Below are 52,744 nucleotides of genomic sequence, written 5' to 3'. Positions count from 1 at the left end.
GCGAGGTTGATCTGCAAAGCGGTGCGCGCAGCCTGTTCGATGATCATGAACAGGGTGTGCGTATCGAGCGTGAAATCGACCGGGTGCGTGTACGCGTCGGCGCGGCCCAGCGCTTGCTGCTGGCGGGGTATTCCAGTGTCGCCCAGGCCTGTGCGGAGTTTGCCGTGGGGCTTGGGTTCGAGGTGATTCTGTGTGACCCGCGGGACGAAGTGCTCGAAGGCGTCGTGCTGGAAAACGTGGAGATTCGCCGCCAACTGCCGTCGGTGTTCATCGCTGACGGCGGTTGCCACAGCGACACGGCGGTGGTGGCGTTGACCCATGATCCACGTATCGATGACCTGGCAATGATGGAGGCTGTTCGCACCGAGGCGTTCTACATCGGTGTGATGGGCTCCATGCAGACCTCGCAAAAGCGCTTCGAGCGGTTGCGGCGTATTGGTGGCTTGGGCGATGCCGAACTGGCGCGGATTCATGCGCCGATCGGCTTGAACCTGGGCAGCAAGACGCCAGCCGAGATTGCCCTGGCGGTACTGGCGGACATCCTGCGGATTCGCAGCGGTATCCCACGAGATCGTCTCTAACCCCCAAAACCTGTGGGAGCGAGCTTGCTCGCGATGAGGTCGTAACATCCAACACATCCGTTGGCTGCCAGACCGATATCGCGAGCAGGCTCGCTCCTACAATGTATTGCGTGTCGCTTAGTACCCGAACTTGTCCCGCAATCCGTAATACCACGCACCCAATGCCGCAAACGGTGTGCGCAGCAACTGGCCGCCGGGGAACGGGTAGTGGGGCAGGTCGGCAAAGGCGTCAAAACGCTCGGCCTGGCCGCGCAGGGCTTCGGCCAGCACCTTGCCCGCCAGGTGCGTGTAGGTCACGCCATGGCCGCTGCAGCCCTGGGAATAGTAGATGTTGTCGCCCAGGCGTCCGACCTGGGGCAGGCGCGACAGGGTCAGCAGGAAGTTGCCCGTCCACGCGTAATCGATCTTCACGTCCTTGAGCTGCGGGAATGCCTTGAGCATCTTCGGCCGGATGATCGCTTCGATGTTCGCCGGATCCCGCGCACCGTACACCACGCCACCACCGAAAATCAGGCGCTTGTCGCCGCTGAGGCGGTAGTAGTCGAGCAGGTAATTGCAGTCTTCGACGCAGTAATCCTGAGGCAGCAATGTCTTGGCCAGTTCTTCACCCAATGGCTCGGTGGTAATCACCTGCGTTCCGCAAGGCATCGACTTGGCGGCCAGTTCCGGCACCAGATTGCCCAGATAAGCGTTGCCGGCGACGATGATGAATTTGGCCCGGACCTTACCCTGCGGCGTATGCACCACCGGGCTGGCGCCGCGCTCGATGCGTATGGCCGGCGACTGCTCATAGATCGTCCCGCCCAGGGACTCGACCGCCGCCGCTTCACCCAGCGCCAGGTTAAGCGGATGGATGTGGCCGCCACTCATGTCGAGCATCCCGCCGACGTATTGATCGCAAGCCACCACTTCGCGGATGCGGCGTTGATCCATCAACTCAAGCTGGGTGTGCCCGAAACGCTCCCACAGGCGCTTCTGGGATTCGAGATGGCCCATCTGCTTGGCGGTCATCGCGGCGAACACGCCACCGTCCTTCAAGTCGCAATGGATGTTGTACCTGGCGACCCGATCACGAATGATTCGTCCACCCTCGAACGCCATCTGCCCCAGCAACTGGGCCTGCTTGGGACCGACCGTGCGCTCGATGACATCGATATCGCGGCTATAGCTGTTAACGATCTGGCCGCCATTACGCCCGGACGCCCCGAAACCCACTCTGGCAGCCTCGAGCACGGTGACCTTGAAACCGTTCTCCAGCAGAAACAGGGCAGCGGACAGCCCCGTATAACCGGCGCCAATCACACAGACATCGGTCTCCACGTCATCCTGCAACACCGGGCGCGGTGGAGCCGCATTGGCCGATGCGGCGTAATAGGATTCTGGGTAGGGAGTGTTAGCCATCCGGCAGCCTCTGTTTAATATATTTTACGAGTGCGTTGATCCTACCCGAGTTGAAAATCGCCCGCCAGCACCCGGAAAATCTTCTTTGTACCGGCAAAATTAAATATTTTGCATATTCATAGGGTTAGCGCGAAAAAAGGTGTTGACACCCCTCCGGAATTCCGTAGAATGCCGCCTCACAGCAGGCACGTAGCTCAGTTGGTTAGAGCACCACCTTGACATGGTGGGGGTCGTTGGTTCGAGTCCAATCGCGCCTACCAAACAAAATCCGCTCTGCTGGGCGGTCTAGAAGGGCTCACCGAAAGGTGGGCCCTTTTTTGTTGTCTGGTGTTTGGGCAAACTTTGGGAATATTTTGGGCAAACGACCAACGCGCTACACCTTCAGGTCGGCTTTCACCTTCATGTAAACCACCGCTTCATCACCGTGCCCCGCCTGGTAGTGCTCGGTCATCTTCACGTCGGCGTGCCCCATCAAACCTTGGATGTATTCCTGCTCGAAGCCCTGTTGCTCATAAATCCAGGCGCCGAGAGCGCGGATCTCGTGGAGAGTGGGGCGCTCGCCGGCTGGCATGTCCTCATAGGCCTTCGAATCGTCCCGAGCCTGGGCAAATGATTTGGTCAGGTAGTCCGCCGTCACCGCGTTCCAGTGTAGCTTGGCGTCCAACTGGGTGCGTTTGCGCGCCTTCGGCGAGTAGTGGATGAGGTACGGGCAGACGACCGGCGACTTCATACACTCCAACACCACCTCCCGCAGCGCCTGGCCCATGACAATCTCCAGGTGCACGGGCTTTCCGTAGTTCTGCGTTTTCCCGGGTGACACCTTGATGGTGTTTTGCTCGAGGTCCACAACCACGTACTTTCCCCGGGTGATTACCATCGCTGAGCCGCCGCTAGTGTTCTGCCGGCCCGACACCGGCGGCATCGCCGGGCTGGCGTCCATGCAGGTGATCGGCTCGGCCGGAAACTGGACCGGGTTTTATGTGCGGGCCTATGACGACAACACCAACCAACCGAACGGGCGCTGTTTACCCGGTCGTTCCAGAACTGGAACTATTTGCGCTATGAAATTACGGCAACGGGCAGTTCGCGTAATTTTTACAGTGTGCCGTTTAACTTTCCAGAAAACGAATACCTGCTGATTAATACTTTCGGCATGAACATGCTGACGGGTTCGGGTTCCGGGCGAAGCGTTAAAACACTGTGGGACTTTAATGCCGGCGTGCTGTACGCCTTGACCGACGGCTTTAGTAACCCGTTCGCATTTTTCATGCCTGCGGTATTCGCCAAGATCAGTGTTTAAACCAACGTTTGCATCCCGCCCCAGTGCGGGCTTTCACTTAAAATTGAGGACGATCAAATGGCTAAGCAGACGATACTGCTCGGTACTTCACCGAGCGGAGTCGGCGGGGATACGCCGCGGAGTGCACTAAAACCGAGAGCAATTTTGTTGAGTTGTACGCGCGCCAGGCATTACTTGGTACTGCATCCAACGTAAATCTCGGCACTGCCGCCGGCAATGCAATGCCAGTTGGCGGATTCGGTGTGGGGACCCAATTCAATCCTGGGCTACCACTCTTGAGTGATGCTTCGGGCGTAGAAATTTATTCTACTGGTTTCTATCGATACGCAAGCACAACGCAGGGGCGCCCGACGTTTGGTACAGGGTTTGGGGCGCTTATCGAGTTATCGGCATTGTTTAGCGGTGGCGCTAACTACGGCGGCCAAATCGCTGTTGATTACGCTACTTCGGAAATGGGATTTCGTTGTCTGTCTGGTGCAGCTGGTTTTTCTGCTTGGCGCAAGATCTACCACGACGGCAACACCACGCGCGCCGCTGACGGCACATTGAAGGCGATCTGATTATGACAAGAGCTGCGATCAACATTCTGGGCACTACTGGCGCCACTTACGACTTTGTTACTCAGGGCGACACTCCAGTGTCTTCTTCGCGAATCTCGAAGGGCGTTTACAAAGTTATCGGGTGCCTGGGCATGGTGCCTTTCCCCCCCCGTCGACGAGGGCTGGGGCTTTACGGTCAATCAGGTCGATAACCGTGCTGATGTCGAGACCGTTTTTACCGATGGGGAACTAATGGTGACTGTGACAAAGGACGGTCTGCCATACGACCTGAAGCACATGATCACCTTGCACATCTTAGTACCGACCCCTGATCCCGTGAAAATTTCTGAAATTCCCGCCGAGGCGTCTCCATCTGGTGAAGAGCCTACCGTCGAAGCCTGAATCAATAGATCCAAACGCACCCGCCATCGAGCGGGATTTTTTTGCCTGGAAAAAAGGAATGTCCTTCACATCGCAGCAACCGCTGCAGATCCCCCCGAACGCCGGCGCTATTCGCGTCGAAGGCGGATCTTCTCCCAGCTGCGATCGACATAAAACGATCCTGTATCGCCTCGGACGGAATAAATCGTCGCTCTATAGGCTGCTGTCCAGCGCGAGCAGCCTAAGGCAAGTAGTTTTTTGTAGGCCCACTTCCATCCGTTCTTAGGTGCGATGCTCATATTTTTCCTTAGGTCCGTACCAGCCATTCCCTGATGGTAGCTAGGAGCTCCAGGATATCCAGCGATTGATTTCAGGCGTCAAAAATTCGCCCAAGAACGATTACATTCGTTTTCCTCTGAAAGCGAATGCCAAGCACACGGCAGCAGTAGCTGTTATTGACCCGCCATAAGCCCGCCCTGAGCGGGTTTTTTTACGTCTGGAGAAAAGCATGACCGTCACAGAAAAAGACCGCGATATCCTCGCCCGCACGCTGTGGGGCGAGGCCTGCGGCGAATCCTTGGCCGGCCAGATCGCCGTGGCTTGGACTATCCGCAACCGCGTGAAAGACGGCAAGGACAAATCGTGTTGGGGGGAGGGCTATGCCGTCGTATGCCAGAAACCCTACCAGTTCAGCTGCTGGAACAAGAGCGACCCGAACTTCGCCTCCCTGAGTGGCGCGAAGCCGATTCCGTTCCGCGAGTTGGCGCAGGCACGGATCGCCGCTGACCAGGTGATCGATGGAAAGGTGCCGGATCCCACCGGTGGTGCCACCCATAACTACGCGACCACCATGCCCAAGCCGCCGGCCTGGGTGAAAGGTGCCAAGCAGACGCTGGCGCTCGGTCACCATGTGTTCTTCAAGGATGTGCCATGAGTCGCCTATCGAAAGTTCTGAGAGACAGCAATGACAATGGTCTGACGTTCTGGTGTCCTGGCTGCGATGGCGCACATGCCATTCAGCATGGCGCCGGGACCGGTCCACGCTGGGGCTGGAATGGTAGTGCGGAAAGTCCGACGTTCACGCCTTCGATCTTAGTCAGGTATCCGGCTAACCCTGACGCCATTGAAGAATTCAAGGAGTGGCGTACGGAGCGTGTATGTCATTCGTTCGTCACCGATGGCCGTATCCAGTTCCTGGGCGATTGCACCCACGCGCTAGCCGGACAAACGGTCGATCTGCCGGAGTAGGAGGACTGAGCATGACGACCTACCTGAAAGCAGGCGCTGTTCTGTTGCTCATAGCTATGGTGCTGGGCGCGCTGTTCGGCGCCTATCACCACGGCGTGACGGTCACGGATGAAAAGTGGCAGTCAGAATGGAATGATCGCGACACCCGGGACGCCGAGGCGAGGGCACTCAATGAGGCCACCGAGCGCACCAAAGAGCAGGCCTACCAACAATCAATCAACAAGGCGGCTCAAGATGGGCAACGAAACATCGATCAAGCAATGGCTGATGCTGCTGCCGCTCGCGCTGCTGCTGACGACGTGCAGCTCGTCGCCGACAACCTTGCCCGTCGACTCGCAGCCAGTGAAGCCAGCGGCAATTCCTGTACTGCCGCCGCAAGCTAGACGGCTACCCACGCCGCAATGGTGCTTGCCAACGTGTTCAAGCGCGCTGACCAGAGAACGGGCGACCTGGCTGCAATTGCCGACCAAGCCCGAACCCGGGAATTGACCTGCGAACAGGTGCATGAAGGTCTTTCGAGGTAGGAATTGTATGCGGTCGGCAGAACGCCGGAGGCAGGAAAAAATCCCCGATCTGCTGGAGAGCAGTTCGGGGCAAGTCATGAGACATCATTGAGGGAAGGGAATCTCTCCATGAACTAGCGTCCCGATAACCCTGTCCTCCGGGGGAGTTAAACATCGGCGAGAAGCGGGTGGGAAGTTAAATAATTGTCACAAAAATATTTATAGATTGGTCCACGTTCTATTAAAGACTAGGTGAAATTTACTTCAGTGGAAGGCGCTGATAGGGGGGAGGTGTAATGGTCGTTTGTGGCGCTGCCGGCGCAGATTGAGCTGCCGCTGGAGGGCAGGATGAAGAATAAGGGATTTCCCTGCATGGCGTTTCGTCAGTGCAGAAAGGCGCACCAATGAGTGCCCAGTTTGAAATACGACCAAAAGGGAGAGAGCCACGTCCACTCCCTTTTGAAACAAAGCTTCCAATTGCTCAATCTCGGAATCCGAGATCAGTCGTCATGTTTGTGTTTATGTTTGTTCTTGTACTTCTTTTTATGCTTGTGGTCGTAGTGGTCGTTATCGTGATCGTTATCGTTGGCCAGATTGTTGCCGATAGCACCACCTGCTGCGCCGCCCAGTCCAGCGCCGATCAGGCCACCAGTGGAACCACCAACACTGTTGCCGATTACCTGACCACCCGCTGCACCGAGCCCGCCGCCGATGGCTGATTCGGTCTTGTTGCCACTCTTCGCGGTCATTGCGCCCCCAGCTGCGCCACCTACGCCGGCTCCGATCGCAGCGCCGGTGCTACCCCCCACAGCCTGACCGACGACGCTTCCAAGGGCTCCACCGACACCGCCACCGATAGCTGTGTTGGTGGCTTCGCCAGCGAGGGAGTACTGCGATACAAGAAGGCTTAATGCAACGACAGTGAATGATTTACGCATCAGACAAACCTATAGAAATACCCAAGGAAAGAAAGTTTGTTGGTACGAATCAGTCAGGTCAACAGGTATTTGACGGTGCATAAATTTGGATCAACCAATCTGTGATTAGCGCAGCCGCTTGTTGATCAATTATGACCTGTGGGCACTCCCCCATAGGCCCTTTGCATGTCGCCGATGGCTCGGTCGGTTCATGCCTGATGGCGGCGGCCACATGATCTAAGAGGCGTGCAGCAGCTACATCGAACGTGTCTTTGGTTATCTTTATACCGAGAATATTGGCGAGGTCTTTTTGAGCCTGTGACGAGCGAGAACGGGTCATACTTACTGGACTCCATTAATCGATTGCAGTCACTCCGGCGCCATTATCACCGCGAGCGTCATCTTGATGAACTCCTCATTCTTGTCGATGGCTTCTAGGGAGCAGCGTACGTTATCGGCGACATCGGCCGACCCGCGCTGCTCGACCCAGTTCGAAAGCTCCATGATGGCTGCTTCCAGGGCGAGTTGGTTTCATTGATCTTGAAGAGCAGGGAAGGGAGCAGGTCAGAGTTTGGCATCGCGAATTCTCCTTGGAGTTTTCAGCGTAGCAGGGGCGACCTGTGGGCTTGGAGTGTAGGTCGACAGAACGCCGCAGAAAGGTGGCACTACTGTAGGAATATACAACGCTAAGTTATTGATTCTTATAGGGAGATGTGGCGGTTTTGAGGGGGTTGAAAAAGTCTTATTTTTTCTTATAGATCAAAGCGTTATGACTGTTTACCGGTCACCTTGACATGGTGGGGGTTGTTGGTTCGAGTCCAATCGCGCCTACCAAACAAAATCCGCTCTGCTGGGCGGTCTGGAAGGGCTCACCGAAAGGTGGGCCCTTTTTTGTTGTCTGCAATTTGCACCCCCCCACTCAAAACGCCAACTTGGCGCCCAACTCCACATACTCGATCTTCTTTTCGTCGTGCCCCTCCTGATAGTGCTTCGTCACCTTCTCATCTGCATGCCCCGTCAACGCTTGGAAGGACTCCTGTGGGAATTTCTTCCGTTCGTACAGCCATGTCCCCAGGGCTCGGATCTCATGAAAAGTGGGGCGCTCGCCGGCCGGTACGTGGTCGTAGGCGTGCGCGGCGCCCCGGGCTTGTAGTGGATCAGGCGCGGTGACGCCAGTGGCGACCGCAGGCATTCACCGACAACCTCACGTAGCGTGGCCCTCATAGCGATTTATCGCCTGCCGTTCACCGGCAGGCTCAATGTCAATTTTTTTCAGGGTTGTGTTCGGGACACTTGGCGCTGCTCTGGGTAAAGTCATTACCGCTTGCCCGGCCTGGTGTGTTTCAGATGGATTACTGAATGGCCAGCAACTGGTCAGGGTAAACGCCATTCAAGTGATGATTGATGCACATGATCAGCAGTAAACACGGCTTCTTACTGAACGGAGGAGGTTGTCGCCTTTAGTGAACTTCTTGGATTTCGCTTGCAGTCTACTGTGGCGCATGGGCAATCCTTTGTAATTATAAGGCTCCTTATTTAACTTCATAAGGATTTCCTCGTTGCCAATAACACGTTCCCCGCTGCTTGTTAGTAAGTCAAACACTACACATTCCATGCGAGTTAATTTGATAATCGTCAGATTGTTAGAAGGCAGGCGTTGGGGGTTGTTAAATACTCAAGTTTGTAGCATCGGCCTGTTGATGCGATCAGATACACACTTATAGCCGCGCTGGTCGATCCAGGCAGCAACTTCATCGAAGGCAATAAAATCTTCGTCGGAAGGATTGAGCGGGGCGGCGATAAGACATTCTGGCATCGCGCTTCCTCCATGCACAAAAAAAGCGTAGCCCAAGAGGTGCGCACACTGTAGGTAGCAGGCGAACTGTAGGTAGCAGGCGAACTGTAGGTGGCAGGCGAACAAACCCCGTATGGGCGGGCTTAACGGGAGAGAAAAAAAGGATGGGTGCTGATCCGTCGGCAGTCATTGAGTTTCGTTAGTGAGTTACGGCGCCGCTGTAGTGCAGGACAACTGGATTGCCTTCAGCCTTCTTGTTGCTTTTGTGGGTAACGGGCATGGCGAATGATTCAGGTAGGTGCTACTTCCCATGACCGTTGGCGCCATTAGCGAGGGAGTCTATAGCAACTCTTGATTTTTATTCTCGTCTTTAACGTTTTTCAGGCGCCAAATATTTGAACTTTTAAAGTTGTTAGAAAAGCGATTGGTCTTAGCGCGATTTATTCATACGGCCCATTACAAACTCAGCCATAAGTAAGAAAGCGTCAAACTAGAACAGGCGGCGAGGAGTATTGCAACCCGATAAAAGACAAAATATTGACAACAAAAAACAGTCACATTCTCCCTATTAAGTCGGTGGTATATCATGATCAAGATCATGGCCTACTTTTTAATTGGAGCTGTAACTGCAGGATGCAACGGCATCGTAAAACCCGACTTTTCGGGATCTGCGAGTGATTCATATTTTTCAGTCTACTCGGGCTTTCCTGCACCGTATCTATACATGGCCTCGGCCGTGCAGTGGAACGATGACTACGCCGTAACCACCCGTCACACTCCGTTCATCCCCAACGTGAAGTACAGCTGCAGCACAGGTTGTGATCTCGTCTTCATCCTGCACAAGGCCAACGGCCGCTACCCGTCATGGCGCGCACCGCGTGTGGGCGAGAGCATAACTGCCGTTGGGGCGAGTCCTTACCTCATGACCACTTCCGGGAAGGGCAAGGTATATCAAACGCCTTTCGTCAATACCGCCGAACACAGCGGTGATCTCTATGCCATCCATGATGCCCCACTGATCAAGGGCATGTCGGGTGGGCCGGTCATCACAAGTGACGGCTGTATTGTCGGCATCAATATTGGTTTCTATTCAACCACCCTGAACGATGTGAGCAATCACTCCGGCGTAAAGGGGGCTGAGAGGATCAGCATCTTTATTCCTTACTCGATCATTCAGCGCGAGTGGGGGATATTGCAGGCAAAACTTGACGACCCGCACGGCGCGAAGTATGTCGCGAAATAACTTTTAGCTTTCAACCCATTGGCCATCGCGCGTACCCGACAAAGTCCCCTCTGATGGGCGGCCTGGAAGGGCTCACCGAAAGGTGGGCCCTTTTTGTTGTCCTGGATTTCTTCAGGGTGTTCACAAAGTATCTGGCTCGTTCACGCTGGACAACGTGAACGTTGATGCACGCGCGACGATTGCTGAGCGGATACCGGGCCACCAGTGATTGCCAGGTAATCGTTCAGATCGTCGCCAGCCTCAGTAGGCGTCAGAGGGCAAAGGTCGCTGCAAGGCCGTGGTGGCCTTCCTGTGCTCCCGCGATCAGGTGCATTGGGATGTTCTGTTGTACTTCAATGGACGGTACTTCGAAGTTCCCTACGATCTGGAGGTGGCGCTCGCTCAGTTCGGTCGACTTTCCTGCTTTTTCCTTGGCCATTCTCGCGTGGTTCATTGCGATTTCGTTGAGCGTTGACACGTTACATCTCCCGGTGACTGACCAAGCGTATCGCTGGCGTCCTTAAGCATTGATTGAATGGCTGCGGCGTCAGAATCCTGTCGTTCCGGCGCTGCTACGGGCGATCTTAGCAAGCCTCAAGCCACGGATACGGGCGAATTCCTCGTTGTGTTCCGGTAGGCGACGAATGGCGGGTACCTGTGAATGATGGTCCGGATTTTTTGTTATTCAGGCGTAAACTAGCAAGGCGACGTTATCAAAAGGAGCCGCCTATGAACGCCGATCAAATGAGCAAGCAGGCACCTGTGGACACGGCTGTCTGGGATCGATATTTCTGCGCTGCATTGATTGCCGAAAGCAATCTGACTGCCCCGATTGTGGGCGAGGCTACTCACGAGGACAGGCAGAACCTGTTGATCGAGAGGGCCAGAGTCCTCGCGGATAAAATGATGCAAAACCGAAGATAACCAGAGCCCAGCCGTCGCGCTGGGCTCTTTGCATGCGGGGTCATGCACCGATGCTGGGGGCGTGCGCATTGCGGATCAGGCGATCAACTCCACCTTGCCGCTCGCCAGGCGATAGATACCGCCCACGATCTTGAGCGCGCCTTTACTCTGCGCATCAGTCAGCAATGGCGAGGCCTGTTTCAGGCTGTTGACCGAATTTTTGACGTTTTGCGCGGTGGCGTTTTCCATCAAGTTCCCGGGCTGCTTGAGTACTGCCTCGACTGCCGACTTGAGTGCGTCAGTCAGTTTCGGGATATGACCGGGGAAAATCGTCTGATCCTTGACCGCCTTGATACCGGCCTCGATGGCACCGCAACTCTCATGCCCGAGTACGAGAATCAGCGGGGCGCCCAGTACGGCAACCCCGTATTCAAGACTGGCCAAGCCTTCCGGCGTAACGAAGTTGCCCGCAACGCGGATGGAGAAAAGATCGCCGCGCGCGGTGTCGAACGCATATTCCGGGGCGATCCTCGAGTCAGAGCAACTCAGCACGGCCACGAACGGATTTTGGCCGGACACCAAGGCCTCTCGCTCTGCCTTGAAATCGTGCGTCGTGGAAGTGCCGCCTACATATCGTGCATTGCCCTCCATCAGTCTTTTCAACGCCAAGTCGGGACTGATTACGTTTTGAGGTTTGGGTGGGGCTGACGCTTTTTCGGCTGCCTGGATGATCTTGCCGGGCAGTGTGCCGGTCAGCAGCAGGGCGCCTGCGCTCAATCCGGCAAATTGAAGAAAACGACGACGGCCTGTTGTGTTTGAAGCAGAGCTTGAATCACATGATTTACACATGATTTTGTTTACTCAGTTCAATGGGGTGAGAGTGAGTTGCTGTTGGGGCGGGTACTGCCATGGACGCTCAATACCGGCGCAGTGGAGTCTAGTAGGTCTGTCATATTGTGTTCCGGGCATTGTCTGCGGATGGCGTGCACGCAGCCATTTCATGGGCTACTACTGACAGGCTCATACAACTTCGACCTGGCAGGAGTTTCTCGATGCTGACTCAATGGTTTCTGGCGGCGGTTCATCTTCTGGCATTTGCCTTGGGATTCTGGGCGGTATTGGTTCGAGGTACGGCTTTTCGGCGTTTGGCAGATGGCGCCACAGAGGTGCGCAGTGTTTTGATGGCGGACAATATCTGGGGTATTTCAGCTGTCGTTTTATTGATCAGTGGCGGGGTGCGAGCCTTTGGCGGGTACGAGAAGGGCGCGGACTATTACCTGCATCAGCCGCTGTTTCATCTGAAGATGACGCTGTTCGTCCTGATCTTGTTGCTGGAGATTGCGCCGATGGTGACGCTGATCAAATGGCGGATAGCGCTTGCCCGTAAAGTGGCGATCGATACCGGCCGTGCGAAGCTGTTTGCACGGATCAGTCATATCGAGGCGCTGCTGGTGTTGCTGATGGTGGTGGCAGCGACTGGTATGGCGCGAGGCGTGATGCTTGGTTGACTGCGCAGTGAACGCATCCTTCCCTGGGGTAAACCAGAAAAGTCTGACAGCAAAAGGATGGAGCTTGCCGCTAGTATCGACCCTTGGGGGTTGAGTGGGGGCGAAAGCACGGGGCGATGGGGTGCTGAATCTTTAGCCAGCCGTGATTCCGGACTGAACGGGCTGGCTACTGACTGCAACGGGATTCAGGATTGCGGCTTTTCCGGGGCGGTCAGGCCGGCCTGAATGCGCTGGTAAATTTCTTCACGATGCACTGCAACGTCCTTCGGAGCGTTGATGCCGATCCTGACTTGCTGGCCGCTTACGCCCAGGATGGTGATCGTAATGTCATCACCAATGTTTATGCTTTCACCGACTTTGCGGGTGAGTATCAGCATGGTCTTCTCCTTGATTGCTTTGTGGGGCACCTGATTCGGACAGTGCAGAGGTCGGTGGTATGTATAGATTAGTGCGAAGTCTCGTGGTTTGGGTGCCTCTTTCTGACGCGCAGATGCGGCATTAATTCCCAAGACGTAACTATACAGAGGCCGCAATCATCAATCTCGTTGTTTTGAGCCCATTTTACGGCACTCGTGAAGTATTCATGGGTGTTAAAATCGCCGCTTTATGCATTTGGAGGGAAGCGTCGTGCGCAAAATGGTTTTGATCATCGCGATATTGGCACTGGCGGGATGTGGCGAAGGCAGCCGTGTGGATGCGCCGAAGCCCAAGCCGGCCATGGCTGCCGTACCCGCGCCAGTGTCCGGTCCGCAATGGGATCTTGAAGTGCGAGGTGAAACCCCTCAGGCGGTCAGTGATCTGAGTGGCTGGCTGATCGAGCACAGTTTCATGTCCAGTGTCGTCAAGGAGAATGGCAATACCCGAATCCTGGTGGGGCCATTCAATTCGAAAGCCGAAGCCGAAGCCAAGCAGGATGAAGTTCGCGCGGCGCTCACTCGCTCGAAGAAACAGAACATCGAATTGCTGGTGCTTGAGCGTCCAGCCGCTCAATAACGTAGCGCAGACGTTGAAGAAACAAAAAAAGGCCTCGGGCGTTTAGCGCCGGGGCCTTTTTTGTTTCAGTGTCCCGTCCTGGATTCAGCCGCAGGCCTTCATGTCTACCGGGCCGACGAACTCGTTGCCGCGCCCCATGACGCACCCCACGCTCTGATTGCGTTGGCGTTCCCAGGCCTGTACCGGATAGGTCTTGTCCCAGGCTTCGTACAGTTGTCGATCCTGTTTCGACAGGCGCAAGCCATACTGCTTGCTCATGTAGAAGTAGGTCCGGGCGATCATGCCGCGAATGGAAGGGCGGGGCATGACTTTCTTGGCCTTGAAGTCGACCTGGGTCAGGCAGGAACCATATTGCCCCGACTGCTCGGGCAGCCAGCCAAAGCTGAAGTTGCTGCGATCGCCATTGACCTCGCCAATGCTGGGCACCAGGTTGTGCAAATCAGCCTCGGCCTTCTGGTAAACCGGGTCGTAGCGGGTGCAGTTCTTGCGACCGCCCTCTTGCCAGCACTGGCGTTGATGGCCGATTTGCCAGGCCGGAACAATATGCTCCCACTCGATGCGGGATGCGCGTTTGGCATTTTTACGTGGCACATAACCGCAGGCTGCAAGGTTCACCCGGTTACCGGTGTACTTGCAGCCACAGTAAAACTCGGTGGACTGGGGCGCGTAGAGTTTCCAGGCGACCTTTTTCGCTTCGGTAAAAGTGCGCGGCGCGTCGGCTTGCGCCCCCATGACAAAAAACAGAAACAGCAAAGCAAACCAGCGAACACTCATCGACTCAATCTTCCTTCGGCACAACCCAGAAAATCTGCACACCGCCATCGTCGCGATAGGCGAGGGTGACGTTGTCGTTTTCGTCTATTTCTTCCAGTAAGCGTTCCCATTCATCCACCGGCTCGTCGGGAAGGCGGAAGATCAACGCTGCCCTGGCTTTTTGTGCGGTGGGGGAGTTGATGATTTTCTGAACGCGCAGGCCCATGCGTACATAGGTGTCGAGAGAGGCTGAGGTGGTGTCCACGGAATTATCCTTATTAAGCTGTACGTGCATACAGTATTTAACTGTAGGCCATTTCGCAACTGCTTAAAAACCAAGAAAATCCTCTGACAGCGATTTGTTCCGTTTGGCGTAAGGCGAAGGGATTTTTTTTGTAAGATCCGCGGCAGCCACTCGCCAAGGCTGGCGAATGGCGCACGGGGTGCCCGACCGGATCCGGTCGGGCGAGGGCGAATCAGTATTCCCAGAACATCCGTTGCAGCTCTTTGCTGTCATTGGTTTTGGTCAGCGCGACCATCGCCAGGACCCGGGCTTTTTGCGGATTCAGGTCGTTGGCCACGACCCAGTCGTATTTATCGTCAGGCTGTTCGGCGTTGCGCAGTACAAAACCGCCGGCGTTGACATGGGACGAACGAATGATCTGCACGCCATCCTTGCGCAGGGCTTGCAGGGCGGGCACCACTCGCGACGATACCGAGCCATTGCCGGTGCCGGCGTGGATGATGGCTTTGGCGCCGGACTGAGCCAGGGCCTTGTAGGCGGTGTCGCTGACGTTGCCATAGGAATAGGCGATCTCGACGTCAGGCAGGCTCTTGATGGTCTTGATGTCGAATTCGGAATCCATGGTGTGACGCTTGGCTGGCAGGCGGTACCAGTAGGATTTGCCTTCTACCACCATGCCCAGCGGACCCCAGGCGCTTTTAAACGCTTCGGTCTTGATGTTGATCATTTTGCTGACGTCGCGACCCGACTGGATTTCATCATTCATGGTCACCAGCACGCCTTTGCCTCGCGCGTCTTTGCTGCTGGCCACGGCCACCGCGTTGTACAGGTTCAGCATGCCATCGGCGGACATCGCGGTGCCTGGGCGCATGGAGCCTACGACGATGATCGGCTTCTCGGTTTTTTCCACCAGGTTGAGGAAGTACGCCGTTTCTTCCAGGGTGTCGGTGCCGTGGGTGATCACGATGCCATCGACGTCTTTGCTGTCGGCCAGCTCGGCTACGCGGCGACCCAGTTGCAGCAGGTTTTCGTTGGTGATGCTTTCGGAGGCGATTTGCATGACCTGTTCGCCGCGAACGTTAGCCAGTTGGCTCAGTTCAGGAACGCCGGCGATCAACTGTTCAATGCCGACTTTCGCCGCTTGATAGGTTGCGCTGTTGGCGGCGCTGGCGCCAGCGCCGGCAATGGTGCCGCCGGTGGCCAGGATCACCACGTTGGCCAGTTTCTGTTGGGTTTCGGCTTCTTTGGCCTGAAGGGCGGTGGGCAGGAGCAGCAGCAGGGCCAAGGCGCCCGGAACAAAGGTCTTGAGTGCAGATGTCATTATTTTTCTCTTCTAGTTGTGAGACGGTGCAGATGCAGGTTCATCTAGATACGCCCCGGGCGAATCTGAACGCCGGGGGTGCGAGGGGAAGAGCAGGATCTGTACCAGTAATACGCTGAATTGAAAAAACACACCTAAGTTAATGATTTGTAACGATATTGCTGTTTGTGTCCAGAGCGGTTTCGGGGCTGGGCGTCCGGAATGCCGAACATGTTTAACTTTCGCGTTCGGCTCTCCGAAACGGATCGCGGTCTTGTTTAGGATTTAAACAGGTCAAATCATCCGTCATGACTAAAGAAACGCCCGAGCCGGTCGATGCTCCTTCAAGGGATCTTTTTCTTCGGGAGTTCACATGTCGTTATCTGTTGGCATTCCCAATGCCGCCGGCATCACCATCGCTGGCAAATCGGCCACTACCCCTCGTGCCTTGAGCGACGCAGCCGCTGATTCGGCTGCTCAAGCGCTGGGTGCAAAGGAAAGCGACGGCAACCAGGTCAAGACGGGCCCGGTAGGTCTGGGGGAGAGTGCCGGCGTACAGGCCGAATCGGAAACCAGCGATAACACCAGCATCGCGGTGAAGGTCTTGCTCAAGCGTCTGAAGGAATTGCAGCAGCAATTGCGCGAGCAACAGCAGCAACTGGCACAAGCCCAGGCAGCGTCCTATCCAACCCCGGAAGCCAAGACCACAGCAGTAGCAGCCATACAGGGGCAAGTTGCCGACACCAACGGCGCCATCCTGCAAGTGAGTGCGAGCCTGATAAAGGAAATGACCAAGGGTTCTGGCACGGGATCGGTGGTCAATACCACGGCATAGCTGAATGCCGTTTTTCGCCAAACATAGCTGAAAGCGCTTTTCAGGTCGTTGACAAATACCGGCAGGGTTCGCATAGTTTGGTTCACGCAAACGTTTGCGCTGCTCCAATGATGGCTTTTCATCGCAGCGGGCCGTGAAGCTTACGCCAGCGCAAGCGTTGCTCACAATAATCATAAGATCGGAGTGAACCCATGAAGCTGCCATTCGCTGGACGTCTTCTCGCTGTCGCTATGTTGGCTGCTGCATCCGCTGCATTGCCTGTCTCTTCGGCTTTTGCTGAAACCACTGAAAAACCGAAAGTCGCACTGGTCATGAAATCCCTGGCCAACGAGTTCTTCCTGACAATGGAAGACGGCGCCAAGGCCTACCAGAAAGATCACTCCGGCGAATTCGACCTCATCTCCAACGGCATCAAGGATGAAACCGACACCGCAGGCCAGACGCGTATCGTCGAGCAGATGATCCTGGCCAAGGTCAATGCACTGGTGATTGCGCCGGCAGACTCCAAGGCCATGGTCCCGGTGATCAAGAAAGCCATCGATGCCGGTATCACCGTGATCAACATCGACAACCAGCTGGACCCTGCCGTCGTCAAAAGCAAAAACATCAATGTTCCGTTCGTAGGCCCGGACAATCGCAAGGGCGCACGGCTGGTGGGGGACTACCTGGCCAAACAGCTGAAGGCCGGTGACGAAGTCGGCATCATCGAAGGTGTGTCCACCACCACCAATGCCCAGCAGCGAACCGCAGGTTTCAAGGATGCGATGGAGGCGGCGCAGATCAAGGTCGTGTCCCTGCAATCCGGAGACTGGGAGATCGACAAGGGCAACAAGGTAGCCGCGTCGATTCTCAGCGAATACCCGCAAACCAAGGCCCTGTTGGCCGGCAACGACAGCATGGCGGTCGGTGCGGTGTCTGCGGTGCGCGCCGCGGGCAAGGCCGGCAAGGTGCAGGTGGTCGGCTACGACAACATCAATGCCATCCAGCCGATGCTCAAGGATGGTCGCGTGCTGGCCACTGCGGACCAGTTCGCGGCTAAACAGGCGGTGTTCGGCATCGAGACTGCATTGAAGATTCTCAAGGGCGAGAAGGTCGACGGCGGCGCCAATGGCGTGATTGAAACGCCGGTAGAACTGGTCACCAAGTAGCCTTCTGGCGACGTAACGGCGCTCGTCCAGCCGGACGGGCGCATGGAGAGTTTTTATGTCAGTTTGCGCTCCGAACGCTGTCCTTTCGGTCAGTGGTATCGGCAAGACTTACGCCCAACCGGTCCTGGCCGGCATCGACCTGACGCTCATGCGCGGGGAAGTGCTGGCGCTGACCGGTGAGAACGGTGCGGGCAAAAGCACGCTTTCGAAGATTATTGGCGGGTTGGTCACGCCGACCACCGGCCAGATGCAGTATCAGGGGCAGGACTATCGTCCGGGTAGCCGGGCTCAGGCTGAAGCGCTGGGTATCCGCATGGTCATGCAGGAACTCAATCTGCTGCCGACCCTGTCGGTGGCGGAAAACCTGTTTCTCGACAACTTGCCCAGCAAGGGCGGCTGGATCAGTCGCAAGCAGTTGCGCAAGGCCGCCATCGAGGCCATGGCCCATGTCGGGCTAGACGCCATTGACCCGGACACCCTGGTCGGCGAGCTGGGCATCGGCCACCAGCAAATGGTGGAGATCGCGCGCAACCTGATTGGCGATTGTCATGTGCTGATTCTCGACGAGCCGACCGCGATGCTCACTGCCCGCGAAGTCGAAATGCTGTTCGAGCAGATCACCCGCCTGCAGGCTCGCGGCGTATCGATCATCTACATCTCCCATCGCCTCGAAGAGTTGGCGCGAGTCGCGCAACGCATTGCCGTGCTGCGCGACGGCAACCTGGTCTGTGTCGAGCCGATGGCCAACTACAACAGCGAGCAACTGGTCACGCTGATGGTCGGCCGCGAGCTCGGCGAACATATCGATATGGGGGCGCGCAAGATTGGCGCTCCGGTGTTGACGGTCAAGGGCCTGAGCCGGTCCGACAAGGTTCGCGACGTGTCGTTCGAAGTCCGTGCCGGAGAGATTTTCGGGATATCCGGTTTGATCGGCGCGGGGCGCACCGAATTGCTGCGTCTGATCTTCGGTGCGGATATCGCCGACAGCGGCACGATTGCCCTGGGGGCGCCGGCGCGGGTCATCAATGTGCGTTCGCCAGTGGATGCGGTCGGGCATGGCATCGCGTTGATCACTGAAGATCGCAAGGGCGAAGGCCTTTTGTTGACGCAGTCGATCGGCGCCAATATCGCCTTGGGCAACATGCCCGGCATCTCCGGCGCGGGCTTTGTCGACAACGATAAGGAGCGCGCTTTGGCCCAGCGTCAGATCGACGCCATGCGCATTCGCAGTTCCGGTCCGGCACAACTGGTGTCCGAGTTGTCCGGCGGCAATCAGCAGAAAGTCGTCATCGGCCGTTGGCTGGAGCGCGATTGCTCGGTGTTGCTGTTCGACGAGCCGACCCGCGGCATCGACGTCGGCGCCAAGTTCGATATCTACAACCTTCTCGGTGAGTTGACCCGCCAGGGCAAGGCGCTGGTGGTGGTCTCCAGCGACTTGCGCGAGCTGATGCTGATCTGCGACCGGATCGGCGTGCTGTCGGCAGGAAGCCTGATCGATACCTTCGATCGCGACAGCTGGACCCAGGATGAGTTGCTCGCCGCTGCTTTCGCCGGCTACCAAAAACGTGATGCGCAGCTCGTTGAAGCCGCGCCTAGGGATCTTCCATGAATACCGCTTCTTATGCCGGCAAACGCAGTGGCAACTTCTACGGCCTGGGCACCTATCTGGGGCTGGCGGGTGCCTTGTTGGCGATGATCGTGCTGTTCTCGGTGCTGAGCAGTCACTTCCTGTCGTACGATACTTTCAGCACCCTGGCCAACCAGATTCCGGACCTGATGGTGCTGGCGGTCGGCATGACCTTTGTGTTGATCATCGGTGGCATCGACCTGTCGGTGGGCTCGGTGCTGGCGCTGGCGGCCTCGACCGTGAGCGTGGCGATTCTTGGGTGGGGCTGGGGCGTGCTGCCGGCGGCCCTGCTGGGCATGGCCGTCGCGGCGCTTGCCGGTACCATCACCGGCTCGATCACTGTGGCGTGGCGGATACCATCATTCATCGTGTCCCTGGGCGTGCTGGAAATGGCTCGCGGTGTGGCGTACCAGATGACCGGTTCGCGTACGGCCTACATCGGCGATGCGTTCGCCTGGCTGTCCAATCCGATTGCCTTCGGCATTTCGCCGTCGTTCATCATTGCGTTGCTGATCATTTTCGTCGCCCAGGCCGTGTTGACCCGCACGGTGTTCGGTCGCTACCTGATCGGTATCGGCACCAACGAAGAGGCCGTGCGACTGGCGGGGATCAACCCGAAGCCTTACAAGGTCCTGGTCTTCAGCCTGATGGGGTTGCTGGCCGGCGTTGCGGCGTTGTTCCAGATTTCTCGCCTGGAAGCCGCCGACCCGAATGCTGGCTCCGGTCTTGAATTGCAGGTGATCGCGGCCGTCGTGATCGGCGGTACCAGCCTGATGGGCGGGCGCGGCTCGGTGATCAGCACGTTTTTTGGCGTCCTGATTATTTCCGTGCTGGCCGCGGGGCTGGCGCAGATCGGGGCAACCGAACCGACCAAGCGCATCATTACCGGCGCGGTGATCGTGGTGGCGGTGGTGCTGGATACTTATCGCAGTCAACGCGCAAGCCGGCGGACCTGAGTCATGGCGACTATCAAAGATGTGGCAGCCCTTGCCGGCATTTCCTACACCACGGTTTCCCATGTGGTGAACAAGACCCGCCCGGTCAGTGAAGAGGTGCGGATCAAGGTCGAGGCGGCGATCCAGACCCTCGACTACGTTCCCAGCGCCGTGGCCCGTTCACTCAAGGCCAAGACCACGGCCACCATCGGCCTGTTGGTCCCCAACAGCCTCAACCCGTATTTCGCCGAGCTGGCCCGGGGTATCGAGGATTACTGCGAGCGAAACGGTTACTGCGTCATCCTGTGCAACTCCGACGACAATCCGGACAAGCAGCGCAGCTACCTGCGTGTGCTGCTGGAAAAACGCATCGACGGCCTGATCGTCGCCTCGGCCGGCGGCGACAGTGGCCTGGCACAAGGCCTGAAAGGCGTCCGCACGCCCATGGTGATCGTCGACCGCGGACTGGACGGTGTCGATGCGGACCTGGTGCGCATCGACCATGAATACGGCGCGTATCTGGCGACCCGGCACCTGTTGGAGTTGGGGCACCGGGATATCGCCACGATCAGCGGGCCGCAAAGCACCAGTGTGGCGCAGATGCGTCTGGCGGGTTATCGCAGGGCCTTGAAGGAGGCGGGTGTCGAAGTCTCTCCCGGGCGCATGCTGGAAAGCGATTTCACCAGCACCGGCGGTTACAGCGCTGCCGCGTTTCTGCTGGAAAGCAATCCGCCTACCGCCGTTTTTGCGGCCAACGACATGATCGGCATCGGTGTGCTGAGGGCCGCCGCCGAGCGCAATATTCGCGTACCGAGCGAGTTGTCGGTGATCGGCTTCGACGATATCCAGATGAGTCGGTATGTCTACCCGTCGCTGACCACGGTCGGGCAATCGATCCTGCAGCTCGGCGAAATGGCTGCCGAAGTGCTTTTGCGCCGAATCGCCACGCCGGGCCTGGCGACCGATCAGCGGATCGTGACGCCGAGTATCGTCATGCGTGAATCGACGGCGCCGCTGGCCGGCGTGTTTGCCCAATTCCGTTGAAACAAAAAGCCGTCGAAAGCAGAGAGCCGTTGAAAACAGAAAGCCGCTGAATCAAAAGCGCCGCCGAAACAGAATCGATGAGTAGCAACGTATGTCAGCAAAAGTAGTGGTAATTGGCAGTTTGAACATGGACCTGGTGACCCGGGCCCCGCGCTTGCCCAAGGGCGGTGAAACGCTGATTGGTCAATCGTTTACCACCGTCTCCGGTGGCAAGGGCGCCAATCAGGCCGTGGCTGCGGCGCGGCTGGGAGCCCAGGTGTCGATGATCGGCTGCGTGGGCAATGACGCTTATGGTGAGGCACTGCGCGGGGCGCTGTTGGCCGAGCAGATCGATTGTCGGGCGGTGAGCACCGTTGACGGTTCCAGCGGCGTGGCGTTGATTGTGGTCGACGACAGTAGTCAGAACTCCATCGTGATCGTCCCCGGTGCCAACGGTGCATTGACCGCAGAAACCATTGACCGTTTTGATTCGGTGATACGTGCGGCGGACGTGCTCATCTGTCAGCTGGAAGTGCCCGATGCGTCTGTTGGCCATGCGCTCAAGCGCGGCCGCGAGCTGGGCAAGACAGTCATCCTCAACCCGGCTCCGGCCAGCCGTCCGCTGCCATCGGACTGGTACGCGTCCATCGATTACCTGATTCCCAACGAAAGCGAAGCGTCGGCCCTGAGCGGACTGTCAGTGGACTCCCTGGACACCGCACAAGCCGCGGCAACCCGCCTGATTGCCCTGGGCGCCGGCAAGGTGATCATCACTCTCGGTGCGCAAGGTTCGCTGTTTGCCGATGGCCAACGCTTCGAACATTTCCCCGCGCCCGTGGTAAAGGCTGTGGATACCACGGCGGCCGGCGATACGTTCGTCGGCGGTTTCGCTGCGGCACTGGCGGCGGGAAACGATGAGGCGCAGGCGATCCGCTTCGGACAGGTGGCCGCGGCGCTGTCGGTCACCCGTGCCGGCGCGCAGCCTTCAATTCCCGCCTTGAGCGATGTACAGGCGTTTAAAACCCCATGAAAAAGACACCCCTGCTCAACATTGCGCTGTCGCGACTGATCGCTTCATTGGGACATGGCGACAGGGTCGTCATCGGGGATGCGGGGCTGCCGGTTCCTCCGGGCGTTGAATTGATCGACCTGGCCCTGACCCATGGCATTCCGGACTTTGTCAGCACCTTGAAGATCGTGCTCAGTGAGATGCAGGTCGAAAGCCATGTGCTGGCTCAGGAAATCTTCGATAAAAAGCCGTCGGCCCTGGTCACGCTGGAAACGCTGGATGGCGAAGGCGCGTTGGGTCGGCGTGAGTTGCTCACCCATGAACAATTCAAGGTCTTGAGCCGACAAGCCAGGGCGATTGTTCGTACAGGCGAATGCCAGCCGTACTGCAACATTGTGCTGGTCGCCGGGGTTACGTTTTGACTGGCTGTCCGCGTTTTGATGTCCCTGGCACAAGGCGTGCGCCCCGCATCGCTATGCTCAGTAACTGCACCCACTGCTCCGGAGCCTGCTGCTTTTGACCCTGACGACCGCAACCAACGCCCAGGCGGCACCAAAGATCGACCTGATCATCGACACCGATCCGGGGGCTGACGATGTCGTTGCCCTGTTGTTCGCCCTGGCATCGCCGGACGAACTGAATGTCCGGGCATTGACCACCGTTGCCGGCAACGTTCGCCTGGACAAGACCTCACGCAATGCGCGGCTGGCCCGGGAGTGGGCGGGGCGCGAAGAGGTGCCGGTCTATGCGGGGGCGCCCAGACCCCTGATGCGCACACCCATCTACGCCGAGGACATTCATGGCAAGGAAGGGGTGTCGGGCATTGCCGTGCATGAGCCCAGGAAGGGGCTGGCCAAGGGCAGCGCCATCACCTATCTGATCGATACCTTGAAATCTGCCGAGCCCCACAGCATTACCATTGCCATGCTTGGCCCGCAGACCAACCTGGCCCTGGCGTTGATCCAGGAGCCGGGTATCGTTCAGGGGATCAAGGAAGTGGTGGTCATGGGCGGCGCGCACTTCAATGGCGGCAATATCACGCCGGTGGCCGAGTTCAACCTGTTCGCCGATCCGCAAGCGGCCGAGGTGGTGCTCAACAGTGGCGTGAAGCTGACCTACCTGCCGCTGGATGTGACCCACAAGATCCTTACCAGCGAAGCGCGACTGAACCAGATTGCCGCGCTGAACAACAACGCCAGTCGTCTGGTGGGCAGTATTCTCAATGAGTACATCAAGGGCGACATGGAACACTACGGCCTTCCGGGCGGCCCGGTGCATGACGCCACGGTTGTCGCTTATCTGCTCAAGCCGCAATTGTTCAGCGGTCGTTCGGTCAACGTGGTGGTCGACAGCCGCGAAGGACCGACCTTTGGACAAACCATCGTCGACTGGTATGACGGCTTGAAAGCGCCAAAGAACGCCTTCTGGGTAGAAAGCGGCGACGCCCAGGGCTTCTTCGATCTGCTGGCCGAGCGCCTGGCCCGCCTGAAGTAAGCATCGTCTCCCGCAGGTGCTTGCCTGCGGGTTTTACTCCCTCGTACTAACCGCTTCGGTCTTTTGGTCCGATAGATGTTTCTCGAAAATCTGCTCGATGAACGATTGGGCGGCTTCGGTTCCAAGGTCCCTGACCAGAAGGTCGATACCGATAATGGCGAGCTCTTCCGTGCTGCTTGGGCTGTAGGAGCTGTGGCCGTCTTGCCACTTGGCCTTGATGGCAGCGTCGATGCTTACGGTGGTCATGATGGCACTCGGGAGGTCGGGGAAGTCTGAGTACCGAGTTAACCATTTTGCGGGGCTTTTGACACGTCGACTTAGGCATGAAAGGAGGGCTGTGCGACACTTGGTCTCTGACGAATATTCAAGGAACGCGCTGTGCAGATCGATTTGAACTCCCCGGATGGCCTGACCCTCGAGGCGGTGCGTCAGTTGCTGGCCGGCGCCAGTGACGATGAGCACACCCAGTTGCGGGTCACCAAGGGAGGCATTGCCTACATCTCCTCGGGTGTCGTGGGCGGTACCGATATCGACGGGTTGTTGTTCCGGCTCGAAACCTGGGCCAAGGGCTCCGGTTATGTCGGGCGGGTTGCGGCCAGCGATGAAGTCTGGGTCATGCAAATCTTCAATGCCTTGAAAGAGAACTGGCCCAATCCTCCTTACGACTACATCGACGTTTATTGAGCGTCGTTCATATTCAGTCACGATTCAGTGATTAAGGGCAGGGCGACGCTCAGGCAGAATCGCGGCTCGTCCGGATCATGGGCAGGGTGCCAGCGCTCCCTGTGAAACCAAACGCCAGTCTGGCTGTCGCACGATCTCAGCTTAATCATTGAATAAGGAGGCTTCATGCCTTGGAAGCTCGCGTCATTGGGTACTTTGTTGGCCGTTGCCACGCTGGCCGGTTGCAGCACTCCCTCTACGGAGTCGGCAACAACGGATGTTGCGACGACTGACACGGGTCACAGTCGCTGTGAGGCAAAGGCTGCCGAGTTCACCATCGGCAAACAGGCATCGCCGCAGCTGCTCGAGCAGGCGCGTACCCGCGCCGGGGCGCAAAGTGCACGGTTCCTGCTGCCAACCGATATGGTGACGCTGGAGTACCGTTCCGATCGCCTGAACCTGAACACCGATGCCAGCCGGGTAGTGACCCGCGTCAACTGCGGCTGATCGTTCGACTTTTGTTTCACCCATAAAAAACCCCGTCACATGGACGGGGTTTTTTTAGTGCGCCTGGAAATTACTCTGGGCGAACTTGAGCAGCTTGCATACCCTTTTGGCCTTTCTCAGCCACGAAGGAAACAGTCTGGCCTTCTTTCAGGCTTTTGAAACCGTCGCTTTCGATAGCTTTGAAGTGTACGAACAGGTCGTCACCGCCACCTTGAGGAGTGATGAAGCCGAAGCCTTTTTCATCGTTGAACCATTTAACGGTGCCGGTTTGGCGATTAGACATGGTGTATCTCCAAGAAACATATATTTTCAGTAGTACTGTGCTGCTCAGGCCAACTGGGCACACCCGAGTATCATAGTCGAAATGTTCGGTTTGGGAGCCCCCCGGACGCACTGTTTGCCAATCAGACGTTTTTTCTTTGTACCCTTTAGCGGCTGAAAGCCCCGTTCTATAAGGCTTTCGGCCGAAAGTTAAGGCGATAAAAAAAGCTGAAAAACCTGAATAAATTGTACGAAAGGTCCTGTTTCAGCGGCTTTTTAACAGTGTTTCAGGGGCTGAAAGCATGGGGGCGGGCTTATTTTTGCTCTGTTTTGGTGGCCTTGCAGGCTGCAATTTTGCTCAGTGCCTGCTGCTTCAAAGTGTCGCTGGCCGTGTTGTTCATCAGGGCCTGAATGTCGGCGGCAGGGTACGATTTGATGGCATCGGCACCGCAGGCGCAGTGGGATTTTGCTGCTGCGGCGCCGATCTGTGGTGTGGCAGTCTGGGTGCACTGCGCCATGTATATCTCTCGTTCGCCTTTCGGCCATTCTGCATGGGCGGCCAGTGGCAGCAGGAGAATGACGGGGGCGACTACGGCGAATAAACGATTCAGACGCATGCTGAGATACTCCTTGTGGGTCAGATATCTTGTTATCTGAGGGCGATAGTGCGCTTCAAGTTCAGCACTCTGGCATAAAAACAGCCAATTTACCCTGCTGCAAAACCTGCGCACGGTGGCAACCGTTCATCTGTGCTAGCATGCGTGGCTCGGGCGTTTGCAGGCTCCGACGGACCTTCAGTCCCGGTGGCGGCAGACGCACGATTAACCCTGATTTGAATCCCAGTCACTCTGGTTCGGTTTCCCGGTTGGCCGCAAGGCTCCTGCCGCTGTAAGGCAGGCGTTCGTCATTGAACGGCCTGGACCGGATCTTGTACTGGCTCATCCCAACCCACGTGACCTTTGGTAGGGGTCACCACTAGGAGAGGAGGCGCCATGCCAACTATTACTCTTCCCGACGGCAGTCAACGTTCATTCGATCACCCGGTTTCCGTAGCCGAGGTCGCCGCATCCATCGGTGCAGGCCTGGCCAAGGCCACCGTTGCCGGCAAGGTCGATGGCAAGCTGGTCGACGCCAGCGACATCATCGACAGCGACGCGTCGCTGCAAATCATCACGCCAAAGGATGAAGAGGGGCTGGAGATCATTCGCCACTCTTGCGCCCACCTGGTTGGCCACGCGGTCAAGCAGTTGTACCCGACCGCCAAAATGGTCATCGGTCCGGTCATCGATGAAGGTTTCTATTACGACATCGCCTTCGAACGTCCTTTCACGCCGGACGACCTGGCGGCCATCGAGCAGCGCATGCAGCAGCTGATCGAGAAAGATTACGACGTGATCAAGAAAGTCACTCCGCGCGCCGAAGTGATCGAAGTGTTCAAGGCCCGTGGCGAAGACTACAAGTTGCGCCTGGTCGAAGACATGCCGAACGAGCAGGCCATGGGCCTGTACTATCACGAAGAATACGTCGACATGTGCCGCGGTCCGCACGTGCCGAACACCCGCTTCCTGAAATCCTTCAAGCTGACCAAGCTGTCCGGTGCCTACTGGCGCGGCGATGCCAAGAACGAGCAATTGCAGCGCGTCTACGGCACCGCATGGGCGGACAAGAAGCAACTGGCGGCTTACATCCAGCGCATTGAAGAAGCCGAAAAGCGCGACCACCGCAAGATCGGCAAGCGCCTGGGCCTGTTCCACACCCAGGAAGAGTCGCCGGGCATGGTGTTCTGGCACCCGAACGGCTGGACTTTGTACCAGGTGCTCGAGCAGTACATGCGCAAGGTTCAGCGCGACAATGGCTACCTGGAAATCAAGACGCCGCAAGTCGTTGACCGCAGCCTGTGGGAGAAATCCGGGCACTGGGCCAACTACGCCGACAACATGTTCACCACCCAGTCGGAAAACCGCGACTACGCGATCAAGCCAATGAACTGCCCCTGCCACGTGCAGGTGTTCAACCAGGGCCTGAAAAGCTACCGCGAGCTGCCAATGCGCCTGGCCGAGTTTGGCGCGTGCCACCGTAACGAGCCATCGGGTGCCTTGCACGGCATCATGCGCGTGCGCGCGTTCACTCAGGACGACGCTCACATCTTCTGCACCGAAGAGCAGATGCAGGCCGAGTCCGCCGCGTTTATCAAGCTGACCATGGACGTCTACGCCGATTTCGGCTTTAAAGATGTCGAGATGAAGCTGTCCACTCGTCCGGAAAAACGCGTCGGGTCCGACGAGCTTTGGGATCGCGCCGAAGCTGCGCTGGCCGCAGCCCTTGATAGCGCGGGCCTGCCGTACGATCTGCAACCGGGCGAGGGTGCGTTCTACGGTCCGAAGATCGAATTCTCGTTGAAAGATTGTCTCGGTCGCGTCTGGCAGTGTGGTACCCTGCAGCTCGATTTTAACCTGCCGGTCCGTCTGGGAGCCGAATTCGTCTCCGAAGACAACAGTCGCAAGCACCCGGTGATGTTGCACCGGGCGATCCTGGGGTCCTTCGAGCGTTTCGTCGGAATCCTGATCGAGCACTACGAGGGTGCATTCCCGGCGTGGCTTGCTCCGACCCAGGCAGTGGTGATGAATATCACTGACAAACAGGCTGATTTCGCCGCCGAGGTTGAAAAAACCCTCAACGAAAGCGGATTTCGTGCCAAGTCTGACTTGAGAAATGAAAAAATCGGCTTTAAAATCCGCGAGCATACTTTGCTCAAGGTTCCTTATCTCTTGGTTATCGGAGATCGGGAAGTCGAGATGCAGACTGTCGCTGTGCGTACTCGTGAAGGTGCTGACCTGGGCTCGATGCCCGTCGCCCAGTTCGCTGAGTTCCTCGCGCAAGCGGTTTCCCGGCGTGGTCGCCAAGATTCGGAGTAATTATTATTAAGCGTGAAATGAGACAAGATAAACGAACTGCACCGAAAGCCCCGATCAACGAGAATATCTCGGCACGCGAGGTTCGGTTAATTGGGGCTGAAGGTGAACAGCTCGGGATTGTGTCAATTGAAGACGCGCTTCTTAAGGCTGAAGAGGCCAAGCTGGATCTGGTGGAGATTTCCGCCGATGCAGTACCACCTGTTTGCAAACTGATGGACTACGGCAAATCGATCTTCGAAAAGAAGAAGCAGATTGCTGCGGCCAAGAAAAACCAGAAGCAGATTCAGGTTAAAGAAATCAAGTTTCGTCCAGGGACGGAGGAAGGGGATTACCAGGTAAAACTGCGCAACCTGGTACGTTTCCTGAGTGACGGGGACAGGGCCAAGGTATCCTTGCGATTCCGCGGCCGTGAGATGGCCCACCAGGAGCTGGGGATGGAACTCCTCAAGCGAGTTGAAGGTGACTTGCTCGAGTACGGTTCGGTCGAACAGCATCCTAAGATGGAAGGACGCCAGCTGATCATGGTCATCGCCCCGAAAAAGAAGAAGTAATCAACAGGGCACGGCAGGCCTTCTGATTATGTTTATCAACTGAATGCGGAGTATCCGAACATGCCAAAAATGAAGACCAAAAGTGGTGCTGCTAAGCGGTTTCTGAAAACTGCTAACGGTATCAAGCACAAGCACGCTTTCAAGAGCCACATCCTGACCAAAATGTCGACCAAGCGTAAGCGTCAACTGCGCGGTAGCAGCTTGCTGCATCCGTCTGACGTGGCAAAAGTCGAGCGCATGCTGCGCCTTCGTTAATTTTAGTCAAGAATAGAGGAAGTAACTCATGGCTCGTGTAAAGCGTGGCGTCATTGCCCGTAAGCGTCACAAAAAAATTCTGAAACTTGCTAAAGGCTACTACGGCGCACGCTCCCGCGTATTCCGTGTTGCCAAGCAAGCGGTAATCAAGGCAGGCCAATACGCCTACCGTGACCGTCGTCAGAAAAAACGTCAGTTCCGCGCTCTGTGGATCGCTCGTATCAACGCTGGTGCTCGTATCAACGGTCTGTCCTACAGCCGTTTCATCGCCGGCCTGAAAAAAGCGTCCATCGAGATCGACCGTAAGGTTCTGGCTGATCTGGCAGTGAACGAAAAAGCGGCGTTTGCTGCGATTGTCGAGAAAGCTAAAGCCACCTTGGCTTAAGTACCCCCGACAGTCACCCGGCCTTGCATCTGTGGGGTCAGGTGTTAAACGTCATAAATAGGGGAAGAGCCTTCAAGCTCTTCCCCTATTTTGTATCTGGAGTCTGTACATGGAAAACCTGGATGCGCTCGTCTCTCAAGCTCTAGAGGCTGTGCAAAGCGCTGAAGATATCAATGCCCTGGAGCAAATCCGGGTTCACTACCTTGGCAAGAAGGGTGAATTGACTCAGGTGATGAAGACCCTGGGGAATTTGCCGGCAGAAGAGCGTCCGCAGGTCGGTGCGCTGATCAACGTTGCCAAGGAGCGTGTCACAGAGGTCCTTAATGCGCGCAAGGCATTGTTTGAAGAAGCCGATCTGGCTGCCAAACTCTCTGCCGAGTCCATTGACGTGACCCTGCCTGGCCGTGGTCAGACCTCCGGTGGTCTGCATCCGGTTACCCGTACTCTGGAACGCGTCGAACAGTTCTTCACCCGTATTGGCTACGGCATCGCCGAAGGCCCTGAGGTCGAAGACGACTATCACAACTTCGAAGCGCTCAACATCCCCGGCCACCACCCGGCCCGGTCGATGCATGACACCTTCTATTTCAATGCGAACATGTTGTTGCGCACCCATACCTCGCCGGTACAGGTCCGCACCATGGAGTCGAAACAGCCGCCGATCCGCATCGTCTGCCCAGGTCGTGTATACCGCAGCGACTCCGATATCACCCACTCGCCGATGTTCCACCAGGTCGAAGGCCTGCTGATCGATCGCGACATCAATTTCGCCGACCTCAAAGGCACCATCGAAGAATTCCTGCGGGTGTTCTTCGAAAAGGAACTGGCGGTGCGTTTCCGTCCTTCGTACTTCCCGTTTACCGAGCCATCCGCTGAAGTCGACATGGAATGCGTGATGTGCAGCGGTAAAGGCTGCCGCGTCTGCAAGCAGACCGGCTGGCTGGAAGTGATGGGTTGCGGCATGGTTCACCCGAACGTGCTGCGCATGTCCGGGATCGACCCGGAAGAGTTCTCGGGCTTTGCCTTCGGCATGGGCGTAGAGCGTCTGGCCATGCTGCGTTACGGCGTGAACGACTTGCGTCTGTTCTTCGACAACGACTTGCGGTTCCTCGCGCAATTTCGCTAGTCGTAACGAATTCTTAGGAGAGCAGGATGAAATTCAGTGAACAATGGCTGCGTGGCTGGGTTAGCCCGCAGGTAAGTCGCGACGAGCTGGTTGCTCGTCTGTCGATGGCCGGTCTTGAGGTCGATAGCGTTACGCCGGCCGCCGGTGTTTTCAGTGGCGTGGTCGTTGGCGAGGTGCTGAGCACCGAGCAGCACCCGGACGCCGACAAACTGCGCGTGTGCCAGGTCAGCAACGGTTCGGAAACCTTCCAGGTTGTTTGCGGTGCGCCAAACGTGCGCCCGGGCTTGAAGATTCCTTTCGCCATGATCGGCGCCGAGCTGCCAGGCGACTTCAAGATCAAGAAGGCCAAGCTGCGTGGCGTCGAGTCCAACGGCATGCTGTGCTCGCAAACCGAGCTGCAGGTCGGTGAAGGCAATGACGGCCTGATGGAGCTGCCGGCCGATGCGCCGGTGGGCGAGGATTTCCGCGTTTACCTGGACCTGGAAGACGCCAGCATCGAGGTCGATCTGACCCCGAACCGTGGTGACTGCCTGTCCCTGGCCGGTCTGGCCCGTGAAGTGGGTGCCCTGTACGCCGCTGCGGTGGTCCGTCCGGTGGTGGCTTCGGTTCCTGCCGCCCACGACGAAGTGCGCTCGGTAGAAGTGCTGGCGCCCGCCGCGTGCCCACGTTACCTGGGGCGTGTGATCCGTAACGTCGACCTGTCCAAAGCAACGCCGCTGTGGATGGTCGAGCGTCTGCGTCGTGCCGACGTGCGCAGCATCGACGCTGCCGTCGACATCACCAACTATGTGATGCTGGAACTGGGTCAGCCGCTGCACGCCTTCGATCTCGCTGAAATCAACGGTGGCATCCGTGTGCGCATGGCTGAAGAGGGCGAGAAGCTGGTGCTGCTCGACGGCCAGGAAGTCAGCCTGCGTAGCGATACGCTGGTGATTGCCGACCACTCCCGCGCACTGGCAATTGCCGGCGTCATGGGTGGCGAGCACAGCGGTGTTTCCGCGACCACACGTGATGTGTTCCTGGAAAGCGCCTTCTTCGACCAGATCGCCGTAGCAGGCAAGGCCCGTTCCTATGGCCTGCACACCGATGCATCCCATCGCTATGAGCGTGGCGTGGACTGGCAGCTGGCCCGCGAAGCCATGGAGCGCGCGACTGGTTTGCTGCTGGAAATCACCGGTGGTGAAGCGGGTCCGATCATCGAGACCGTCAGCGAACAGCACCTGCCGAAAATTGCTCCGATCACCCTGCGTGCCCAGCGTATTACCCAGATGCTGGGTATGGAAATGGATTCGGCCGAGGTGGAGCGTCTGCTCAACGCCTTGGGCCTGACCATTACTGCCGATGGGGCAGGGCAGTGGCGTGTAGAAGTTCCAAGCCATCGCTTCGATATCAGCCTGGAAGTGGACCTGATCGAAGAACTGGCACGCCTGTATGGCTACAACCGTTTGCCGGTTCGTTATCCGCAAGCGCGTCTGGCGCCGCAAGCCAAGGCAGAAGCCCGTAGCGACCTGCCTGAACTGCGCCGCCTGCTGGTTGCCCGTGGATATCAGGAAGCAATTACCTATAGCTTCATTGATCCGAAACAGTTCGAACTGTTTAATCCGGGTGTGGAGCCGTTGCTGCTGGCCAATCCGATCTCCAATGACATGGCTGCCATGCGTTCGTCGCTTTGGCCGGGTCTGGTCAAGGCGCTTCAGCACAACCTGAACCGTCAGCAGGATCGCGTGCGTCTGTTCGAAAGCGGCCTGCGTTTCGTTGGCCAGCTTGAAGGTCTGAAGCAAGAGCCGATGTTGGCGGGTGTTGTTTGCGGTAGTCGCCTACCGGAAGGCTGGGCGCAGGGTCGCGATACCGTCGACTTCTTCGACGTCAAGGCAGACGTGGAAGCGGTGCTGGGTTTTGCCGGTGCTCTGGATTCGTTCACTTTCGTGCCGGGCAAACACCCAGCGCTGCACCCGGGTCAAACCGCGCGCATCGAACGTGACGGTCGTCTGGTCGGCTTCATTGGCGCGATCCACCCTGAATTGTCGAAAACCCTCGGTCTCGACCGTCCGGTCTTCGTCTTCGAGCTGGTTCTGGCGGAAGTGGCGTCGGGCAAAATGCCAAAATTCCACGAGTTATCGCGCTTTCCTGAAGTGCGTCGTGACCTTGCACTGATTGCGCACAAAGACGTTGCAGCCACGGCTGTACTGGACGTAATCCGTGAAAATGCAGGCGAATGGCTGACAGACCTCAGGCTATTTGACGTGTATCAGGGTAAAGGCATTGATCCTGATAGAAAAAGCCTCGCAGTCGGCTTGACCTGGCAGCATCCATCGCGCACTCTTAATGACGATGAGGTGAATGCCGCAACGCAAAACATCCTCACCTCGCTCGAACAAAGGTTGAACGCCACGTTAAGGAAGTGACGTATGGGGGCTCTGACGAAAGCTGAGATGGCGGAACGTCTGTATGAAGAGCTGGGCCTGAACAAACGGGAGGCCAAGGAATTGGTCGAACTGTTTTTTGAAGAAATCAGGCACGCTCTCGAAGACAACGAACAAGTCAAATTGTCCGGTTTCGGCAATTTCGACCTTCGGGACAAACGCCAGCGGCCTGGCCGCAATCCGAAAACGGGGGAAGAAATCCCGATCACGGCTCGCCGTGTGGTCACCTTTCGTCCAGGGCAGAAGTTGAAGGCCCGAGTTGAGGCTTATGCTGGAACCAAGTCATAACGACGAGCTCCCCGTCATCCCGGGCAAACGCTACTTCACCATTGGTGAAGTCAGCGAGCTGTGTGCGGTAAAACCACACGTGCTGCGCTACTGGGAGCAGGAGTTTCCTCAACTCAACCCTGTCAAACGCCGCGGAAACCGCCGGTATTATCAGCGCCAGGACGTGCTGATGATCCGGCAGATCCGTGCGCTCCTTTACGATCAGGGGTTCACCATCGGCGGAGCGCGCCTGCGTTTGTCCGGTGATGAAGCCAAAGACGACACCACCCAATACAAGCAAATGATCCGCCAGATGATCGCCGAGCTCGAAGATGTTCTGGTGGTACTCAAGAAATAAATTCTCGCTTTTAAATACTTCCAGTTTTCAAAAGCTTGCGATATATTCTTGAGCGTTCCTCGAGATGAGGAATGGGTTTCACGCCTAGTCGGGGCGTAGCGCAGTCCGGTAGCGCACTAGCATGGGGTGCTAGGGGTCGAGTGTTCGAATCACTCCGTCCCGACCATTATTCCTGAGTAAAATCAGACACTTAAGCCGATCGGATAGATCGGCTTTTTTGTGCCGGCGCAAAACCCGCGCAAAACTGGCGCAAAACTACCCGGTGATTTCGCTGATATTTAGGTCCGGAATCGCCTCTGACCAAATGATTTCCTCATGGTCACGCTGGTAGTTTTTGGTCATGCCTTCGCTCGCATGCCCCGCGATTTTCTGCCCGTCCTTTCCGGCTTTCTTGTACAGGTGCAGTGACAACGCTCGCACTTCGTGGAAGCCCGGCATCTCTTCTTCCTTCCATCCCGCGTAGCAGTTTGCCGCCTCCCTGGCGTCCTTGAATGCTCGCGTCAAATACCGCTCTTCAATTTTCGTCCAATGGTCCTTGGTCTGTGCCTGTTTCTGTTTCAGGCGATCGGGCTTGCGGTGTACCAGGTACGGGGAAGCAGTGTCGTCACGGCAGCGGCTAATCACAGCCTGCAACTCGGGTGTCACCCGGAAGCGGATCCACGCCGCGTCACTAGCCTTTGCCGTCTTCTTCTGCACCAAGTACAGGAAGCCCTCTCGAACACCGTCGAAGCGCATGTCTAGGATGTCCGTCCGGCGCTGGGCAGTGATGAGGGCGAGGTCAATTGCGTTCTGTAGCCAGGCTGGAGCTTTCTCCCGGATGGCCTTCAAGCCTTCGACGGTATGGCGTTTGCGTTGTTTCTTCTCAATGCGGTTGATTGTGCTGGCCGCCGGGTTGTCTGGGCACAGGCCTTTGGCTGCAGCGTGATTGAAAACATCGATCAGCAGTGCCCGGCATTGGTTTGCCGTCCGGGGGGTTAGGGCATCCAGCATCTCCGCGACCATGCGGATCGTGATCTGGTCGACGGCCTTGCCCTCGAACTGCTTACGGAATCGGCGGAAGTGCACTGCGTACAGCCCCAGAGTTCCCTTGGCCAGTTCGCGTGGTGGTAAAACTTCGCGCTCGTAGGTGTCGAGGAAGCCTGCGAAAGATTCGGATGAGTTGCCCAGCACGGCGCCAATTAAGTCTGCGCCGCGCATGAACTCCAGGTTTAATTGCTTCGCTGCGTCGATGGCCTTGATGCGATCAGTGCCGAACTGAAACCACTTACCGTCGGTTGGCCGGCGGTAGCGATAGGTTGAGCGCCGCGCATCGAAGTACAGGTTCTGCGGAAGGCTCTTGTTCGCCTTGTTGCGCGGCCGTGGGACCATCATGCAGCTCCTTTCAAGACCATCGCCACCAAGTCGTTGCCGTCCGAGCGGGTGAATGCGGTCCAGTCAACGTACCAGAGTTTTCCGATCTGCTCGCCCGGGACTACGCCGTTGCGGATATGGTTGCGAATCGCTTGTGGGCATTGTGGGGTGCCGTTTTCGCCCCAGCGCCGGCGTTGAAACTCGCTGATCTTGATCAGTTCTTTTTTCATTGGGTGCTCCATGCCGCCCGGGGCGGCAGAGGGTGGTATGTATAATTCTGATGAAGGGTGTGAGGCACGCTTCGCAGGTGGGCTACGGTTTATTGGTTCATCTCGCCAGTTGCGTACACGCTTTCTCCCCTGAGGTGACTGGCGGGGTGAGCCCTTACCGGTGCGGCCCCTTGTAGATGAGCCAGAGCATGTAGAGCGGCGCTGCTATTGGGATGAGGATCATGACCGTCTCCCGATTTCAGCAGCAGCCACTACGATTGCGCGGCACGTCGCTGCGAACGGATCGTCGTGGTGATACCTGGTGTGCTCACCGAACCTCTTGGCATCCACGTATGTGTAAGGGTCGGTATCACCGTCGTATGGCTCAACGATATGAATAGCCACGCCCAACCGCTCCATGCGGCCCATGACGACGGCCAGGCGAAGGGCATCGCCGTCGTTGATGAGGGGGTTCCAGTGAGCGCGGACACCAGACTTTCCGGCCAGGCGATAAGGCCACTTCGTATCTCGGCAGGTGCACGGTTCGATTTCGATGCGGCCGGCTTTGGCCGCGAGGATAAGCAGCGCGCGATCAGCTGCCGCGGCATCCTGCGTCATTTCTTCAGGCATAGCGATTCCTTGCCGCTATAGCGGCTGACGTTGAAGGGTGAGGATTGGGGAAGCGGGACTGTAAAATCCCGTTTTATTGGAAAATTACTATCGACTGCTCCGGAAGAGACTTACAAACTTTCCTATCTCGTGAAGTTTATCGAATAAAGGAGCAATGCCATCATGTGCAATCGTTACAATTAGCGCTGCGGCAGCAAGTATTGACAGGAGAGTATTGAAGCGTTCAAAAGTATTGTTAATCTTAAACGATACCCGCTCTTCTTCGCACATCCATTCACTACCATTAAAGTAGGTTAAGTAGAAAACGATGTAGTGGGCTCCCGCTTTAGCATTTCTGTGTGTTTTTAGCTTGTAAGTAAAAGGGGCATTTATCAGGCTTTTTTCAGTTATAATATAATTTGCGCTCTCTTTTGTGTCGAATATAAATTCGGGCTTTTCCCAATTTTCATTCTGCATTGATGATGGGGTTAGTGAGAAGCCACCATTGTCGACTTTTATTTTTTTCTCTCCCCACTTCAGGGCGTTTTTTTGTTGAGATAACTCAGTGTGTAAGTATGAGTTTTCCTCGTCAAAAACATTGTTCGATATGTAGCAAACTATTTTGAATCCGCTATTTGATCCGTATCCTGTAACGTATTGCTCTAGGTTTAAAGTTTCTCCAGGATTTAAAATGCTTTCCTTTAGTTTGGATGCGAGCTTATATGCACCCGGTTTGTCTGAATTTGGATGGTTTAAGGCCTTTGGTCCCAAAGTTATTTTTAGCATGGTGTTGATGCCCTAATACGGAAGGGCGGATATTAGACATTATTTTCTGTGATGTAGAGTTCAAGTGTGCATTTTCGGGCGTACAAGAACCCTGGCGACCAAGCGTCAGAAGAGATTTTTCAATCTGCTTCCGTTGCAGGTTTGCGGAATACGGGAAGGGCGGCGGCCTGCTCGCGAACCACCCGCATGCCCGCCTCGTCGTAGCCCCAGATGTTGCTGTCATTGAACCGTTCAGGTCCGAGATAACCCGGGTGCAGCGGCTCACCGTTGCAGATGTAATCCCGGAATTCTTTGACTAGATCCTTCAGCGTGCCGCCGTGGCTGAAGCCGCGCCACTTCCCACCCCACACCGTGTCATGCGTGAAGATGCGCTTGCCGCTGTAATCATCGATGAACCAGACCTTTCCCCGCTGATCGACTTCCATGCTGGCGCAGCGATTTGCGGTCTGGCTGTAGAAGAACCGGCGCCCGTGGGCGGCGATGATCCGGATCACCTTGTTGACCTGCTCGGCGCGCTGGCGTTTCAAGGCGAGTTTGTTTTCTGTGGGCATGGGGCGTCCTATGCCGGGGCATGCCCGGGCGGTGGAGGGTGGTCAGCTGATGAACGGTGCATCGCATTTAGTTGCGGATTTGTTTGGAAAAGGGTTCCGACTCGGAGCAGGATTAGACCGAATCGAACAGGCGGAGAAGTTGGAAATGGAAACTTGTACTTACGTTGAACCGATGATTATCCCGATGGAGCTCACTCAGGGAAGGGAGGCATGGATTGACTATCCAGCAAGCGCCCAAAGTCTTGTCTTGCCTGAGAGAGTGCGCGTACTCATAGGTGGAGGTGGACTTTTTGACGTCAAAGGCAATCTATGCGGACCTTTTGATAGCTGGGATGACATACATCAATTAGCCGCGGAGATTGCAAACAACTGGTACGACCGAGGTAATGGCTGATCTCGCAGCGCAATAGGTGAGGGTGGGTCAGGCGGCTGCTTTGAGCGCTTCGATGATTCGTTGACCAGCCAGAGGCGGTACGGCGTTACCTGCCATGTGCATAGTCAGCCGATGGTTGTCCGGGCGCTTCGTATCAGCCGGGAACGACATGGCGGCAAGGGCCTCGTTCGCCGAGAGCATCCGCATTTCATCGCCGCGCACCAGGGCCCACCGGTCAAGCGTGGTGATAGTACCGATCGGGCGATTCAGGCAGCGGCCAGTCAGGCCTGATCCTGATCCGTAATAAGGCATGATGAATCGATCACCGAAGCGCTCCCGGCCATTCTTCACACGGAGCAGGGTCGATTCAGCCCGGCCCGGCTTCACAACCGGGCTCCACTTGCCCGCTTCGAAATCGATGAAGGATGAGGCTGGCACATGCTGGCGCTGGTGAAGCTGAAGGTTGAGCGGTGCCTTGCTTCGGGTACAGACCAGAAAAAGGCGCACGCGGTGCTGCGGCACGCCGAGATCGGCGCAATCAACGACATGGGGCGCGATCATGTAGCCGAGTGCCGCCATTGCCTGCGACCAGGCTGGATACAAAGCCCAGTCCGTGAACTCTTCGACGTTCTCGACCAGCACCACTTCTGGCCGGTGGAATTCGGCAGCCGACACCACTGCCCATGCTGTTGACCGCGATGCATCATGCTGAGCATTGCCGGATTTTTTGCCGCGCGCTTTCGAGTGACCCTGGCAGCAGGGCGAGGCCAGCATGATGTCGTGCGCAGGAACCTTCGACCAATCCGCCTGATGCAGGTCTTGGCAAATGTGTATGGCGTCCGGGTGGTTAGCGCTGTGCCACTCAACCGCGACAGGCCAGTGATTGGCAGCCCATATAACGTCGATCCCGGCATTGCGGGCACCGGTAGACCATCCGCCGAGACCGGCGAACAAATCGATTGCTGTAGGCATTGTGGATCCTCGCCGGCTGGCGTGAAGTGAGTTTGTGGGCTATTGATTGATGGTCCCGGCAAGACGCCGGTTTGAGGAGCAGAAAAATGCCTGCGACTTTTAAAAACTATGATGAGCAGTACTTCATTTACGAAAACGCAACGGAGGTGAAAGAAAAGGGTGGTCAATATGTTGTCTACGATGCTTTTGGAAGTGTGCTTGGTGTGCACTTGATCGATTCGATCGAACAATTCACTACCGATCCGCGCATGGTCACGTCTTCAAAGCAGGATTAGTCGCCACAGAAGCAGGTAATGGCCTCGTCCTGGTCGGCGAACATGTCGAATTGGGTGTCGGAGTAGTCGAGCATCTGCTGGTAGCTTGGGCGGTCGCTGCGGAACCGAGCACCGTCACCGGTGAACTTGCCGCCTGACACCACTGAGTTTTCCATGCGAGCCCACCACTTAGCTTTGGGGCGATCGCTGGCGAGGATCGAGTAGACCTGCTTCGCTCCCTTCAAGAAGCAGAGGTCGCAATTGCCTTCCAGCGTGCGGCCGTTGATCGTAGGCAGCATCAGGTCGAATGATTGGCCGGCCCAGAAGTCCGTTACATCCTGCACTCCGACACCGGCATCAGCTAGCGGCATCACCATTGTTGCCCACTTGCTCTCGCTGGTGCTCTTCCGGTGCCGGATCTTCACCACCCGACGCGGTTCATCGGCCCGGATACCGGTCATCATGTCCACCGGGTTTTCTTCGGTCGAAAGCCCCAGGCTGCGCAGGTACTTGTGGATGATGCGGATCTTGAGGTCGATGGTGCAGAACCTGGTCACAGGGTTCGGCAGATACTTCCGCTTGCGGATCAGCGCCTCGAACGGCTCGCCCTGACGGCTGGCTGTGGCGTAATCCACCACCTCAAAACCTACTTCGTTGTCCCGGAACTCGAGCCAAGCAATCGGAACCGCCCAGCGTTCAGCGCAGTCCCGGACGAACTCCAGTGTGGCGGGGTGCTCCTTTCCGGTGTTGGCGAAGGTGACGACCAGATCGGTCAGGTCTTCGTTGTTGTCCAGCACCTGACGAAGCATGTAGGCGCTGGTCCGCCCGCCGGAGAAGCTCACGACGGTTGTCCCTGAGATTTTATAAGGCGACATGGGATCCTCGCCGGCTGGCGTGATTCGTTGAAGTGAGGTATTTGTGTTCTGCCCGGCATGAGGCCGGGATAAGGAGTTGTGCTTGATGGACGACTTAGTAAAAGAAGTAATCCCTCTTTTGCAATATTTGATTCCGGGATTTTTCGCCGCCTGGATTTTCTACTCCCTTACCGCTTTTAAGCGACCTGATACGTTTGGCCAGATCGTTCAAGCGCTAATTTTTACTTTCGTCATTCATGGCATTGTTGTTTTGATAGGTGCGTTACTTCTATGGATCGGTCAGCATGGAATCGTATTCGGCACATGGGATAAAGAGGCTCAAGCAGCATGGTCTGGGGTGATTGCGGTGCTAACAGGCTTGATATCCTGTTACTTAGCCAATAATGACAACCTGCATGCATGGCTTCGGCGCAAGAAGATAACCAAACAAAGCTCATATCCTTGTGAGTGGTTTAGCGCTTTTTCTGGGCACAAACGCTTTGTGGTCCTTCATCTAGTCGACGAGAGAAGGCTGTATGGGTGGCCTACTGAATGGCCATCTGAGCCATCTTCGGGCCAGTTTGTGATCAATGACCCAAGCTGGCTGGATGACGAGGGAAAGGAGCTACCTCTTGCCGCAGAGCTACTTGTGATAGATGCTTCAAAAGTACAGTGGGTTGAATTCACTCCTAAAACATGGTGATTTTTATGTCGAGCAAGGCCCCAACACCAATGCCTCCAAGACTGATCCGCCCTAATAATGCGCCGGGTCAGGCAAACGTAAATCCTCCAAGCCCGACTAGCGTAAGGCCTCCTGCTCCCGCTGCGCCGCCGGCAAAGAAATCCTAAATAAAAGGATTAACAATCTCATCCCCCGGATCCTGCTGAAGCATCAGCAGGCTCTTCCTGTGAAAAGCCAGCGACACGTTTTGGGAGACCTCAATAACGTGTCGCGGCGGATCAAGCATCGGCAGACACTTTTGAGGTCCTAATGCATGAAGATGATGAATCATCAGCGTGATGGCCTCGCCCTGTTCCTCGATGCCGCTCCAGGCCATCAGCTCAGCCAATGCCTGTCGCGTGCCCGCCATGCAATGCAGCCGGATTTCTTCCTCGCCGCGAGTCTTTCGCCTCGCCGCAGTCTTTGCCGATCGTTCTTTCTGCGCGGCTGCCATGGCTCACCTCTTCAATTCCGTGGACCAGTAGATCCAGCCATGTCTGTCGTCGGCGCTGTCGCACCTGGTTGCTGATCCGTCTCATGCCACCCTCTGTTGACCCCAGACACCCACGGCGTCGAACACCCGGGCGGCCTGTTCTTCAGTCAGCGAAACTTCGGCGGGGATGGCGATCCAGCCCGATGCGACCCGATGATTCGGATTGCTCTCTGCGACCAGGTCCTTGTAGGTTTCCTCGATTACGTTTTCGAGGTGTGCGGCCAGATAGTTGCCTTGGGGCGCAACCTCGACTGATTTGCTGTAGCGGTGGCCATTCTGATCGCGACACTGGACGCTGACATAGATCGTCCAGCGGTGAGCAAAGTCGCAGACTGCTTCGGCCATGCGTTGCCCTGGCCGGATGCTCTCGCAGCTCTTCCAGTTAATCATCCCTTGGCGTCCACTGGGATCGATTTGGATTACCGCGACGTGATGGGCGTTGAGTTTTGCCCTGCTCACACGCTCCATTCGAACGCGCATGTTGTTTGGTTTCCGCTTGCTCATAGTGTCTCCGCGAGCATTTGCGGCCCCTTGCGTTCGGCTTGGGTCGGGGATGGTCGTCGCCGTTTCAACACGGTTTCAGGATCGATTGCAGCAGACCTTGGCGGTGGATGTTGGGTCTGGAAGCTTGCCGCTTCGGTCACCTTGCCGCCGACCCCGAAGTACTCGGCAGTCTTGCGGTTGATGTCGGCCTGCGCCTCCAGGTGCGGATTAGAAATAGGGCCACCAATCATTATTGCGCTCCGAAGAAAGCAAATACGCCGAGCATCCCAGCCATGCCGACAACCCAGCGCAGCATGAGGCTACCGAAGCGGCGGGCAGACATGCCAACGGACTCAATGACGTCGGCGTTTTCTTCAAGCTGTTGTGCGTACTGGCAGGCGCAGTTATGACCTGTTTGGGTGCCGCGGGAGCGGCCGGTAGAGCGCTCTATCACGTCGAACTGATTTGCGCCTAGGGAGACAATGGTGAAGCGGAGTGTCCGTACTGGCTCTTCCTGACCGATCATTTGGTACATCTCCGAGGTAGACATTGAGAGGCGATCCCGCAACACCTGCAGGACTGCTTGTTTTTGGCGAATGGTCTGATTCATTTCGACTCCTTGAGCCTGAAGGTTGCGGATATTTGGCAACACCCTGGCCACGCTCTTGAACCGGTAGGCGCGGGGAGGGTGCTGGCGAATATCGGCAGTAATGCTGTCTGTCCTATTGCCGCCGGAGGGGCGGGGCGCATTGCTTGCCGGGTCATTCACACGGTTCTGGCGTTTCACCATCGAGCAGCCGTCCAGGTTGTTCCTGTCGTTGGCAGGCTTTCGGGCCTGTCTGCTCGCCGGTCGCCGGTAGAGGCAATGCGGTCTGTTGTTTGTTGCGCGGATTGTTAAAGAACGGCGGGAGATCCCGCATCGCCGAGTTGCTTCGTGGCGACGACTTAAATATCTCCCTAGGAGTTAATTTAGTCAACTCCCTGGGAGATAAATATTCCGATAGACCTAAAAAAACCCGCATTGCGCGAGTTTTTTGGCGATCAGATATTGGCCGGGAGGCTCCAGGAGACGCGGGCGGCGCCGTCTTCTTCTCTACTCAATGTTACGTGCTCGGTATCGGCTATGTCGTCAAGGAGCCGTTTCCAGTCCTCCTGGCACTCATCCGCGCCTCTTCGAATGACTGCCATCTTTCGTTTTTGGGCAGCGGGGGAGCTGATGATTTTTTGGATGCGGAGTCCGAGAAGGTCAAACGAGTTTGGCGGTGTTGGTTTGTTTTGTGGTTTTGCCATAGCACTGCTCCTTTTGTGTATGGATACACAGTGGATGGCTTGCTGCGTAAGCGCTAAAGATTAACGATTAAAAACAATTATTTAGCAGAGAAAAGCCCGCAACTAGCGGGCTTTAGGAGGGAGGTGCCTAGGGGAATTAATGACAAGTCGAAGGGCTCAAATTTAGATTCTTCCCAGCACCTTGCTAGGGGCAAGGATTGCGCCTACGTAATGGATTTTATCGATATCAATCCGAGCTACTGTCAGCCTCTCACCGTAAGCCGAGTTGATCGACATGAGGCTGACGTCTTCTTCGTTTTCGAAGAGCAGTTCTTTAACCATGCTCTGCCCATCAGTGGTGGTGACCATCACATACTCACCTGGCACTAGGCGGTGATTGGGCTCGCAGACGGCGATCCAACCACTACGAATTGCCGGAGCCATTGAGTCACCCTTGAGTCGGAGTGCATAGGCGTCTTCATCCCTAGAGTAGGTCTCAACCCAGCCAGCAGCCTGGTCAAGACTTGTCCAGTAGCCTTCGTGACCGAGTTGTGCCGTTCCAACAACATCGATTCGACGAGGAGCGCTGGTAATTGGCGGGCCAGGCTCGACGTTTGACTGCAATGATTCGACTGGTGGAACAGCATTGGCGGCAATCGCCAATTCGGATATTTCTTTCGCGATCCGTGGGCTGAATCTCTCTACGGGTATGCCGAGCATTTTAGCTATCTCAGCTGCCATTTCCTTGTTGAGCGCACGGCTACCGTTCAAGTGACTGCTTAGCGTGCCTTGGCTCATGCCTACGGAGAGTGCGATCTCTTCTTGAGTCAGCTTCTCGCCTTTAGGGGCACGCGCATTGTAGGCAGCCAGCTCCGCTTTTAATGCGGCGCACTCCGTCTTTTCCCACTCAAGTAATGGTCGTCTGTCGTTTTTCATTTCCGAAGAGTATTCCCGGTGGAGATACATATCCATCTCCATTGGAGTTGATTAAAAAAGCTCCATGGGAGATATTGTCGGTTCAGATACACCACCGGAGACCGGACAGTGCGTCAACTCACCCTCAGCCAATTTGCTACCGAGAAGGGGCAGACCAAGGCCGGAAATTTGTTAGGCATGACCCAAAGTTCAATAAATAAAGCTCTGCAGGCAGGGCGTGAGGTTTTTGTTACGGAGCACGCAGATGGCTCTTACACAGCGGAAGAGCTTAGACCGTTCCCGGTTCAAAGCGCGAAAAGGACGCGTCGCCGGATGCTGCCCATCTAATGAGCCAACTTTGAGCGCAATGGCGCCGAGAGAAAACTAGACAATGAAATCGCCAGTACTAGAAACCCGCCGCGCAGTGGTGATCGAGGTCGCAAAGAAATACCCAGGCGGCCAGGTATGCGCTTCAGCTCGCCTCAGTCTCGAACTGAAGCGTTTTAAGAATCAGGTTTATGAGAGCGGCGGTGTTGTTCCTCTTAGCGATGAGGAGGTTTACGTCCTCGAAAGCGAGCAGGGCACCACGCGCTTACCGGACTACCTCTGCGCGATGTACGGCGGCGTATTTGTTCGCCTGCCTGAAGTCGGCGATTTGGACAACGTAGACATGCACCAGCGCTCTTTGCGTACTTCTGTGAAGCGCGGCCGGGTTGACCAGTTTCTTGCCCTCGCGCTGGAGGACGGCGAAATCACAGCCGTGGAAGCATCGGAGATTTTGGCCTTGCATGCCAAGCACCTGGCTGCGCGGCACGAGGAGGTGACCGCACTGATCGAGTTGCACAAGTCGAAGCGCCCAGCCCGACCGCTAGGCGGAAAGGATTGATATGCAGTTCACGATCACGATCAACCAAGTGAAAGCGCTGGAGTGGGGGTTGAACTCGCAGCAGGCGTTGTTGTTTTCGTTTGTCTACGAGTGCCCTAGCTGGGCAAGGCCAATCAAGACCGATAACGGGATTTTCTTTGCCCTGAGCAAGGCAAAGATCGTGGAGGAATTGCCCCTGCTCACTGACAAACCAGATACCGCGTACCGACTTCTCAAAGGGCTCGAGACCGCCGGGCTGATCGAGCTTTCCCACACTTCAAACATCAGTTTGTTTCGTTTGACCGAGAAGGCCAAAGAGTGGAATCGCAAGTTGGACGGGTCGGAAAAATATCCGACCTCGAATGTGTGTGAGGGTCGGAAAAAAATCCGATCTACCTCGGAAAAATCTCCGAGAAAGGTCGGAAAAATTTCCGAGCAGGGTCGGAAAAAAATCCGAGAAGGGTCGGAAAAATCTCCGACAAATCAGGGTACCAGTAATCAGGGTACCAATCAGGTAACCAGTAATCAGGAGAAGCAGGGCGCTAACGCGCCAGGCAAATCGCCAAAGTTCGACCCGCTGACCGCCAAGCCGGAAAACGTCAGCGTCGAGGTTTGGGCCGACTGGTGCCAGCACCGCAAGGAAATCCACAAACCCCTCACCGCCAAGAGCTGTGAACAACAGGCCAAGGCCTTGGCGAACCATCCAGCCCCCGATTGTGTTCTGGCCCTTTCGATCAGCAACGGATGGACGGGGATCTTCCCCGACAAAGCAGTCATCCCCGCACCACCTCCGACCAGTCGCCATTCCGGCTTTGAAACTCGCGATTACAAGGTCGGTACCAAGGAGAACGCCAATGGCACCTTCCGTCTCTAACTTCGGCGCTCACATGGACCGCAAATTCGGCGTCATCGGCCGTCAGCCAGCGAGCTGCTTCGATCATGGCGAATACGAGGCGGTCATCCTCAAGGGTGGCAACCTGTCTGGGTGTCCCATCTGCGCGAGCAACAAGCGCGACATGCAAGAGCTCGAGCGCAAACGCTGTCAGTTTCGGATAGTTCAGCAATCAATCGCCCGGATTCCGAAGCGTTTCGCGGAAAAGACATTTGCCGATTTCGTCGTGTCGAATCCGGCCCAGCAGATCGCCCTGGATGCGTGTACCGACTACGTCGACAACTTTTCGAAGCATCGCCGGGAAGGTCGCTGCATGTTGCTGCTGGGGAAGGTCGGCACCGGCAAGACCCACCTGGCCATTGCCTCGGCCAATCACCTGATCAACGAATGCATGGTCAAGGCGGTCTACCGCACGGTGGGCACGCTCATCGGCGAGATCCGGGCGACGTTCAATGAGCGCTCAGGCGAGTCCGAGGTACACATCTTGCGCGAGGTGATCGGCGCGGACCTGCTGGTGCTCGATGAAGTCGGCGCGACCAAACAGAGCGAGTTCGAGCTGGCCACCCTGTTCAGCATCATCAACGGTCGTTACGAACAATGTCGTCCGACGATCATCGTCAGCAACCTGTCTCCCGCCGAATTGAACGACGCCATTGGTGCGCGCTGTGTCGACCGCATCCGGGAAAACGGCTGCATTGGCGTGGTATTCGAGTGGGAATCTCAACGCGGTAAGGAGGGCTTCTGATGAACGCCGCCAAGCAACAAAACATGCTCGCCGGGCAATCGTCGCTCGCCCGCAAAGTATTTCAAGTCGTGCCAATCCAGGAGCGCTGGAGTGCTCACGATATTTTCAATTCGTTGATGGTTGCCGAAACCACGGGTGCCCAGTTTCCGGCCATACGTCGCGGCTTGGGCGAGTTGAAGGACGCAGGTCTCATTCGCGAACCCGTTAACGGACACTTCCAGCGCACCACCATCACCATCACGCCCCAGCGAGAACTGAGCATGTCGAAAGAAACCAAGCCGGCCGTGGCTACCACCAAGAAACCCGAGGGTAGCGCTCTGGATACATTGGCGGTGCTGTCTGGCGAGGTAATCAGCTTTGCCGAGGAGGTCGGTCAGCGCATGAAAAAGCTCGCCACGCGTATCGAGGAAGTGGCGTTGTCCGTTGAGGCAGAGCGCGAGGCCAACGCTGAAGCACTCGACAAATTCAAACTCCTGCAATCTCTGCTGAAGGGGGGCTGATGGGTAATTGGATAGCCGTGGTGAAGACCTTGACGGTGAAGCTGTCGGACGCCGAGATCGAGCGAAACGCCAAAAAACTGCACGTCCGCGATCTGCGTGATGCGAGTCATCCGGCGTTGCATTTTCGCTTCGCAAAGAATCGTTCTCGTGGCTCTTGGTACTTGCTCAGCAAGCGCTCTTGGCACCGTATTGGTGGATTTCCGGATCTGAGCACCAAGCAGGTGGTTGCGGCGCTGCCGACTGTCCGTCTTCGAGTTGCTGCCGAAGAAGGTTCGACCGTTTCGAAGTGGGTCACGACCGGTGAGTTGCTGACCTGGTACGCCGAGCGCATGGCGCGTGATCGCAGCTTGTCCGAGAAGCGCAAGAAGACCAGCGCCTCGATGATCAAGTGCCACCTCATGCCGCGCCTCGGTGATCTGCCACTGACCGACATCGACAAGGCCACCCTCGACAGCGACCTGATGTGGCCGCTGCAAGAAAGCATTTCCATCGACTACGTACGTTCGGTGTTCCAGTTGCTGGCCCTGTCCTTTCGGCAGGCGTTCAAGCTGGGCCTGATTTCGTCAAACCCGATGACGGGCATTAAGTTCAATGACTTCTCCAAGGCCAAGGTCGGTATCAAGCCGTCTCGGTTGCGCGGCACCCAGCTGCAAGACCTGATGACGCGCTTGCTCGGTGCGATGGTGAACAACCCGGGGGATGGTCTGTTGGCGCTGCTGATGCTCTGCCACGGCACACGGATCGGCGAAACCCGGCAGGCACGCTGGTCACACATCAGCCTGGCCGAGCGTGAGTGGTTCATTCCTGCCGAGCACACCAAGACCGGCGTCGAGCATCGCCTGCCGTTGACTGAGCAGGTGCGCAAGGTGCTCATCAGCTATCGCGAGATTCAGCGGGCCAAAGGGTATGACGGCCAGTTCCTGTTCCCGTCTCGTAACAGCAAGGCACTCAGTGAAGGGCAGGCGAGTGCCGTATTCGTGCGGCTGGGGCAGGGCGAGTGGACCAGTCACGACTTGCGCAAGTTGGCGCGTACCGGCTGGGCCGACCTCGGCATTGACCACCTGATTGGTGAGCTGCTTATCAACCATGCGATGGGCCACAACGTGAAGGTGTACATCCAGTCGGACGTGATGGGGCGCAAGCGTGATGCCCTGGAGCAGTGGCACGCGCATCTAGATCAGAAGGGATTTGAGCAGATTCATATGTTGACCAGCGTTAGATCCGGAGATTCCGGTAATGCGCTGGACGCCACAGAGAATAAGGGCTGCAAGGCCACTCAAGAATCAACCATAGGCGAGGTTTCAAAACATGAAGAAAGCGCCGGATCATGGCTTTCGTAAGCAGCGGATTGCACTGGAGTCGTGTCCAAGCTGCGAAGGAACAGCAGTAGTGCAGGGCGTTTTTTATGAGATCGCTTGCACCGAGTGCAATGGTGCAGGTTGGGTTGTTGAGGGCAGCAGGTTGGCCCTATCTACGGACGAGTTGGTTACACAATTGAGCTTCAAGTTACAGCGGGCTCAACGCGAAATTGCAGAATTGAAATGCCCGGCCAACGCAGCCGGACCACAACAGCAGTACGAACAGAACAACCGCCTGGGAGCGGGCGGAACTAATTACACAGGGGATTGAGCGCATGATGATTCGAAAGCCAGCGGGCCGACCTTTGGGCGATACCGAGTATCTGTTGGAGCAGTGGGGCTGGTGGAGGATGGATGGGATGGGTGTGCCAGGGTACACATCTCCATCATTTGCATTGATGCGTCAGGCGGTGCCACAGCCATCGGCTAGCAAGAGCTATTGCATTACCGACGAGTGGGCTCAGATGGTCGATCATGCTGCTGCGCGGCTGGCTATGCGCGATCAGCAGATGGGCGATGTTGTGTGGCTGTACTTCGGAGCCAAGTGGCCTATGGTACGAGTCGGAAAACACTTCGGGATTAGTGAGGGCAAAGCACGCGAGTTGGTAAGAGCCGGTACAGCATGGATTGATTGTGCGATAAATCATGTCCGTGCGGTCGCCTAGAGTTCTAGAATCCTTTAATCATCAAAAGATCGTTTCATTTTGACGAAGGCCAATGGGGGTACTGATCCGGTTGGTCTTCGGCTCAAAGGGCAGATAAATAGAACCTGGCTTTCCCAATTTGGTGTACCTTTGTAAGAAAACTGATGCCTTGTGGAAAGTTGGGGTGTTTATGGAAGGAACTGCCGGAAGAGAAGTTGAATTTAATGAGGGCTTTCGAGAGATTCAAGGCTTAATCCGAAGATATCATCCAGTGAGTATACTTAAGGAAGCGTTGGTGTATTTGTATGCTCCAGCGAAGTCAAAGTTCGACAGGACTTCTAGGCAGCCTTGGTTGATTATGCTTTTGATTAAGTGGGTGTTTTTGGATGTCTTATCAAAAAAACCTATGGGGCGACCGTCAATAACTCAGGGGCAGTTGCAAGGATTGCTACAAAAGGTTTTGGATTTAACTGATAGCGATAGAATGCCTAACGAATATGAGGATTTAAGATTATTCTTTAGGGCACTTGCGTATCAGCAATTTTTTTATCAGGCGGACGGTAAGCTTGTTGATATTGCCCGTCAAGAAACTATTTTTGCAAAAGTTCCGGAGAATCACTACTTCAAAACAAAATTTTTGAAAGGTGTAGGGCTCTCTATTGAAAGTTTTCTAAGGTTGTCATTTGCTCTGCTTGCAAGTGTGGGGAAGCAGGGCATGGTGTTAAGTAGAGAGCACCTTTTTGCACTCTGTCCACCGTTTTCGCCAATAGAAGTAGATGCTTTTCTACGGGCGGTATCGGTAGAGGTTAATGACTTGAATCAAACATTAACGGCTACAGATGTCGACGGAAGAGGTCCAGGTGAGTTTTTGCAGCAAACGCCATTCTTGAAATTTCCACTTGTTAAAGTTGGAAACCAATATTGGTGTGTGTCACCGCATGTCCTTAGTCGTTCATTGGGGCATTTTGTCTACGACTATTTAAAGCGTGATGATGTAAATTCTTTTAATGCACCGTTTGGAAAAGCGTTTGAGAGCTATGTAGGGAAATGGCTACGAAAGTCAAAACTACCGATGGTCGATGAAAATGAGCTGATGAGAGGTCTTTCAGGTCAAGGTGGAGTTGTCGATTTTTTAGTTGCTGATGGCGACTCTAACGTGCTGATTGATGCAAAGGGAGTGGAGATGGCCCAGCGAGGAATGGCTGCACTCCGAAAAGGTGACGTTCGTCGAGCAACTGAGACCTCCCTTTTAAAGGCATTTAAGCAAGGTCATGAGGTGGTTTCCAGACTTCCTTCTGTAAATAGCAAAAATCCTGTGATCTCTCAGCGGTCCAAAAATTATCTTTTAGCTGTTACTTATAAAGAGCTATACATTGGTAATGGTCGTACATTGGCTGGTGTGGTTGGTAATGCTGAGTTGGATAAAATTCGTGCCAATTACGCCTTGGAACATCAAATTCCTATTGAGAACATTTATTTTCTAACGATCCATGAATTTGAAGAGTTGATGGATATGGTGGGCTGCGGGAAGGTTGGATTTGTCGAGTTTTTAGAGAGGGCAAAGCTGGCGGACTCCAGTCCAGATACTCAGAAATTTACTTTTGAAATGCACCTTGATGAGTTGGCGCGACACGTCGGTAGAAGTGTTCCTTTGATCGATGTACTTAAAGAAATGCGCGATGAGCTCGCAAAAAAAGTCCCTGCATTTGCTGCGAGTCGGTATGCAGTTAAGGAGGGAAAGAAAGATGATACTGCGTGATTTTCGCATGAAAGATATGAAAAGGCTTTTCCGCGCGGAATAACTTTGTTTTCATAGCAGCGTGTGTTGCTGTGAACGCAGCGAGACGCCTTTCAAGAACCCGACCATTGAGTCGGGTTTTTTGTGCCCATTTATGAGCCCTGCCAGCGAGCAGGGCTTTTTTATTTTTGGTTCCGCCACGCCCTTCGCTCCGAGCTGGGAAGTGCTGCTGGAACCAATCTATTGCGCTTCCCCGAAAGGGAGAAACTCGGATGACTAACATGCCCGATAAACCAGACACATGGCTGCTCGTTCTCGCGTGGCTGGGGCAGCATACGCCGACGATCTACGCCGGAGCATTGTCATTCGTGGTCGGTGCCTTGCGGATCATTTACGGCGGCGGCACGCGGCGACAGGCGTTGCTTGAAGCTTCGCTGTGCACGCTGATCACCATTGGCTTAATTCCGTTACTGGAGTACTTCGGCTTACCGCAGAACTTCGCCACGGCTGCGGGTGTGTTCATCGGATTTCTTGGCGTGAAGAAGATCGCCGATCTGGCTGATCGGTTCGCCGACTTCAAGTTTCCCAAATCGGATTCGGCGCCGTGAAGAGCTGCCCCTGGATGCTGCCTCTTGTGCTCCTGCTGGCCTACGCCGTCACGGGCCACATCCACTGTGGTGATTCGCCGGCATGTCAGCCGCTCGTCGCTCAATCATTCAATCGTGAGATTTAGAGAATGGCCTACACCCAATACGAAACTGTCGTCGCCAACACTCCCGAGGAGTTGACGGCCAAGCTGGCACAGGCCATTGCCGAAGGCTGGCAGCCCTACGGTAGCCCTGTCTCCATCACTGAAGGCTTTCAAGTGCTTCAGGCTGTGGTGAAGGGAACGAACAATGCTGCCGGCACGCCAGGCGACATCACCTCGGAAAACATCTCGGACGCCTCAGATGTGGGCAAGGCCGTGCTGGTGAGCGCCGACGCCGCCGCTGCTCGTATTGCTATCGGGAGTGGGACTTCGGACTTCTCGGGTAGCTACAACGACCTGACCGACCAGCCAGTCATTCCAGCCGAGGGTGATGCCGCGCTGCTGGTAGCCGGTACCGACCTCGTCGCGCATACCTGGTCAGCCAAACTGATTCATGACGAGATTGCCCGTCAGATTGCAGCGCTACCGGCATGAGCATCACATCCACAATCTCGACTGCCTCCGTTTTAAACGCGACCTTCAACCAGGGCAGGATCAGGGTTTCCAAACCCGCCGGGGACCCTGGCAACTTCCAAGGAACACGGGGCATAAGACTCGCGCAAACGCGTTAGCGGCACCCCGTCAAAGTTAGTTAACTGGTTAACTCGATTGGTTAACCAGGCTGAAAGCCTTATGGGCTGTGGCTTACAGGGCGGTTAACTTAGGAGTTAACCAGGTTAACGCGGTTCACCCCTGATTCGTCTGTAAGCCACGCGGGCCGTGGTCTGTAGAGCGGTTAACTAAGGAGTTAACCGAGTAAAACAGTTGGTTAACTCCCACAGTCGCTATAAACACGCCTGAAAGCCAAACGGGCTGTGGCTTTCCAGCGGTTAACCAGAGTTAACCGAGTAAATTAGTTGGTTAACTCTGTTAACTCGCGACTCCGCCGGGTTAACCGAAAGGCATGGACATGACAGCACTCACCAAAGCGGAGTTCGCCGCTCGCCAAGGCTGGTCGAAACCTTATGTGTCGAAACTGGCCAAGAGCGGTCGCCTGGTTCTGATGGCGGACGGCATGGTGGATGTCGAGGCCACGGACCGACTCCTGTTCAGCACAGCGGATCCGAGCAAAACTAATGTGGCGGCGCGGCATGAGCGCGAACGAACTCTGCGCAAGCCGGAAGGGCAAGCCTCAGTCCCGTCCATTGAGTACGAGCTTCCACATTCAGTTTCAAGCCAGGCGCCATTGTCCATCGAGGGCATTCCGGACTTTCAGGAGTCTCGCGCCTATCGCGAGTTTTATGAGTCACGCCTGACCGAGAGCGAGTTTCACAGGAATCGCGGCGCCCACGTCGAGTTGGAGGCCGTTAAAACGGCGGCGTACACGACCGGGCGGATGTTACGGGATCTGTTGTTGGGTATGCCGCCCCAGTTGGCCCCCGAATTGGCCGCCATGAGTGATCACTGGCAAATCGAGAAGCATCTCACTGCCGCATTGCGCCGGGTGTTGGACGATGCCGAACGGATGTCCTCGACGGACCTCATCCATTCTTTGACTGCAGCGAGCTAATCCATGTCAGCGGAAATGCCCGACGGTGCAGCGGTGTACCGGGAGGCGTATTTCCGCGGGCTGCGGCCAGAGCCGGATGTCTGGATCGATCAGTGGGCTGACGAGTACATGCGCATCCCGCGGGATGCCGGGGCTGCCGAACCCGGACAGTACCGTACTGCACGAACACCGTATGCTCGCGAGCCCATGCGCTGCCTGTCACCGGCACATCCGTGCAAGCGTGTGGTGACCATGGTGGCCTCGCAGTTGATGAAAACTCAGATTGCCTTGAACTGGATTGGCGGCCTGATCCATATGGCGCCGTCCAACATTCTCACGCTGCTACCCAGCCTGGGGTTGGCCAAACGAGTCTCGTCGCGCATCGGCAAGACCATCAAGGCCACCCCGGTGCTGCGCGAACGAGTGGCCGCGAACCGTTCGCGGGATGCGCGCAACACCATGGACACCAAAGAGTTTGAAGGTGGTTCGCTGTATGTCACCACCGCGGGCTCAGCGGCGAACCTTTCGGAGTTGTCGGCCCGGTACATCTACGGCG

The 52,744-nt window shown here is 56.3% G+C and carries 68 protein-coding genes, 2 tRNA genes and 3 pseudogenes (1 of these 73 cut by a window edge); 46 read left to right on the top strand and 27 right to left on the bottom strand.

All coding sequences use genetic code 11. The annotated features are described in order from the left end of the window. On the top strand, positions 1–581 hold the 3' portion of the coding sequence (locus KGA98_RS22025; protein WP_223503786.1) for an XdhC family protein. 391 nt of this gene lie to the left of the window's left edge; only the last 581 of its 972 coding nucleotides appear in the window; the start codon falls outside the window, past its left edge; it ends in the stop codon at positions 579–581. A gap of 117 nt (positions 582–698) precedes the next feature. Here the strand turns inward: KGA98_RS22025 and KGA98_RS22020 are convergent, their stop codons facing one another. Next, positions 699–1,982 (bottom strand): NAD(P)/FAD-dependent oxidoreductase, encoded by a 1,284-nt coding sequence (locus tag KGA98_RS22020; RefSeq protein WP_150812512.1) that lies wholly within the window; start codon positions 1,980–1,982, stop codon positions 699–701. 183 nt (positions 1,983–2,165) lie between these two features. Between KGA98_RS22020 and KGA98_RS22015 the strand changes: the two genes are divergently transcribed. Then, a tRNA-Val gene (locus KGA98_RS22015) sits at positions 2,166–2,242 on the top strand. 113 nt (positions 2,243–2,355) lie between these two features. On the opposite strand, the gene KGA98_RS22010 is transcribed toward KGA98_RS22015, so the two are convergent. Continuing rightward, positions 2,356–2,859, bottom strand: coding sequence for a tyrosine-type recombinase/integrase (locus KGA98_RS22010; RefSeq protein ID WP_150812550.1), 504 nt, complete (start codon positions 2,857–2,859; stop codon positions 2,356–2,358). Here KGA98_RS22010 and KGA98_RS22005 point away from each other — a divergent pair. The 5 genes and pseudogenes from KGA98_RS22005 to KGA98_RS28765 all read left to right on the top strand — a co-directional run. Beyond that, positions 2,828–3,282, top strand: a pseudogene (locus KGA98_RS22005) (hypothetical protein); the annotation flags it as partial. The gene KGA98_RS22010 and the pseudogene KGA98_RS22005 overlap by 32 nt on opposite strands. 275 nt (positions 3,283–3,557) lie before the next feature. Next, on the top strand, positions 3,558–3,842 hold the full coding sequence (locus tag KGA98_RS22000) for a hypothetical protein (RefSeq protein ID WP_150812514.1): 285 nt from the start codon (positions 3,558–3,560) through the stop codon (positions 3,840–3,842). Between the two features lie 868 nt (positions 3,843–4,710). Further along, entirely contained in the window at positions 4,711–5,136 is a 426-nt protein-coding gene (locus KGA98_RS21995) for a cell wall hydrolase (RefSeq protein WP_150812515.1), read from the top strand. After that, entirely contained in the window at positions 5,133–5,450 is a 318-nt protein-coding gene (locus tag KGA98_RS21990) for a DUF6527 family protein (protein ID WP_150812516.1), read from the top strand. The genes KGA98_RS21995 and KGA98_RS21990 overlap by 4 nt, the downstream gene beginning before the upstream one ends. Beyond that, positions 5,360–5,974 (top strand): annotated as a pseudogene (locus KGA98_RS28765) (DUF2514 family protein). The gene KGA98_RS21990 and the pseudogene KGA98_RS28765 overlap by 91 nt, the downstream one beginning before the upstream one ends. 479 nt (positions 5,975–6,453) lie before the next feature. Here KGA98_RS28765 and KGA98_RS21980 read toward each other — a convergent pair. The 3 genes and pseudogenes from KGA98_RS21980 to KGA98_RS21970 all read right to left on the bottom strand — a co-directional run bounded on the left by KGA98_RS21980 (position 6,454) and on the right by KGA98_RS21970 (position 8,062). Next, positions 6,454–6,891, bottom strand: coding sequence for a glycine zipper domain-containing protein (locus tag KGA98_RS21980; RefSeq protein WP_150812517.1), 438 nt, complete (start codon positions 6,889–6,891; stop codon positions 6,454–6,456). 348 nt (positions 6,892–7,239) lie between these two features. Beyond that, a pseudogene (locus KGA98_RS21975) lies at positions 7,240–7,448 on the bottom strand (hypothetical protein). A gap of 341 nt (positions 7,449–7,789) precedes the next feature. Further along, positions 7,790–8,062: an integrase gene (locus KGA98_RS21970; RefSeq protein WP_223473717.1), complete on the bottom strand. Its 273-nt coding sequence runs from the start codon at positions 8,060–8,062 to the stop codon at positions 7,790–7,792. 1,189 nt (positions 8,063–9,251) lie between these two features. Between KGA98_RS21970 and KGA98_RS21965 the strand changes: the two genes are divergently transcribed. Further along, positions 9,252–9,908: a trypsin-like peptidase domain-containing protein gene (locus KGA98_RS21965; protein ID WP_150812518.1), complete on the top strand. Its 657-nt coding sequence runs from the start codon at positions 9,252–9,254 to the stop codon at positions 9,906–9,908. A 250-nt stretch (positions 9,909–10,158) separates the two neighbouring features. Here the strand turns inward: KGA98_RS21965 and KGA98_RS21960 are convergent, their stop codons facing one another. Then, entirely contained in the window at positions 10,159–10,365 is a 207-nt protein-coding gene (locus KGA98_RS21960) for a hypothetical protein (RefSeq protein ID WP_150812519.1), read from the bottom strand. Between the two features lie 251 nt (positions 10,366–10,616). Between KGA98_RS21960 and KGA98_RS21955 the strand changes: the two genes are divergently transcribed. Beyond that, on the top strand, positions 10,617–10,811 hold the full coding sequence (locus tag KGA98_RS21955) for a hypothetical protein (RefSeq protein ID WP_056722222.1): 195 nt from the start codon (positions 10,617–10,619) through the stop codon (positions 10,809–10,811). A gap of 75 nt (positions 10,812–10,886) precedes the next feature. Here the strand turns inward: KGA98_RS21955 and KGA98_RS21950 are convergent, their stop codons facing one another. Further along, a complete protein-coding gene (locus tag KGA98_RS21950) occupies positions 10,887–11,639 on the bottom strand; it encodes a carbonic anhydrase (protein ID WP_154860600.1) in 753 nt (250 codons plus the stop codon). 203 nt (positions 11,640–11,842) lie between these two features. Between KGA98_RS21950 and KGA98_RS21945 the strand changes: the two genes are divergently transcribed. After that, entirely contained in the window at positions 11,843–12,298 is a 456-nt protein-coding gene (locus KGA98_RS21945; RefSeq protein ID WP_150812521.1) for a DUF2214 family protein, read from the top strand. A 185-nt stretch (positions 12,299–12,483) separates the two neighbouring features. Here KGA98_RS21945 and csrA read toward each other — a convergent pair whose 3' ends face one another. Next, positions 12,484–12,675, bottom strand: coding sequence for a carbon storage regulator CsrA (csrA, locus tag KGA98_RS21940; RefSeq protein WP_007975691.1), 192 nt, complete (start codon positions 12,673–12,675; stop codon positions 12,484–12,486). A gap of 250 nt (positions 12,676–12,925) precedes the next feature. On the opposite strand from csrA, the gene KGA98_RS21935 reads away from it, so the two are divergent. Then, a complete protein-coding gene (locus tag KGA98_RS21935; protein ID WP_150812522.1) occupies positions 12,926–13,291 on the top strand; it encodes an SPOR domain-containing protein in 366 nt (121 codons plus the stop codon). Between the two features lie 84 nt (positions 13,292–13,375). On the opposite strand, the gene KGA98_RS21930 is transcribed toward KGA98_RS21935, so the two are convergent. The 3 genes from KGA98_RS21930 to KGA98_RS21920 all read right to left on the bottom strand — a co-directional run bounded on the left by KGA98_RS21930 (position 13,376) and on the right by KGA98_RS21920 (position 15,609). Then, positions 13,376–14,065 (bottom strand): endonuclease, encoded by a 690-nt coding sequence (locus tag KGA98_RS21930; protein ID WP_150812523.1) that lies wholly within the window; start codon positions 14,063–14,065, stop codon positions 13,376–13,378. Positions 14,066–14,069: 4 nt separating this feature from the next. Then, positions 14,070–14,339 (bottom strand): DUF1654 domain-containing protein, encoded by a 270-nt coding sequence (locus KGA98_RS21925; RefSeq protein WP_150812524.1) that lies wholly within the window; start codon positions 14,337–14,339, stop codon positions 14,070–14,072. A gap of 181 nt (positions 14,340–14,520) precedes the next feature. Continuing rightward, positions 14,521–15,609 (bottom strand): asparaginase, encoded by a 1,089-nt coding sequence (locus tag KGA98_RS21920; RefSeq protein ID WP_057715549.1) that lies wholly within the window; start codon positions 15,607–15,609, stop codon positions 14,521–14,523. A 352-nt stretch (positions 15,610–15,961) separates the two neighbouring features. On the opposite strand from KGA98_RS21920, the gene KGA98_RS21915 reads away from it, so the two are divergent. From KGA98_RS21915 to KGA98_RS21880, 8 genes are all read left to right on the top strand, one after another. Then, the gene (locus KGA98_RS21915) at positions 15,962–16,423 is read left to right on the top strand and encodes a hypothetical protein (RefSeq protein ID WP_150812525.1); all 462 of its coding nucleotides are present in this window, start codon (positions 15,962–15,964) and stop codon (positions 16,421–16,423) included. A gap of 191 nt (positions 16,424–16,614) precedes the next feature. After that, entirely contained in the window at positions 16,615–17,571 is a 957-nt protein-coding gene (locus KGA98_RS21910; RefSeq protein ID WP_057715547.1) for a sugar ABC transporter substrate-binding protein, read from the top strand. Between the two features lie 55 nt (positions 17,572–17,626). After that, positions 17,627–19,180, top strand: coding sequence for a sugar ABC transporter ATP-binding protein (locus KGA98_RS21905; protein ID WP_150812526.1), 1,554 nt, complete (start codon positions 17,627–17,629; stop codon positions 19,178–19,180). Then, positions 19,177–20,154 (top strand): ABC transporter permease, encoded by a 978-nt coding sequence (locus KGA98_RS21900; RefSeq protein ID WP_057715545.1) that lies wholly within the window; start codon positions 19,177–19,179, stop codon positions 20,152–20,154. The genes KGA98_RS21905 and KGA98_RS21900 overlap by 4 nt, the downstream gene beginning before the upstream one ends. A 3-nt stretch (positions 20,155–20,157) precedes the next feature. Beyond that, a complete protein-coding gene (locus KGA98_RS21895; RefSeq protein ID WP_150812527.1) occupies positions 20,158–21,177 on the top strand; it encodes a LacI family DNA-binding transcriptional regulator in 1,020 nt (339 codons plus the stop codon). Positions 21,178–21,268: 91 nt separating this feature from the next. After that, a complete protein-coding gene (gene rbsK / locus KGA98_RS21890; RefSeq protein ID WP_057715543.1) occupies positions 21,269–22,186 on the top strand; it encodes a ribokinase in 918 nt (305 codons plus the stop codon). Continuing rightward, positions 22,183–22,587: a D-ribose pyranase gene (rbsD, locus tag KGA98_RS21885; RefSeq protein ID WP_150812528.1), complete on the top strand. Its 405-nt coding sequence runs from the start codon at positions 22,183–22,185 to the stop codon at positions 22,585–22,587. The genes rbsK and rbsD overlap by 4 nt, the downstream gene beginning before the upstream one ends. Before the next feature lie 64 nt (positions 22,588–22,651). Further along, complete coding sequence (locus KGA98_RS21880; protein ID WP_150812529.1) at positions 22,652–23,659, top strand: nucleoside hydrolase; 1,008 nt, start codon at positions 22,652–22,654, stop codon at positions 23,657–23,659. Positions 23,660–23,692: 33 nt separating this feature from the next. Here KGA98_RS21880 and KGA98_RS21875 read toward each other — a convergent pair whose 3' ends face one another. Beyond that, entirely contained in the window at positions 23,693–23,905 is a 213-nt protein-coding gene (locus KGA98_RS21875; protein WP_057715541.1) for a hypothetical protein, read from the bottom strand. Between the two features lie 132 nt (positions 23,906–24,037). Here KGA98_RS21875 and KGA98_RS21870 point away from each other — a divergent pair, with 132 nt between their 5' ends. Together KGA98_RS21870 and KGA98_RS21865 are read left to right on the top strand one after the other, a co-directional pair. Continuing rightward, positions 24,038–24,343, top strand: coding sequence for a hypothetical protein (locus KGA98_RS21870; RefSeq protein WP_007975706.1), 306 nt, complete (start codon positions 24,038–24,040; stop codon positions 24,341–24,343). A gap of 165 nt (positions 24,344–24,508) precedes the next feature. Beyond that, positions 24,509–24,829 carry an I78 family peptidase inhibitor gene (locus KGA98_RS21865; RefSeq protein WP_008047240.1) on the top strand — a complete coding sequence of 107 codons (321 nt, stop codon included), beginning with the start codon at positions 24,509–24,511 and terminating at the stop codon, positions 24,827–24,829. 70 nt (positions 24,830–24,899) lie between these two features. On the opposite strand, the gene KGA98_RS21860 is transcribed toward KGA98_RS21865, so the two are convergent. Together KGA98_RS21860 and KGA98_RS21855 are read right to left on the bottom strand one after the other, a co-directional pair. Continuing rightward, entirely contained in the window at positions 24,900–25,112 is a 213-nt protein-coding gene (locus tag KGA98_RS21860; RefSeq protein WP_003179963.1) for a cold-shock protein, read from the bottom strand. Between the two features lie 292 nt (positions 25,113–25,404). Beyond that, positions 25,405–25,707, bottom strand: coding sequence for a hypothetical protein (locus KGA98_RS21855; protein ID WP_150812530.1), 303 nt, complete (start codon positions 25,705–25,707; stop codon positions 25,405–25,407). A 375-nt stretch (positions 25,708–26,082) separates the two neighbouring features. On the opposite strand from KGA98_RS21855, the gene thrS reads away from it, so the two are divergent. From thrS to KGA98_RS21810, 9 genes are all read left to right on the top strand, one after another. After that, positions 26,083–28,005, top strand: coding sequence for a threonine--tRNA ligase (gene thrS / locus KGA98_RS21850; protein ID WP_090454263.1), 1,923 nt, complete (start codon positions 26,083–26,085; stop codon positions 28,003–28,005). Continuing rightward, a complete protein-coding gene (gene infC / locus KGA98_RS21845; RefSeq protein ID WP_172435703.1) occupies positions 28,005–28,556 on the top strand; it encodes a translation initiation factor IF-3 in 552 nt (183 codons plus the stop codon). The genes thrS and infC overlap by 1 nt, the downstream gene beginning before the upstream one ends. 60 nt (positions 28,557–28,616) lie before the next feature. Next, complete coding sequence (rpmI, locus tag KGA98_RS21840) at positions 28,617–28,811, top strand: 50S ribosomal protein L35 (RefSeq protein WP_002553160.1); 195 nt, start codon at positions 28,617–28,619, stop codon at positions 28,809–28,811. A 28-nt stretch (positions 28,812–28,839) separates the two neighbouring features. Then, a complete protein-coding gene (gene rplT, locus KGA98_RS21835) occupies positions 28,840–29,196 on the top strand; it encodes a 50S ribosomal protein L20 (protein ID WP_007905879.1) in 357 nt (118 codons plus the stop codon). A 109-nt stretch (positions 29,197–29,305) separates the two neighbouring features. Next, a complete protein-coding gene (gene pheS / locus KGA98_RS21830; protein WP_007975711.1) occupies positions 29,306–30,322 on the top strand; it encodes a phenylalanine--tRNA ligase subunit alpha in 1,017 nt (338 codons plus the stop codon). A gap of 26 nt (positions 30,323–30,348) precedes the next feature. After that, entirely contained in the window at positions 30,349–32,727 is a 2,379-nt protein-coding gene (pheT, locus tag KGA98_RS21825) for a phenylalanine--tRNA ligase subunit beta (RefSeq protein WP_223503784.1), read from the top strand. 3 nt (positions 32,728–32,730) lie between these two features. Then, positions 32,731–33,033, top strand: coding sequence for an integration host factor subunit alpha (ihfA, locus tag KGA98_RS21820; protein ID WP_002553164.1), 303 nt, complete (start codon positions 32,731–32,733; stop codon positions 33,031–33,033). Next, positions 33,014–33,370: a MerR family transcriptional regulator gene (locus KGA98_RS21815; protein ID WP_003179985.1), complete on the top strand. Its 357-nt coding sequence runs from the start codon at positions 33,014–33,016 to the stop codon at positions 33,368–33,370. Before ihfA ends, KGA98_RS21815 begins: the two co-directional genes overlap by 20 nt. Positions 33,371–33,459: 89 nt before the next feature. Next, a tRNA-Pro gene (locus KGA98_RS21810) sits at positions 33,460–33,536 on the top strand. An 89-nt stretch (positions 33,537–33,625) separates the two neighbouring features. Here KGA98_RS21810 and KGA98_RS21805 read toward each other — a convergent pair. From KGA98_RS21805 to KGA98_RS21785, 5 genes are all read right to left on the bottom strand, one after another. After that, the gene (locus KGA98_RS21805) at positions 33,626–34,738 is read right to left on the bottom strand and encodes a phage integrase Arm DNA-binding domain-containing protein (RefSeq protein WP_223503788.1); all 1,113 of its coding nucleotides are present in this window, start codon (positions 34,736–34,738) and stop codon (positions 33,626–33,628) included. Continuing rightward, positions 34,738–34,950: a hypothetical protein gene (locus tag KGA98_RS21800; protein WP_151213167.1), complete on the bottom strand. Its 213-nt coding sequence runs from the start codon at positions 34,948–34,950 to the stop codon at positions 34,738–34,740. Before KGA98_RS21800 ends, KGA98_RS21805 begins: the two co-directional genes overlap by 1 nt. A 219-nt stretch (positions 34,951–35,169) precedes the next feature. After that, positions 35,170–35,559, bottom strand: coding sequence for a hypothetical protein (locus KGA98_RS21795; protein ID WP_223503781.1), 390 nt, complete (start codon positions 35,557–35,559; stop codon positions 35,170–35,172). An 87-nt stretch (positions 35,560–35,646) separates the two neighbouring features. Next, positions 35,647–36,324 (bottom strand): hypothetical protein, encoded by a 678-nt coding sequence (locus KGA98_RS21790; protein ID WP_223503779.1) that lies wholly within the window; start codon positions 36,322–36,324, stop codon positions 35,647–35,649. Positions 36,325–36,443: 119 nt separating this feature from the next. Next, positions 36,444–36,875 carry a hypothetical protein gene (locus KGA98_RS21785; protein WP_223503777.1) on the bottom strand — a complete coding sequence of 144 codons (432 nt, stop codon included), beginning with the start codon at positions 36,873–36,875 and terminating at the stop codon, positions 36,444–36,446. Between the two features lie 49 nt (positions 36,876–36,924). On the opposite strand from KGA98_RS21785, the gene KGA98_RS21780 reads away from it, so the two are divergent. Further along, positions 36,925–37,269 carry a hypothetical protein gene (locus tag KGA98_RS21780; RefSeq protein ID WP_223503775.1) on the top strand — a complete coding sequence of 115 codons (345 nt, stop codon included), beginning with the start codon at positions 36,925–36,927 and terminating at the stop codon, positions 37,267–37,269. A 27-nt stretch (positions 37,270–37,296) separates the two neighbouring features. Here the strand turns inward: KGA98_RS21780 and KGA98_RS21775 are convergent, their stop codons facing one another. Next, on the bottom strand, positions 37,297–38,220 hold the full coding sequence (locus KGA98_RS21775; protein WP_223503773.1) for a DNA cytosine methyltransferase: 924 nt from the start codon (positions 38,218–38,220) through the stop codon (positions 37,297–37,299). Between the two features lie 86 nt (positions 38,221–38,306). On the opposite strand from KGA98_RS21775, the gene KGA98_RS21770 reads away from it, so the two are divergent. Then, positions 38,307–38,495 (top strand): hypothetical protein, encoded by a 189-nt coding sequence (locus KGA98_RS21770; RefSeq protein ID WP_223503771.1) that lies wholly within the window; start codon positions 38,307–38,309, stop codon positions 38,493–38,495. Here the strand turns inward: KGA98_RS21770 and KGA98_RS21765 are convergent. After that, on the bottom strand, positions 38,492–39,349 hold the full coding sequence (locus tag KGA98_RS21765; protein ID WP_223503769.1) for a phosphoadenosine phosphosulfate reductase family protein: 858 nt from the start codon (positions 39,347–39,349) through the stop codon (positions 38,492–38,494). The two genes, KGA98_RS21770 and KGA98_RS21765, sit on opposite strands and share 4 nt — an antisense overlap. Before the next feature lie 85 nt (positions 39,350–39,434). Between KGA98_RS21765 and KGA98_RS21760 the strand changes: the two genes are divergently transcribed. Next, complete coding sequence (locus KGA98_RS21760) at positions 39,435–40,031, top strand: DUF6338 family protein (protein ID WP_223503766.1); 597 nt, start codon at positions 39,435–39,437, stop codon at positions 40,029–40,031. Positions 40,032–40,173: 142 nt separating this feature from the next. On the opposite strand, the gene KGA98_RS21755 is transcribed toward KGA98_RS21760, so the two are convergent. The 6 genes from KGA98_RS21755 to KGA98_RS21730 all read right to left on the bottom strand — a co-directional run bounded on the left by KGA98_RS21755 (position 40,174) and on the right by KGA98_RS21730 (position 43,260). Beyond that, positions 40,174–40,503: a hypothetical protein gene (locus KGA98_RS21755; RefSeq protein WP_223503764.1), complete on the bottom strand. Its 330-nt coding sequence runs from the start codon at positions 40,501–40,503 to the stop codon at positions 40,174–40,176. 81 nt (positions 40,504–40,584) lie between these two features. Beyond that, on the bottom strand, positions 40,585–41,046 hold the full coding sequence (locus KGA98_RS21750) for a hypothetical protein (RefSeq protein WP_223503762.1): 462 nt from the start codon (positions 41,044–41,046) through the stop codon (positions 40,585–40,587). Continuing rightward, a complete protein-coding gene (locus KGA98_RS21745; protein ID WP_223503760.1) occupies positions 41,043–41,276 on the bottom strand; it encodes a hypothetical protein in 234 nt (77 codons plus the stop codon). Before KGA98_RS21745 ends, KGA98_RS21750 begins: the two co-directional genes overlap by 4 nt. Beyond that, the gene (locus KGA98_RS21740; RefSeq protein WP_223503758.1) at positions 41,276–41,815 is read right to left on the bottom strand and encodes a hypothetical protein; all 540 of its coding nucleotides are present in this window, start codon (positions 41,813–41,815) and stop codon (positions 41,276–41,278) included. The genes KGA98_RS21745 and KGA98_RS21740 overlap by 1 nt, the downstream gene beginning before the upstream one ends. A 251-nt stretch (positions 41,816–42,066) precedes the next feature. Beyond that, a complete protein-coding gene (locus KGA98_RS21735) occupies positions 42,067–42,315 on the bottom strand; it encodes a DUF1654 domain-containing protein (RefSeq protein ID WP_223503756.1) in 249 nt (82 codons plus the stop codon). Positions 42,316–42,477: 162 nt separating this feature from the next. Next, positions 42,478–43,260 carry a helix-turn-helix transcriptional regulator gene (locus KGA98_RS21730; protein ID WP_223503754.1) on the bottom strand — a complete coding sequence of 261 codons (783 nt, stop codon included), beginning with the start codon at positions 43,258–43,260 and terminating at the stop codon, positions 42,478–42,480. A gap of 78 nt (positions 43,261–43,338) precedes the next feature. Between KGA98_RS21730 and KGA98_RS21725 the strand changes: the two genes are divergently transcribed. From KGA98_RS21725 to KGA98_RS21665, 13 genes are all read left to right on the top strand, one after another. After that, positions 43,339–43,557: a Cro/CI family transcriptional regulator gene (locus KGA98_RS21725; RefSeq protein WP_027923808.1), complete on the top strand. Its 219-nt coding sequence runs from the start codon at positions 43,339–43,341 to the stop codon at positions 43,555–43,557. A gap of 43 nt (positions 43,558–43,600) precedes the next feature. Continuing rightward, positions 43,601–44,095 (top strand): YmfL family putative regulatory protein, encoded by a 495-nt coding sequence (locus KGA98_RS21720; RefSeq protein ID WP_223503752.1) that lies wholly within the window; start codon positions 43,601–43,603, stop codon positions 44,093–44,095. A gap of 1 nt (position 44,096) precedes the next feature. Beyond that, a complete protein-coding gene (locus KGA98_RS21715; RefSeq protein ID WP_223503750.1) occupies positions 44,097–44,948 on the top strand; it encodes a hypothetical protein in 852 nt (283 codons plus the stop codon). Beyond that, positions 44,929–45,711 (top strand): ATP-binding protein, encoded by a 783-nt coding sequence (locus KGA98_RS21710; RefSeq protein ID WP_223503748.1) that lies wholly within the window; start codon positions 44,929–44,931, stop codon positions 45,709–45,711. Before KGA98_RS21715 ends, KGA98_RS21710 begins: the two co-directional genes overlap by 20 nt. Next, positions 45,711–46,211, top strand: coding sequence for a hypothetical protein (locus KGA98_RS21705; protein ID WP_223503746.1), 501 nt, complete (start codon positions 45,711–45,713; stop codon positions 46,209–46,211). Before KGA98_RS21710 ends, KGA98_RS21705 begins: the two co-directional genes overlap by 1 nt. Continuing rightward, a complete protein-coding gene (locus tag KGA98_RS21700) occupies positions 46,211–47,551 on the top strand; it encodes a tyrosine-type recombinase/integrase (RefSeq protein ID WP_223503743.1) in 1,341 nt (446 codons plus the stop codon). The genes KGA98_RS21705 and KGA98_RS21700 overlap by 1 nt, the downstream gene beginning before the upstream one ends. Next, positions 47,520–47,840: a hypothetical protein gene (locus tag KGA98_RS21695; protein WP_223503741.1), complete on the top strand. Its 321-nt coding sequence runs from the start codon at positions 47,520–47,522 to the stop codon at positions 47,838–47,840. Before KGA98_RS21700 ends, KGA98_RS21695 begins: the two co-directional genes overlap by 32 nt. 4 nt (positions 47,841–47,844) lie before the next feature. Beyond that, entirely contained in the window at positions 47,845–48,234 is a 390-nt protein-coding gene (locus KGA98_RS21690) for an antiterminator Q family protein (RefSeq protein WP_223503739.1), read from the top strand. 169 nt (positions 48,235–48,403) lie between these two features. After that, positions 48,404–49,972 (top strand): hypothetical protein, encoded by a 1,569-nt coding sequence (locus KGA98_RS21685; RefSeq protein WP_223503737.1) that lies wholly within the window; start codon positions 48,404–48,406, stop codon positions 49,970–49,972. Positions 49,973–50,223: 251 nt separating this feature from the next. After that, the gene (locus KGA98_RS21680) at positions 50,224–50,559 is read left to right on the top strand and encodes a phage holin, lambda family (RefSeq protein ID WP_223503735.1); all 336 of its coding nucleotides are present in this window, start codon (positions 50,224–50,226) and stop codon (positions 50,557–50,559) included. Between the two features lie 128 nt (positions 50,560–50,687). Further along, the gene (locus KGA98_RS21675) at positions 50,688–51,134 is read left to right on the top strand and encodes a DUF1737 domain-containing protein (protein ID WP_223503733.1); all 447 of its coding nucleotides are present in this window, start codon (positions 50,688–50,690) and stop codon (positions 51,132–51,134) included. Between the two features lie 475 nt (positions 51,135–51,609). Continuing rightward, entirely contained in the window at positions 51,610–52,209 is a 600-nt protein-coding gene (locus KGA98_RS21670; RefSeq protein ID WP_223503731.1) for a terminase small subunit, read from the top strand. A gap of 3 nt (positions 52,210–52,212) precedes the next feature. Beyond that, the coding region (locus tag KGA98_RS21665; protein ID WP_223503729.1) for a phage terminase large subunit family protein at positions 52,213–52,744 on the top strand (532 nt) is incomplete at its 3' end.

The sequence above is a fragment of the Pseudomonas sp. BF-R-24 genome, from assembly GCF_019947335.1.
GTDB lineage: Bacteria > Pseudomonadota > Gammaproteobacteria > Pseudomonadales > Pseudomonadaceae > Aquipseudomonas > Aquipseudomonas jessenii.
Note: the sequence above shows the minus strand (reverse complement) of the source record. Positions and strands in the feature narration are given on the sequence as shown.

Coding starts and splice junctions, on each gene's coding strand:
- rbsK (WP_057715543.1), top strand. CDS start 21,269: ATGTCAGCAAAAGTAGTGGTAATTGGCAGTTTGAACATGGACCTGGTG.
- KGA98_RS21685 (WP_223503737.1), top strand. CDS start 48,404: ATGGAAGGAACTGCCGGAAGAGAAGTTGAATTTAATGAGGGCTTTCGA.
- KGA98_RS22020 (WP_150812512.1), bottom strand. CDS start 1,982: ATGGCTAACACTCCCTACCCAGAATCCTATTACGCCGCATCGGCCAAT.
- KGA98_RS21875 (WP_057715541.1), bottom strand. CDS start 23,905: ATGACCACCGTAAGCATCGACGCTGCCATCAAGGCCAAGTGGCAAGAC.
- rbsD (WP_150812528.1), top strand. CDS start 22,183: ATGAAAAAGACACCCCTGCTCAACATTGCGCTGTCGCGACTGATCGCT.
- KGA98_RS22010 (WP_150812550.1), bottom strand. CDS start 2,859: ATGGTAATCACCCGGGGAAAGTACGTGGTTGTGGACCTCGAGCAAAAC.
- KGA98_RS21770 (WP_223503771.1), top strand. CDS start 38,307: ATGCCTGCGACTTTTAAAAACTATGATGAGCAGTACTTCATTTACGAA.
- KGA98_RS21900 (WP_057715545.1), top strand. CDS start 19,177: ATGAATACCGCTTCTTATGCCGGCAAACGCAGTGGCAACTTCTACGGC.
- KGA98_RS21945 (WP_150812521.1), top strand. CDS start 11,843: ATGCTGACTCAATGGTTTCTGGCGGCGGTTCATCTTCTGGCATTTGCC.
- KGA98_RS21745 (WP_223503760.1), bottom strand. CDS start 41,276: ATGATTGGTGGCCCTATTTCTAATCCGCACCTGGAGGCGCAGGCCGAC.
- rpmI (WP_002553160.1), top strand. CDS start 28,617: ATGCCAAAAATGAAGACCAAAAGTGGTGCTGCTAAGCGGTTTCTGAAA.
- ihfA (WP_002553164.1), top strand. CDS start 32,731: ATGGGGGCTCTGACGAAAGCTGAGATGGCGGAACGTCTGTATGAAGAG.
- KGA98_RS21905 (WP_150812526.1), top strand. CDS start 17,627: ATGTCAGTTTGCGCTCCGAACGCTGTCCTTTCGGTCAGTGGTATCGGC.
- KGA98_RS21860 (WP_003179963.1), bottom strand. CDS start 25,112: ATGTCTAATCGCCAAACCGGCACCGTTAAATGGTTCAACGATGAAAAA.
- KGA98_RS21965 (WP_150812518.1), top strand. CDS start 9,252: ATGATCAAGATCATGGCCTACTTTTTAATTGGAGCTGTAACTGCAGGA.
- KGA98_RS21715 (WP_223503750.1), top strand. CDS start 44,097: ATGCAGTTCACGATCACGATCAACCAAGTGAAAGCGCTGGAGTGGGGG.
- KGA98_RS21690 (WP_223503739.1), top strand. CDS start 47,845: ATGATGATTCGAAAGCCAGCGGGCCGACCTTTGGGCGATACCGAGTAT.
- KGA98_RS21790 (WP_223503779.1), bottom strand. CDS start 36,324: ATGCTAAAAATAACTTTGGGACCAAAGGCCTTAAACCATCCAAATTCA.
- KGA98_RS21895 (WP_150812527.1), top strand. CDS start 20,158: ATGGCGACTATCAAAGATGTGGCAGCCCTTGCCGGCATTTCCTACACC.
- KGA98_RS21925 (WP_150812524.1), bottom strand. CDS start 14,339: ATGCACGTACAGCTTAATAAGGATAATTCCGTGGACACCACCTCAGCC.
- KGA98_RS21855 (WP_150812530.1), bottom strand. CDS start 25,707: ATGCGTCTGAATCGTTTATTCGCCGTAGTCGCCCCCGTCATTCTCCTG.
- KGA98_RS21930 (WP_150812523.1), bottom strand. CDS start 14,065: ATGAGTGTTCGCTGGTTTGCTTTGCTGTTTCTGTTTTTTGTCATGGGG.
- KGA98_RS21675 (WP_223503733.1), top strand. CDS start 50,688: ATGGCCTACACCCAATACGAAACTGTCGTCGCCAACACTCCCGAGGAG.
- KGA98_RS21750 (WP_223503762.1), bottom strand. CDS start 41,046: ATGAGCAAGCGGAAACCAAACAACATGCGCGTTCGAATGGAGCGTGTG.
- KGA98_RS21735 (WP_223503756.1), bottom strand. CDS start 42,315: ATGGCAAAACCACAAAACAAACCAACACCGCCAAACTCGTTTGACCTT.
- KGA98_RS21720 (WP_223503752.1), top strand. CDS start 43,601: ATGAAATCGCCAGTACTAGAAACCCGCCGCGCAGTGGTGATCGAGGTC.
- KGA98_RS21695 (WP_223503741.1), top strand. CDS start 47,520: ATGAAGAAAGCGCCGGATCATGGCTTTCGTAAGCAGCGGATTGCACTG.
- KGA98_RS21865 (WP_008047240.1), top strand. CDS start 24,509: ATGCCTTGGAAGCTCGCGTCATTGGGTACTTTGTTGGCCGTTGCCACG.
- KGA98_RS21710 (WP_223503748.1), top strand. CDS start 44,929: ATGGCACCTTCCGTCTCTAACTTCGGCGCTCACATGGACCGCAAATTC.
- KGA98_RS21800 (WP_151213167.1), bottom strand. CDS start 34,950: ATGAAAAAAGAACTGATCAAGATCAGCGAGTTTCAACGCCGGCGCTGG.
- KGA98_RS21755 (WP_223503764.1), bottom strand. CDS start 40,503: ATGGCAGCCGCGCAGAAAGAACGATCGGCAAAGACTGCGGCGAGGCGA.
- KGA98_RS21730 (WP_223503754.1), bottom strand. CDS start 43,260: ATGTATCTCCACCGGGAATACTCTTCGGAAATGAAAAACGACAGACGA.
- KGA98_RS21740 (WP_223503758.1), bottom strand. CDS start 41,815: ATGGTGAAACGCCAGAACCGTGTGAATGACCCGGCAAGCAATGCGCCC.
- KGA98_RS21705 (WP_223503746.1), top strand. CDS start 45,711: ATGAACGCCGCCAAGCAACAAAACATGCTCGCCGGGCAATCGTCGCTC.
- KGA98_RS21920 (WP_057715549.1), bottom strand. CDS start 15,609: ATGACATCTGCACTCAAGACCTTTGTTCCGGGCGCCTTGGCCCTGCTG.
- KGA98_RS21910 (WP_057715547.1), top strand. CDS start 16,615: ATGAAGCTGCCATTCGCTGGACGTCTTCTCGCTGTCGCTATGTTGGCT.
- KGA98_RS21700 (WP_223503743.1), top strand. CDS start 46,211: ATGGGTAATTGGATAGCCGTGGTGAAGACCTTGACGGTGAAGCTGTCG.
- KGA98_RS21805 (WP_223503788.1), bottom strand. CDS start 34,738: ATGGTCCCACGGCCGCGCAACAAGGCGAACAAGAGCCTTCCGCAGAAC.
- csrA (WP_007975691.1), bottom strand. CDS start 12,675: ATGCTGATACTCACCCGCAAAGTCGGTGAAAGCATAAACATTGGTGAT.
- KGA98_RS21970 (WP_223473717.1), bottom strand. CDS start 8,062: ATGCCTGCGGTCGCCACTGGCGTCACCGCGCCTGATCCACTACAAGCC.
- KGA98_RS21780 (WP_223503775.1), top strand. CDS start 36,925: ATGAACGGTGCATCGCATTTAGTTGCGGATTTGTTTGGAAAAGGGTTC.
- KGA98_RS21980 (WP_150812517.1), bottom strand. CDS start 6,891: ATGCGTAAATCATTCACTGTCGTTGCATTAAGCCTTCTTGTATCGCAG.
- rplT (WP_007905879.1), top strand. CDS start 28,840: ATGGCTCGTGTAAAGCGTGGCGTCATTGCCCGTAAGCGTCACAAAAAA.
- KGA98_RS21670 (WP_223503731.1), top strand. CDS start 51,610: ATGACAGCACTCACCAAAGCGGAGTTCGCCGCTCGCCAAGGCTGGTCG.
- pheS (WP_007975711.1), top strand. CDS start 29,306: ATGGAAAACCTGGATGCGCTCGTCTCTCAAGCTCTAGAGGCTGTGCAA.
- KGA98_RS21795 (WP_223503781.1), bottom strand. CDS start 35,559: ATGCCTGAAGAAATGACGCAGGATGCCGCGGCAGCTGATCGCGCGCTG.
- KGA98_RS21775 (WP_223503773.1), bottom strand. CDS start 38,220: ATGCCTACAGCAATCGATTTGTTCGCCGGTCTCGGCGGATGGTCTACC.
- KGA98_RS21915 (WP_150812525.1), top strand. CDS start 15,962: ATGTCGTTATCTGTTGGCATTCCCAATGCCGCCGGCATCACCATCGCT.
- KGA98_RS21785 (WP_223503777.1), bottom strand. CDS start 36,875: ATGCCCACAGAAAACAAACTCGCCTTGAAACGCCAGCGCGCCGAGCAG.
- KGA98_RS21990 (WP_150812516.1), top strand. CDS start 5,133: ATGAGTCGCCTATCGAAAGTTCTGAGAGACAGCAATGACAATGGTCTG.
- KGA98_RS21950 (WP_154860600.1), bottom strand. CDS start 11,639: ATGTGTAAATCATGTGATTCAAGCTCTGCTTCAAACACAACAGGCCGT.
- KGA98_RS21680 (WP_223503735.1), top strand. CDS start 50,224: ATGACTAACATGCCCGATAAACCAGACACATGGCTGCTCGTTCTCGCG.
- KGA98_RS21995 (WP_150812515.1), top strand. CDS start 4,711: ATGACCGTCACAGAAAAAGACCGCGATATCCTCGCCCGCACGCTGTGG.
- thrS (WP_090454263.1), top strand. CDS start 26,083: ATGCCAACTATTACTCTTCCCGACGGCAGTCAACGTTCATTCGATCAC.
- KGA98_RS21765 (WP_223503769.1), bottom strand. CDS start 39,349: ATGTCGCCTTATAAAATCTCAGGGACAACCGTCGTGAGCTTCTCCGGC.
- pheT (WP_223503784.1), top strand. CDS start 30,349: ATGAAATTCAGTGAACAATGGCTGCGTGGCTGGGTTAGCCCGCAGGTA.
- KGA98_RS21955 (WP_056722222.1), top strand. CDS start 10,617: ATGAACGCCGATCAAATGAGCAAGCAGGCACCTGTGGACACGGCTGTC.
- KGA98_RS21815 (WP_003179985.1), top strand. CDS start 33,014: ATGCTGGAACCAAGTCATAACGACGAGCTCCCCGTCATCCCGGGCAAA.
- KGA98_RS21760 (WP_223503766.1), top strand. CDS start 39,435: ATGGACGACTTAGTAAAAGAAGTAATCCCTCTTTTGCAATATTTGATT.